Annotated in this window: 55 protein-coding genes, 3 tRNA genes and 1 pseudogene (1 of these 59 cut by a window edge); 35 read left to right on the top strand and 24 right to left on the bottom strand. The window is 60.8% G+C overall.

Annotation, left to right across the window (positions count from 1 at the left end; genetic code table 11):
* From DQ397_RS15685 to DQ397_RS15665, 5 genes and pseudogenes are all read left to right on the top strand, one after another.
* Window positions 1–651, top strand: a pseudogene (locus DQ397_RS15685) (urocanate hydratase); the annotation flags it as partial.
* Window positions 652–662: 11 nt separating this feature from the next.
* Entirely contained in the window at window positions 663–1,820 is a 1,158-nt protein-coding gene (locus tag DQ397_RS15680) for a CaiB/BaiF CoA-transferase family protein (RefSeq protein ID WP_256664383.1), read from the top strand.
* 2 nt (window positions 1,821–1,822) lie between these two features.
* Window positions 1,823–2,968, top strand: coding sequence for an acyl-CoA dehydrogenase family protein (locus DQ397_RS15675; protein WP_043211791.1), 1,146 nt, complete (start codon window positions 1,823–1,825; stop codon window positions 2,966–2,968).
* A gap of 101 nt (window positions 2,969–3,069) precedes the next feature.
* Complete coding sequence (locus DQ397_RS15670) at window positions 3,070–4,476, top strand: cytosine permease (RefSeq protein WP_043211799.1); 1,407 nt, start codon at window positions 3,070–3,072, stop codon at window positions 4,474–4,476.
* A gap of 74 nt (window positions 4,477–4,550) precedes the next feature.
* On the top strand, window positions 4,551–5,195 hold the full coding sequence (locus tag DQ397_RS15665) for a TetR/AcrR family transcriptional regulator (RefSeq protein ID WP_052352469.1): 645 nt from the start codon (window positions 4,551–4,553) through the stop codon (window positions 5,193–5,195).
* A gap of 155 nt (window positions 5,196–5,350) precedes the next feature.
* On the opposite strand, the gene DQ397_RS15660 is transcribed toward DQ397_RS15665, so the two are convergent.
* Window positions 5,351–5,427 (bottom strand) — tRNA-Val (locus tag DQ397_RS15660).
* 201 nt (window positions 5,428–5,628) lie between these two features.
* On the opposite strand from DQ397_RS15660, the gene DQ397_RS15655 reads away from it, so the two are divergent.
* The gene (locus tag DQ397_RS15655) at window positions 5,629–6,912 is read left to right on the top strand and encodes an FAD-binding oxidoreductase (RefSeq protein ID WP_043211788.1); all 1,284 of its coding nucleotides are present in this window, start codon (window positions 5,629–5,631) and stop codon (window positions 6,910–6,912) included.
* A 101-nt stretch (window positions 6,913–7,013) separates the two neighbouring features.
* Here the strand turns inward: DQ397_RS15655 and DQ397_RS15650 are convergent, their stop codons facing one another.
* On the bottom strand, window positions 7,014–7,745 hold the full coding sequence (locus DQ397_RS15650) for a peptidase C39 family protein (RefSeq protein WP_043211785.1): 732 nt from the start codon (window positions 7,743–7,745) through the stop codon (window positions 7,014–7,016).
* A 157-nt stretch (window positions 7,746–7,902) separates the two neighbouring features.
* Between DQ397_RS15650 and DQ397_RS24555 the strand changes: the two genes are divergently transcribed.
* The gene (locus DQ397_RS24555) at window positions 7,903–8,079 is read left to right on the top strand and encodes a hypothetical protein (protein WP_167358087.1); all 177 of its coding nucleotides are present in this window, start codon (window positions 7,903–7,905) and stop codon (window positions 8,077–8,079) included.
* 120 nt (window positions 8,080–8,199) lie between these two features.
* Here the strand turns inward: DQ397_RS24555 and DQ397_RS15645 are convergent, their stop codons facing one another.
* Together DQ397_RS15645 and DQ397_RS15640 are read right to left on the bottom strand one after the other, a co-directional pair.
* Complete coding sequence (locus DQ397_RS15645) at window positions 8,200–8,952, bottom strand: TerC family protein (RefSeq protein WP_043211783.1); 753 nt, start codon at window positions 8,950–8,952, stop codon at window positions 8,200–8,202.
* 25 nt (window positions 8,953–8,977) lie between these two features.
* Window positions 8,978–9,217: a hypothetical protein gene (locus tag DQ397_RS15640; protein WP_043211781.1), complete on the bottom strand. Its 240-nt coding sequence runs from the start codon at window positions 9,215–9,217 to the stop codon at window positions 8,978–8,980.
* A gap of 136 nt (window positions 9,218–9,353) precedes the next feature.
* On the opposite strand from DQ397_RS15640, the gene nhaR reads away from it, so the two are divergent.
* The 3 genes from nhaR to DQ397_RS15625 all read left to right on the top strand — a co-directional run bounded on the left by nhaR (window position 9,354) and on the right by DQ397_RS15625 (window position 12,365).
* Complete coding sequence (gene nhaR, locus DQ397_RS15635; RefSeq protein WP_043211779.1) at window positions 9,354–10,247, top strand: transcriptional activator NhaR; 894 nt, start codon at window positions 9,354–9,356, stop codon at window positions 10,245–10,247.
* A 145-nt stretch (window positions 10,248–10,392) separates the two neighbouring features.
* A complete protein-coding gene (sstT, locus tag DQ397_RS15630) occupies window positions 10,393–11,604 on the top strand; it encodes a serine/threonine transporter SstT (protein WP_043211776.1) in 1,212 nt (403 codons plus the stop codon).
* 113 nt (window positions 11,605–11,717) lie between these two features.
* The gene (locus DQ397_RS15625) at window positions 11,718–12,365 is read left to right on the top strand and encodes a YceH family protein (protein WP_043211773.1); all 648 of its coding nucleotides are present in this window, start codon (window positions 11,718–11,720) and stop codon (window positions 12,363–12,365) included.
* A 2-nt stretch (window positions 12,366–12,367) separates the two neighbouring features.
* On the opposite strand, the gene DQ397_RS15620 is transcribed toward DQ397_RS15625, so the two are convergent.
* The 12 genes from DQ397_RS15620 to DQ397_RS15565 all read right to left on the bottom strand — a co-directional run bounded on the left by DQ397_RS15620 (window position 12,368) and on the right by DQ397_RS15565 (window position 24,958).
* Window positions 12,368–12,559 (bottom strand): hypothetical protein, encoded by a 192-nt coding sequence (locus DQ397_RS15620; protein ID WP_043211771.1) that lies wholly within the window; start codon window positions 12,557–12,559, stop codon window positions 12,368–12,370.
* Between the two features lie 171 nt (window positions 12,560–12,730).
* Entirely contained in the window at window positions 12,731–14,293 is a 1,563-nt protein-coding gene (ahpF, locus tag DQ397_RS15615) for an alkyl hydroperoxide reductase subunit F (RefSeq protein ID WP_043211770.1), read from the bottom strand.
* Window positions 14,294–14,419: 126 nt separating this feature from the next.
* Window positions 14,420–14,983: an alkyl hydroperoxide reductase subunit C gene (gene ahpC / locus DQ397_RS15610; protein ID WP_043211767.1), complete on the bottom strand. Its 564-nt coding sequence runs from the start codon at window positions 14,981–14,983 to the stop codon at window positions 14,420–14,422.
* A gap of 138 nt (window positions 14,984–15,121) precedes the next feature.
* Window positions 15,122–17,566: a fimbria/pilus outer membrane usher protein gene (locus tag DQ397_RS15605; protein WP_052352468.1), complete on the bottom strand. Its 2,445-nt coding sequence runs from the start codon at window positions 17,564–17,566 to the stop codon at window positions 15,122–15,124.
* A gap of 8 nt (window positions 17,567–17,574) precedes the next feature.
* Complete coding sequence (locus DQ397_RS15600) at window positions 17,575–18,309, bottom strand: molecular chaperone (protein WP_043211765.1); 735 nt, start codon at window positions 18,307–18,309, stop codon at window positions 17,575–17,577.
* A 56-nt stretch (window positions 18,310–18,365) separates the two neighbouring features.
* The gene (locus DQ397_RS15595; RefSeq protein WP_043211764.1) at window positions 18,366–18,896 is read right to left on the bottom strand and encodes a fimbrial protein; all 531 of its coding nucleotides are present in this window, start codon (window positions 18,894–18,896) and stop codon (window positions 18,366–18,368) included.
* Between the two features lie 198 nt (window positions 18,897–19,094).
* The gene (gorA, locus tag DQ397_RS15590) at window positions 19,095–20,450 is read right to left on the bottom strand and encodes a glutathione-disulfide reductase (RefSeq protein ID WP_043211762.1); all 1,356 of its coding nucleotides are present in this window, start codon (window positions 20,448–20,450) and stop codon (window positions 19,095–19,097) included.
* A gap of 97 nt (window positions 20,451–20,547) precedes the next feature.
* Window positions 20,548–21,387: a UTP--glucose-1-phosphate uridylyltransferase GalU gene (gene galU / locus DQ397_RS15585; protein ID WP_043211760.1), complete on the bottom strand. Its 840-nt coding sequence runs from the start codon at window positions 21,385–21,387 to the stop codon at window positions 20,548–20,550.
* 48 nt (window positions 21,388–21,435) lie between these two features.
* On the bottom strand, window positions 21,436–22,797 hold the full coding sequence (locus DQ397_RS15580) for a UDP-glucose/GDP-mannose dehydrogenase family protein (RefSeq protein WP_043211758.1): 1,362 nt from the start codon (window positions 22,795–22,797) through the stop codon (window positions 21,436–21,438).
* Between the two features lie 95 nt (window positions 22,798–22,892).
* Entirely contained in the window at window positions 22,893–23,807 is a 915-nt protein-coding gene (locus tag DQ397_RS15575; RefSeq protein ID WP_043211756.1) for a c-type cytochrome, read from the bottom strand.
* Window positions 23,804–24,469: a cytochrome c gene (locus DQ397_RS15570; RefSeq protein ID WP_043211754.1), complete on the bottom strand. Its 666-nt coding sequence runs from the start codon at window positions 24,467–24,469 to the stop codon at window positions 23,804–23,806. Before DQ397_RS15570 ends, DQ397_RS15575 begins: the two co-directional genes overlap by 4 nt.
* A 129-nt stretch (window positions 24,470–24,598) precedes the next feature.
* Window positions 24,599–24,958, bottom strand: coding sequence for a hypothetical protein (locus tag DQ397_RS15565; protein WP_043211753.1), 360 nt, complete (start codon window positions 24,956–24,958; stop codon window positions 24,599–24,601).
* 163 nt (window positions 24,959–25,121) lie between these two features.
* Between DQ397_RS15565 and DQ397_RS15560 the strand changes: the two genes are divergently transcribed.
* The 8 genes from DQ397_RS15560 to csrA all read left to right on the top strand — a co-directional run bounded on the left by DQ397_RS15560 (window position 25,122) and on the right by csrA (window position 30,888).
* Window positions 25,122–25,424, top strand: a complete 303-nt coding sequence (locus tag DQ397_RS15560; protein WP_043211751.1) for a DUF1883 domain-containing protein — start codon at window positions 25,122–25,124, stop codon at window positions 25,422–25,424.
* An 8-nt stretch (window positions 25,425–25,432) separates the two neighbouring features.
* Window positions 25,433–25,603 carry a hypothetical protein gene (locus DQ397_RS24550; RefSeq protein ID WP_090344575.1) on the top strand — a complete coding sequence of 57 codons (171 nt, stop codon included), beginning with the start codon at window positions 25,433–25,435 and terminating at the stop codon, window positions 25,601–25,603.
* 30 nt (window positions 25,604–25,633) lie between these two features.
* The gene (locus tag DQ397_RS15555) at window positions 25,634–26,707 is read left to right on the top strand and encodes a nitronate monooxygenase family protein (protein ID WP_043211749.1); all 1,074 of its coding nucleotides are present in this window, start codon (window positions 25,634–25,636) and stop codon (window positions 26,705–26,707) included.
* A 121-nt stretch (window positions 26,708–26,828) separates the two neighbouring features.
* Window positions 26,829–27,587, top strand: a complete 759-nt coding sequence (gene modA / locus DQ397_RS15550) for a molybdate ABC transporter substrate-binding protein (RefSeq protein WP_043211745.1) — start codon at window positions 26,829–26,831, stop codon at window positions 27,585–27,587.
* Window positions 27,587–28,267, top strand: a complete 681-nt coding sequence (modB, locus tag DQ397_RS15545; RefSeq protein WP_043211743.1) for a molybdate ABC transporter permease subunit — start codon at window positions 27,587–27,589, stop codon at window positions 28,265–28,267. Before modA ends, modB begins: the two co-directional genes overlap by 1 nt.
* Window position 28,268: 1 nt before the next feature.
* Window positions 28,269–29,360 (top strand): molybdenum ABC transporter ATP-binding protein, encoded by a 1,092-nt coding sequence (gene modC, locus DQ397_RS15540; protein ID WP_043211739.1) that lies wholly within the window; start codon window positions 28,269–28,271, stop codon window positions 29,358–29,360.
* 57 nt (window positions 29,361–29,417) lie between these two features.
* Window positions 29,418–30,428, top strand: coding sequence for a DNA topoisomerase IB (locus DQ397_RS15535; RefSeq protein ID WP_043211737.1), 1,011 nt, complete (start codon window positions 29,418–29,420; stop codon window positions 30,426–30,428).
* Window positions 30,429–30,690: 262 nt separating this feature from the next.
* Complete coding sequence (csrA, locus tag DQ397_RS15530; protein ID WP_043211735.1) at window positions 30,691–30,888, top strand: carbon storage regulator CsrA; 198 nt, start codon at window positions 30,691–30,693, stop codon at window positions 30,886–30,888.
* Window positions 30,889–30,954: 66 nt separating this feature from the next.
* On the opposite strand, the gene DQ397_RS15525 is transcribed toward csrA, so the two are convergent.
* From DQ397_RS15525 to DQ397_RS15515, 3 genes are read right to left on the bottom strand one after another with little or no spacing between them, the layout of a single operon-like run.
* The gene (locus DQ397_RS15525; protein WP_043211733.1) at window positions 30,955–31,314 is read right to left on the bottom strand and encodes a response regulator; all 360 of its coding nucleotides are present in this window, start codon (window positions 31,312–31,314) and stop codon (window positions 30,955–30,957) included.
* A 12-nt stretch (window positions 31,315–31,326) separates the two neighbouring features.
* Window positions 31,327–32,772, bottom strand: coding sequence for an ATPase domain-containing protein (locus DQ397_RS15520; protein ID WP_043211731.1), 1,446 nt, complete (start codon window positions 32,770–32,772; stop codon window positions 31,327–31,329).
* 9 nt (window positions 32,773–32,781) lie between these two features.
* On the bottom strand, window positions 32,782–33,939 hold the full coding sequence (locus DQ397_RS15515) for a nitrogen regulation protein NR(II) (RefSeq protein ID WP_043211728.1): 1,158 nt from the start codon (window positions 33,937–33,939) through the stop codon (window positions 32,782–32,784).
* A gap of 215 nt (window positions 33,940–34,154) precedes the next feature.
* Between DQ397_RS15515 and DQ397_RS15510 the strand changes: the two genes are divergently transcribed.
* The 3 genes from DQ397_RS15510 (at window position 34,155) to DQ397_RS15500 (ending at window position 35,074) form a co-directional block, all read left to right on the top strand.
* The gene (locus tag DQ397_RS15510) at window positions 34,155–34,367 is read left to right on the top strand and encodes a hypothetical protein (RefSeq protein ID WP_052352467.1); all 213 of its coding nucleotides are present in this window, start codon (window positions 34,155–34,157) and stop codon (window positions 34,365–34,367) included.
* A gap of 107 nt (window positions 34,368–34,474) precedes the next feature.
* Window positions 34,475–34,559 (top strand) — tRNA-Leu (locus DQ397_RS15505).
* Window positions 34,560–34,660: 101 nt separating this feature from the next.
* Window positions 34,661–35,074 (top strand): DoxX family protein, encoded by a 414-nt coding sequence (locus DQ397_RS15500; RefSeq protein ID WP_043211726.1) that lies wholly within the window; start codon window positions 34,661–34,663, stop codon window positions 35,072–35,074.
* A gap of 24 nt (window positions 35,075–35,098) precedes the next feature.
* Here DQ397_RS15500 and DQ397_RS15495 read toward each other — a convergent pair whose 3' ends face one another.
* Window positions 35,099–35,287 carry a hypothetical protein gene (locus tag DQ397_RS15495; RefSeq protein ID WP_043211724.1) on the bottom strand — a complete coding sequence of 63 codons (189 nt, stop codon included), beginning with the start codon at window positions 35,285–35,287 and terminating at the stop codon, window positions 35,099–35,101.
* 250 nt (window positions 35,288–35,537) lie between these two features.
* Here DQ397_RS15495 and DQ397_RS15490 point away from each other — a divergent pair, with 250 nt between their 5' ends.
* Together DQ397_RS15490 and DQ397_RS15485 are read left to right on the top strand one after the other, a co-directional pair.
* The gene (locus tag DQ397_RS15490) at window positions 35,538–36,212 is read left to right on the top strand and encodes a polysaccharide lyase family 7 protein (protein WP_043211721.1); all 675 of its coding nucleotides are present in this window, start codon (window positions 35,538–35,540) and stop codon (window positions 36,210–36,212) included.
* 304 nt (window positions 36,213–36,516) lie between these two features.
* On the top strand, window positions 36,517–37,107 hold the full coding sequence (locus DQ397_RS15485) for a hypothetical protein (protein WP_139205749.1): 591 nt from the start codon (window positions 36,517–36,519) through the stop codon (window positions 37,105–37,107).
* Window positions 37,108–37,315: 208 nt separating this feature from the next.
* Here DQ397_RS15485 and DQ397_RS15480 read toward each other — a convergent pair whose 3' ends face one another.
* Window positions 37,316–37,645 carry a hypothetical protein gene (locus tag DQ397_RS15480; RefSeq protein WP_070575557.1) on the bottom strand — a complete coding sequence of 110 codons (330 nt, stop codon included), beginning with the start codon at window positions 37,643–37,645 and terminating at the stop codon, window positions 37,316–37,318.
* 860 nt (window positions 37,646–38,505) lie between these two features.
* Here DQ397_RS15480 and DQ397_RS24760 point away from each other — a divergent pair.
* Entirely contained in the window at window positions 38,506–39,483 is a 978-nt protein-coding gene (locus DQ397_RS24760; protein ID WP_080642106.1) for a fimbrial protein, read from the top strand.
* A gap of 416 nt (window positions 39,484–39,899) precedes the next feature.
* Here the strand turns inward: DQ397_RS24760 and DQ397_RS15465 are convergent.
* Both DQ397_RS15465 and sohB read right to left on the bottom strand, forming a co-directional pair.
* Window positions 39,900–39,973 (bottom strand) — tRNA-Cys (locus DQ397_RS15465).
* 153 nt (window positions 39,974–40,126) lie between these two features.
* Window positions 40,127–41,146: a protease SohB gene (gene sohB / locus DQ397_RS15460; RefSeq protein ID WP_043211716.1), complete on the bottom strand. Its 1,020-nt coding sequence runs from the start codon at window positions 41,144–41,146 to the stop codon at window positions 40,127–40,129.
* A 195-nt stretch (window positions 41,147–41,341) separates the two neighbouring features.
* Between sohB and DQ397_RS15455 the strand changes: the two genes are divergently transcribed.
* The 6 genes from DQ397_RS15455 (at window position 41,342) to DQ397_RS15430 (ending at window position 46,396) form a co-directional block, all read left to right on the top strand.
* Window positions 41,342–42,052, top strand: a complete 711-nt coding sequence (locus DQ397_RS15455) for a histidine phosphatase family protein (RefSeq protein WP_043211714.1) — start codon at window positions 41,342–41,344, stop codon at window positions 42,050–42,052.
* A gap of 55 nt (window positions 42,053–42,107) precedes the next feature.
* Entirely contained in the window at window positions 42,108–42,425 is a 318-nt protein-coding gene (locus DQ397_RS15450; protein ID WP_043211712.1) for an SCP2 sterol-binding domain-containing protein, read from the top strand.
* 197 nt (window positions 42,426–42,622) lie between these two features.
* Complete coding sequence (locus tag DQ397_RS15445) at window positions 42,623–43,690, top strand: phosphotransferase family protein (protein WP_043211709.1); 1,068 nt, start codon at window positions 42,623–42,625, stop codon at window positions 43,688–43,690.
* 18 nt (window positions 43,691–43,708) lie between these two features.
* Complete coding sequence (locus DQ397_RS15440) at window positions 43,709–44,476, top strand: SDR family oxidoreductase (protein WP_043211707.1); 768 nt, start codon at window positions 43,709–43,711, stop codon at window positions 44,474–44,476.
* 132 nt (window positions 44,477–44,608) lie between these two features.
* A complete protein-coding gene (locus tag DQ397_RS15435) occupies window positions 44,609–45,682 on the top strand; it encodes a helix-turn-helix transcriptional regulator (protein ID WP_043211706.1) in 1,074 nt (357 codons plus the stop codon).
* 15 nt (window positions 45,683–45,697) lie between these two features.
* Window positions 45,698–46,396, top strand: coding sequence for a YoaK family protein (locus DQ397_RS15430; protein ID WP_043211703.1), 699 nt, complete (start codon window positions 45,698–45,700; stop codon window positions 46,394–46,396).
* A 1-nt stretch (window position 46,397) separates the two neighbouring features.
* Here DQ397_RS15430 and DQ397_RS15425 read toward each other — a convergent pair whose 3' ends face one another.
* Window positions 46,398–46,748 carry a hypothetical protein gene (locus DQ397_RS15425; RefSeq protein ID WP_043211700.1) on the bottom strand — a complete coding sequence of 117 codons (351 nt, stop codon included), beginning with the start codon at window positions 46,746–46,748 and terminating at the stop codon, window positions 46,398–46,400.
* A gap of 116 nt (window positions 46,749–46,864) precedes the next feature.
* Here DQ397_RS15425 and DQ397_RS15420 point away from each other — a divergent pair, with 116 nt between their 5' ends.
* The 5 genes from DQ397_RS15420 to DQ397_RS15400 all read left to right on the top strand — a co-directional run.
* The gene (locus DQ397_RS15420; protein ID WP_043211697.1) at window positions 46,865–47,155 is read left to right on the top strand and encodes an RcnB family protein; all 291 of its coding nucleotides are present in this window, start codon (window positions 46,865–46,867) and stop codon (window positions 47,153–47,155) included.
* 163 nt (window positions 47,156–47,318) lie between these two features.
* On the top strand, window positions 47,319–47,537 hold the full coding sequence (locus tag DQ397_RS15415; RefSeq protein WP_232092072.1) for a hypothetical protein: 219 nt from the start codon (window positions 47,319–47,321) through the stop codon (window positions 47,535–47,537).
* Window positions 47,538–47,616: 79 nt separating this feature from the next.
* Complete coding sequence (locus DQ397_RS15410) at window positions 47,617–48,009, top strand: glycine zipper domain-containing protein (RefSeq protein WP_043211693.1); 393 nt, start codon at window positions 47,617–47,619, stop codon at window positions 48,007–48,009.
* A 141-nt stretch (window positions 48,010–48,150) separates the two neighbouring features.
* Complete coding sequence (locus tag DQ397_RS15405; protein WP_043211691.1) at window positions 48,151–49,980, top strand: SLC13 family permease; 1,830 nt, start codon at window positions 48,151–48,153, stop codon at window positions 49,978–49,980.
* A 161-nt stretch (window positions 49,981–50,141) separates the two neighbouring features.
* Window positions 50,142–51,195: the 5' portion of a GGDEF domain-containing protein gene (locus DQ397_RS15400; RefSeq protein ID WP_043211689.1), read on the top strand. 356 nt of this gene lie beyond the right edge of the window; only the first 1,054 of its 1,410 coding nucleotides appear in the window; the start codon lies at window positions 50,142–50,144; the stop codon falls past the right edge of the window.

Raw genomic sequence — 51,195 nt, 5'->3', positions numbered from 1 at the left:
TTCGTGCCGGCTTACATCCGTCCGCTGTTCTGCCGCGGTGTCGGCCCGTTCCGCTGGGCGGCGCTGTCCGGCGACGCCGAGGACATCTACAAGACCGACGCCAAGGTCAAGGAACTGATCCCGGACGACGCCCACCTGCACCGCTGGCTGGACATGGCCCGCGAGCGCATCAGCTTCCAGGGTCTGCCGGCACGTATCTGCTGGGTTGGCCTGGGCCTGCGCGCCAAGCTGGGCCTGGCGTTCAACGAAATGGTCCGCAGCGGCGAGCTGTCGGCACCGATCGTCATCGGCCGCGACCACCTGGACTCCGGCTCGGTCTCCAGCCCGAACCGCGAAACCGAAGCCATGCGTGACGGCTCCGACGCCGTCTCCGACTGGCCACTGCTCAACGCCTTGCTCAACACCGCAGGCGGCGCCACCTGGGTTTCGCTGCACCACGGCGGTGGCGTGGGCATGGGCTTCTCCCAGCACTCGGGCATGGTCATCGTCTGTGACGGTACCGACGAAGCGGCCGCGCGTATCGCTCGCGTGCTGACCAACGACCCAGGGACTGGTGTGATGCGTCACGCCGATGCCGGCTACCAGATCGCCATCGACTGCGCCAAGGAGCAGGGCCTGGACCTGCCGATGATCACGGGCGTCAAGCGCTGAGGAAACACGCCATGACTATGCAAAACCCTGCATCAAAGCCGCTCAAAGGCATTCGTGTGCTGGACCTGAGCCGTGTACTGGCCGGCCCTCATTGCACAGCAATGCTGGCTGACCTCGGCGCTGAAGTGATCAAATTCGAAGTCCCAGGGCATGGCGATGACAGCCGTCACCTGGGCCCTTTCGACAAAAATGGCGAGAGCGTCTATTTCGGTCTGATCAACCGCGGCAAGCGTAGCGTCGAGCTTGATTTCAAGGCACCAGCCGATCTTCAGCGCTTCCATGCATTGGTCGCCGACGCCGATGTCGTGGTGGAAAATTTTCGCCCTGGCGTGACCCAGCGCCTGGGCATCGACTTCGACAGCCTCAAGGCACTCAACCCTCGACTGATATACGCCAGTATTTCCGGATTCGGTCAAAGCGGGCCATTGTCCTCCCGCCCGGCCTACGACATCGTCGCCCAGGCCATGTCTGGCCTGATGAGTGTGACCGGCTTTCCCCAGACCGGCCCAACCCGGAGCGGTGAGGCCCTTGGAGACCTCTGTGCAGGCGTCTACGCCGCCTGGGCAATCAGCTCCGCACTGTTCGCCCGTGAGTTCCAGGGTGCCGCTGCACAGTACCTGGATGTGGCGATGTTCGACGTGTTGGTCAGTCTTCAAATGACCGGCCTGTCCAATCTTTTTGCCCAGGGCCGCGCGCCCGGACTGGTGGGCAACCGGCATCCGGTCTCGACCCCTTTCGACACCTACCGCGCCGCCGATGGATTGGTCGTGATCGCAGTCGCCAGCGACAAGCTGTTCCGCCGCTTGTGCCAGAGCATGGAATGCCAGGCCTTGGCGGATGACCCACGTTTCGTCGACGACAGCTCACGCACCGCGAACGAGGCGTCATTGAAGGCACAGATCGAGGCCTGGACCTGTACCCGAGGCGTTGAACAGATCTGCTCCTTGCTGCTGGACGCAGGCGTACCCGCCTCCCCCGTATGGAATCTCGCCCAGGCCACAGGCAGCGAACAAGCCCACGTGCGCCAATTGCTGGTAGAGGGCTGCGCGCAGTCACCTTTGGTACCGCAGCCAGTGTTTTTCAATGGAAGCAAGCCCCACACCGCCTCACCCGCCCCCCGCCTGGGCGAAGCCAATGCCTTGTACGGTCTGTCCCACACAGGAGAATAAAAATGAATTTCGAACTGGACGCCGCAGAACTTGCGATCATCGAATCGGCCGAACGCGTCGCTCACGACGTGCTCAAACCGAATGCCCAAGGCTTTGACGAGGCCGAAGCGTTCTGTGCCGGCAGCCTCAAAGCCTTGGGCGAGCTGGGGTTCATGGGGATCAATCTGCCAGAGGCCTATGGCGGGTTTGGCATCACAAGCCTGGCAATGAGCCGCGTGGTTGAGGCCGTCGCAGCCGCCTGCGCCTCCACCGCATCGGCGATGACTGCGCACTTCCTGGCCACCGATTCCATCCTCATTGGCGGGACAGAGGCGCAGCGCCAGCAATGGCTGCCTCGTGCCGCCACGGGCGAACTGCTCGGCGCCTTCGGCCTGACCGAACCGGCCGCCGGCTCCAATCCGGCTGACATGCGCACACGGGCAAGCCAGGAGAACGATGGATGGCGAATCCGTGGCAGTAAGCACTACATCACCAATGCGCGCGAAGCCGATTTCATCGTGCTGTACGCCAAGACCGACGCAGACGCAGGTCATCATGGCATCAGCGCATTCCTCATTCCCAAAGGTACAGAGGGCATCACCTTTTCCAGCCCGGAGAAGACCATGGGCCTGCGCGGCAGCACGATCTATGAGCTGTCCCTGGACTGCTGGCTTCCCGCGAGCGCCCTGCTGGGCCAGCCTGGTCAGGGCTTCAAGACCGCCATGGAAGTACTGGATCGCGGTCGGGTGGAGGTGGCGGCGATGGCCTTGGGCATCGCCCGCACGGCTATGGAATACAGCCTCAGCTGGGCCCAGCAGCGCCAGATCGGGCCCAAGCCCTTGGCGGCCTATCAGGGCACACAGTGGCGTATTGCAGACATGCACACCCAATTGCAGGCAGCACGGCTGCTGACCCTGCAGGCTGCGGCCGCGCGCGACGCGGGCGGGCGCTTCAGCCTGGAGTCGGCCACCGCCAAGCTGTTCGCCGCCGAAGCGGCGGGCTTCATTACCGATGCCGCACTCCAGCTGCACGGCGGCTATGGCTACATCCGCGACCTGCCGCTGGAGCGCCTGGTGCGCGATGCACGCATCCTGCGCATTTTTGAAGGCACTTCGGAGGTGCAGAAAATCATCATCTCGCGCGCCGTACTAGACGCCGCCCGCACTTGAGGTGTCAGCCTGGAAGGCACCAGCCGACCAGGCTCACAGGGCATCCGCTACATAACAACAATAGAGGCGCCATGGGCAATGGCGCCACGGGAGAAACCCTCATGTCTGGCAAGCCCCTCATCGAAACGCGCTCCATCGACTTCATTCCTGAAAGCGAACGACACGGTCGGCTCTTCAGCCAGTTCACCTTGTGGTTCGGTGCCAACTTGCAGATCACGGCCATTGTCACCGGCGCCTTGGCAGTGGTGCTGGGTGGCGATGTGTTCTGGTCATTGATCGGCCTGTTGATCGGCCAGGTGTTCGGCGGCATCGTGATGGCATTGCACGGCGCCCAAGGTCCGCGTCTTGGCCTGCCGCAGATGATTTCAAGCCGCGTGCAGTTCGGCGTATTCGGCGCGGTGATACCGCTGGTACTCGTCTGCATCATGTACATCGGCTTCAATGCCACCGGCACGGTACTGGCCGGCCAGGCGATTGGCCGAATGGCGAACATCAGCGATACGAGCGGCATCCTGGTTTTCGCCACCGTGATCGTGGTGTTGACAGTGTGCGGCTACCGGGTGATCCATCTGCTCGGGCGGGTCGCCAGCGTGCTTGGCGTGGTGGCGTTCGCTTACCTGTTCGTACGCCTGCTGTCGATCAATGACATCGCCACCCTGCTCGAAAATCGACACTTCAGCTGGAACACCTTTCTTCTGGCCGTTTCGCTGTCGGCGTCGTGGCAGATTGCGTTCGGCCCTTATGTAGCCGACTACTCGCGCTACCTCCCCAGCGCAACTTCCCCGCTGCGCACCTTCCTCGCCGTGGGCCTGGGCTCGGTACTGGGCTCGCAAACCTCCATGGTGCTCGGCGTGTTCGCAGCGGCGCTGGCAGGCGGCGCCTTCTCCGGAAACGAGGTGAACTACATTGTTAGCCTGGGCGCCAGCGGGATGATTGCCGGCCTGCTGTTCTTTAGCATCGGCTTTGGCAAGGTGACCATCGCTACCTTGAACGCCTATGGCAGCTTCATGTGCATCGCCACCATTGTCAGTGCGTTCCAAAAACGCTTCACCGTCTCTTCCGGCCAGCGCCTGGTGTTCGTGCTCTGCATAGTCGGTATCTCCACTACCCTGGCGCTGATCGGCCAGCATTCCTTCCTCAGCGCATTCAAATCCTTCCTTCTGTTCCTGTTGGCGTTCTTCACACCCTGGAGCGCCATCAACCTGGTGGATTACTACTTCATCACTCAGGAGCGTTACGACATCGCCGCCCTGGATGACCCGGATGGCCGGTACGGCCGCTGGAACTGGGTAGGCATCGGCACCTATGGGTTCGGGGTCTTGGTGCAGATGCCCTTCATCGCCACCGGCTTCTACACAGGCCCCTTGGTGCAACACCTGGGCGATACGGACATTTCCTGGTTGGTTGGGCTGATCGTGCCAGCGCTCGTCTACTACCCGCTTGCCAAGCACGGGGCGCGACGTCAGCAGCCTCTGCCTGCGCAGGACTATGCCCAGAAACAGTGCTAGCCCCTGAGCCGCTTGCCGCCCGATAAGGGCGGCAGGCCACCTGCCCCACCCGCCCTTACAACCCCCGAGCCCCCATGAACACCAACACACAACCTGCCCAGCCGACCAGGACACAGGAACGCCTGTACCTCACGGCGGTGGACTTGTTCGCTGAACAGGGCTACCAGAATACGAGCTTGCGCGACCTGGCCGCCCGCTTGGGTATCGGCGCAGGGTCCCTTTACAACCACATTGAAAGTAAACAGGCGCTGCTCTTCGACCTCATCGAGGAATGCATGAGCGACCTGCTAAGCCTCACTCGGGTAAAGCTCAAAGCCGCCCAAGGCACGCGCGCCCGTCTGCATGCATTCGTCAGTGCCTTCATCGAACTTCAGCAGAGCGAGCAAAAAAAAGTGCAGCTCATGTTGCGGGAGGCTCGCAACCTGACGGCGGAACACGCTCGGCTGCATGCCGCGATGCGTGATGAATACACTCAGCAGCTAATGGCTATCATTGCCTCCACCTTCCCTCGAGGCATTGATCGCTCAAAGACAAAGTTCTTCACTGACAGGGTCATCGGCATGCTTGAAAGCCTTTGCCAATCATCGGATATCGATTCGGCCCTGTCACAACGGCAAATCATCGAACAACTGACCGAGATGATTCTGGGCGCGGCGTCCCGCCTGGAACTGGAACCCTCCACGGCGCAGACAGCCCGTGCTCCGTCGAGTGCCGTGTGAGCAAGGCTCGTGCTCTGCCACTCGATGGGTAACATGCCGGCCGAATCTGCAAGTGGTCGGCACGCTCAACAAAGCCGCACGGAGTAGTGCAAACGCAAAAAGGGCGATCCTTTCGGATCGCCCTTTTCGGTGCCCGGAAACCCGGGGCTTTTGTTTGGTAGGCACAATTGGACTCGAACCAACGACCCCCACCATGTCAAGGTGGTGCTCTAACCAACTGAGCTATGTGCCTGTCGATGAGGGCGCATTCTACGCGCTCCAAAATCGCTGTCAACTGTTTTTTTCACGCTAACTCACTGAATCTTAAAAATATTTACCTGACCCGAAGCGACGGGGGGAGTAAAGGATTTTCAACGGACGACTAGCGGGTGTTTATTATTATTGATAGCATCGGTACATTCGTTAAAAATATAAAACACGAGGTTCCCCGAGCATGGCCAATACCCCCTACCCCCAGTCCTACTACGCCGCCTCGGCCAACCCGGTGCCGCCACGTCCGGCGCTGCAGGGTGAGGTGGAGACTGACATCTGCATCATCGGCGCCGGTTACACCGGCCTGTCCAGCGCCCTGTTCCTGCTGGAAAACGGCTTCAAAGTGAGCATCGTCGAGGCGGCCAAAGTAGGCTTCGGCGCATCGGGCCGCAACGGCGGCCAGATCGTCAACAGCTACAGCCGTGACATCGATGTGATCGAGCGCACCGTCGGCCCCAAGCAGGCGCAACTGCTGGGTCAGATGGCCTTCGAAGGCGGACGCATCATCCGTGAGCGCGTGGCCAAGTACAACATCCAGTGCGACCTGAAGGACGGCGGCGTGTTCGCTGCACTGAGCGCCAAGCAGATGGGCCACCTGGAGTCGCAAAAGCGTCTGTGGGAACGTTTCGGCCACACCCAGCTGGAGCTGATGGACCAGAAGCGCATCCGCGAAGTGGTCGCCTGCGACAACTATGTCGGCGGCATGCTGGACATGAGCGGTGGCCACATTCACCCGCTTAACCTGGCCTTGGGCGAAGCTGCCGCGGTCGAGTCGCTGGGTGGCGTGATTTATGAACAGACCCCGGCCGTGCGCATCGAGCGCGGTGCCAACCCGGTCGTGCACACCCCGCAAGGCAAGGTGCGCGCCAAGTTCATCATCGTTGCCGGTAACGCCTACCTGGGTAACCTGGTACCGGAGCTGGCGGCCAAGTCCATGCCATGCGGCACCCAGGTGATCACCACCGAGCCGCTGGGCGAGGAACTGGCCCGCACCCTGCTGCCGCAGGACTACTGCGTCGAGGACTGCAACTACCTGCTCGACTACTACCGCCTGACCAGCGACAAGCGTCTGATCTTCGGTGGTGGCGTGGTCTACGGTGCTCGCGACCCGGCCAACATCGAGGCAATCATCCGTCCGAAGATGCTCAAGGCCTTCCCGCAGCTCAAGGACGTGAAGATCGACTTCGCCTGGACCGGCAACTTCCTGCTGACCCTGTCGCGCCTGCCACAGGTGGGTCGTATCGGCGACAACATCTACTACTCCCAGGGCTGCTCCGGTCACGGCGTGACCTACACCCACCTGGCGGGCAAGGTACTGGCCGAAGCCCTGCGTGGCCAGGCCGAGCGCTTCGACGCCTTTGCCGGTCTGCCGCACTACCCGTTCCCGGGTGGTCAGCTGCTGCGCGTACCGTTCAGCGCCCTGGGCGCCTGGTACTACAGCCTGCGCGACCGTCTGGGCATCTAAGACGAGCCGGGGGCGACGAAAGCGTCGCCCCAGGTATGGTCGACCCAATCGCGGGCCAAGTCCGCTCCTGGCTGCAGGAGCGGGTTTGGCCCGCGATTGCATTACTGGCCCAGGCTGCGGACCGCCTGCTTCGCCGCGATTTCCTGGCCTGCCCGGGCCAGCTCGTCGGCGGCCTGCAGCCAACGCTGACGGTCCACCTGAGCCGGCAGCTGTTTCGGTGGCTGCACCAGCACAGCCCAACTTCCAGTCTTCGTCCACGCAGCCTCGAAATCATCGAACGCCATCAACAGGCGACGCTGCATCCCCGAACGCAACAGCACCCGCCCTTTGTAGCTGTCATAGCCAATCAGCACCGCATAGCGTGGCTCACTCCAAAAGGCCGAGCCTTCTTCGTAACGCACTAGCACCGGGTTGCCTGCCGCCACTTGGGTCAGCAAGGCCTCAAGGCGGTTATCCAGTGGGTAGACGACCATGCCGTATTCACGCGCTACCTTGGGAATGCCGGCGCCCAGCGCGTCGGCGCCCTGTGGCAGGTTAAGGGGTTTTTCAAGCAAACCCGGCGTGATGACCACGCCCTGTTGCGACAGCAGTGCCGCCAGTGCCATGGCCCCGCTGTGATTGGCCTTGCCGCGATAGAACGGCACGCTGCTGATCTCGACCCGCTGCGCCTGGCCCTTCGCCACAGGCGATGGACCACTGGCGCAACCGGCCAGGCTGGCCGCGACCAGGCACGCGGCCAGCAGCCGGCGCGATGAAGTGAAGGTTTCTTGCAACATGGGCACTCGCTTGTTCCGTCGCCAGGCAGGCAGCGCCCGGCCCTGGGTTCCGATCATAGGCTGGGTGCGTGTTTGGGTATAGCCCGTCACCGGCTTGGAACGAAACGGCCCAAGGGAATAGACCTTCGGTCAATGGAACGCACCGCCCGGCGGGCTAGACTAAAGCAGTGTCTGGAAGGCGAGCCGCGTGCGCGCCTGAGAGAAGGAGGCACACATGAGCCTGACAATGGCGATACTGATGCTGGTGGGGATGTGGGTGAGCGTCGCCGCCGCCATGCTGTGGGGGGTGTTGCGCATCGTGCGCAGGCATTCCCACCATCACCTGCCACCGCAAACGTTGCCCAAACCACAGCCGGCGCGTCGTGCGCGGCGGCACGCAGGGGCGCACTGACATTCAACCCAGCCTGCCGACGCGGCCCACACACGATAGACCGCTCCCCTACCCGTCAGCCCCCGAATCCAGAAAAAGCGAAGGGGGCGCACTGCGCCCCCTCCTTTGTGCTTCGAGCGATCAGCCCTCGGCAGCTTCGCGCTTGAGCCGAGCTCGGCGCGCCATGATGTTGAGCACTTCGATCGCAGTCGAGAACGCCATTGCGGCGTACACGTAGCCTTTTGGCACATGAGCACCGAAGCCCTCGGCGATCAGGGTCATGCCGATCATGATCAGGAAGCCCAGTGCCAGCATCACCACCGTCGGGTTGTCGTTGATGAACTTGGCCAGCGGGTCGGCAGCTACCAGCATCACGACCACGGCGCTGATCACGGCGATGATCATGATCGGCAAGTGCTCGGTCATGCCTACAGCGGTAATGATGCTATCGATCGAGAAGACGATGTCGAGCATCAGGATCTGGCCGATCGCAGCGGCAAAGCCCAGAGTTACGGTGGATCCAGCCTTGGCTTCTTCCTTGGCGCCATGCGGATCGACGTTCTCGTGGATCTCTTTGGTGGCTTTCCATAGCAGGAACAGGCCACCGGCGATGAGGATCATGTCCTTCCAAGAGAAGCTGTGGCCGAACACATCGATCACAGGTTCGGTCAACTGGACGATCCAGGCCACGGTCGAGAGCAACGCCAAGCGCATGATCAGCGCCATGCTGATACCGATACGCCGCGCCTTGGAGCGGTAGGCCTCAGGCAGCTTGTTGGTCAGGATGGAAATGAAGATCAGGTTGTCGATGCCCAGCACGATTTCCATGGCCACCAGCGTGGCCAGGGCGACCCAGGCAGCGGGGCTTGCAGCGAGTTCCAGCAAATATTCCATGATTTAGTCCTGCATCGGGTCCGGGTCAGATGTCTTGGGTGTCGCTTTTTTCTTCAGCGGCCTTGGGCTTGGCGCCCTCCGAGCCGATGGCCTCGCTCAGGGCCTGTTGGGCAGCTTCGTTGGTCTTGTCGATCGCCTGCTTGGCCGACTCGGCGGCCTGATCGAGCATCTGCTGGGCGGACTTCTCGGCCTGGTCGCAGCCAGCCAGGCTGAACAGGGCCAAGGCCAGCACCAAGGGCGTACCGATGGATTTGAGTTGCAACATGGGAATCCTCGCTTTTCCAATTTCCGGCGCTGCATGCAGCGCCTTATGGGTGGGCATTCTAGAGAACGCCATACATCAGGAAAATTCGTATTTTTAGCGGTTATACTTCGATTTTTACGAATCGGGAAAGTGTCGGATGCTCAATTATCGCCAGCTGCACTACTTCTGGGTGGTGGCCAAGACCGGCAGCATCGCCCGCGCAAGCGAGCAACTGAACCTGACGCCCCAGACCATCAGCGGGCAGATCAGCCTGTTCGAACAAGCCTACGGCCTGGAGCTATTCCAGCGTGTCGGCAGGCAGTTGGAGCTGACCGAGACTGGCCGCCAGGCACTGGGCTATGCCGAACAGATGTTCCAGATCGGCGGTGAACTGGAAGCCCTGCTGCGCGCAGGGCCTCAGGAACAGATCCTGTTTCGCGTCGGTGTCGCCGACGTCGTTCCCAAATCCATCGTCTATCGACTGCTGGCCCCGACCATGGAGTTGGACAACGTCCTGCGCATCAACTGCCGCGAAGACAAACTCGAACGCCTGCTGGCCGACCTTGCCATCCAGCGCCTTGATGTAGTGATCTCCGACAGCCCGATGCCCAGCCACCTGGACATCAAGGGCTACAGCCAGAAACTGGGCGAGTGCGGCCTGAGTTTCTTCGCCACCCCGGCGCTGGCGCGCCAGCATGCCCTGCCCTTCCCGACCTGCCTGGACGACGCACCGCTGTTGATCCCGGGCCAGGAAACCGTGGTCCGCAGCCGGTTGCTGCGCTGGTTGGCCGAACAGCAGCTGCATCCACGGATCATCGGCGAATTCGATGACAGCGCCTTGATGCAGGCCTTCGGGCAGTCCGGTAGCGGGATTTTCGTGGCGCCCAGCGTGATCGCCGAAGAAGTGTGCCGTCAGTATGGCGTCGAGCTGATCGGGCAGACCGAGGCGGTGAACGAGTCGTTCTATGCCATTTCGGTGGAACGCAAGGTCACCCATCCAGGGATCGTGGCGATTACCGAGGGGGCGCGACGGGATCTGTTTCATTGGTGATCCACGCCGCGGGAAATACGGATTAGTCAGCAGGAAATGTAGCTCGTGGCTATATGCGAAGCGACCCGAACGTCCGAGCTCAGACCAGGCCGGCAAAGCTCTGTGTTAGAGTTGCCGGTTTTACAAAAACGAGATTCCGCTGCACATGACCCCTGTCCTTCGTCTCATCAACCGCACCGGTCTGGTGACGCAGATCTGCATCGGCCTGGTGGCCGGCATCGCCCTCGCTCTGCTCGCCCCGGCCGTGGCCCGTGACCTGGCCTTTCTAGGCAAAGTGTTCGTCAGCGCGCTGAAAGCCGTGGCACCGGTACTGGTGTTCATCCTGGTCATGGCGTCGATCGCCAATCACCGTCACGGCCAGGAAACCCACATCAGACCGATCCTCTGGCTGTACCTGCTGGGCACCTTCGCCGCCGCGGTCGTGGCCGTGGTCGCCAGCATGGCGTTCCCGTCCAACTTGGTGCTCAGCACCGGCGATGCCTCGCTCACCGCTCCCGGCGGCATCAGCGAAGTGCTGCAAGGCCTGCTGTTGAGCGCCGTCGACAACCCGGTCAATGCGCTGCTCAACGCCAACTTCATCGGCATTCTGACGTGGGCCATCGGCCTGGGCGTCGCCATCCGCCATGCTGGGCAGACCACCCGCACCGTGGTCGAGGACCTGTCCAACGGCGTGACCCTGATCGTACGCGTGGTCATCCGTTTCGCCCCCCTGGGGATCTTCGGCCTGGTCGCCTCGACGCTGGCCCAGTCCGGCCTGGACGCTCTGCTTGGTTACTTGCACCTACTGATGGTACTGATCGGTTGCATGCTGTTCGTGGCATTGGTGGTCAACCCGCTGATCGTGTTCTGGAAGATCCGTCGCAACCCGTACCCACTGGTATTCATGTGCCTACGCGAAAGCGGCATCACGGCGTTCTTCACCCGCAGCTCGGCGGCCAACATTCCGGTCAACTTGGCGCTGTCGGAAAAGCTCGGACTGCATGAGGACACCTATTCGGTATCGATCCCGCTGGGCGCGACCATCAACATGGCGGGCGCAGCAATCACCATCACCGTGCTGACCCTGGCCGCCGTACACACCCTGGGCATTACGGTGGACCTGCCGACCGCCGTGCTGCTCAGTGTCGTGGCGGCCGTGTGTGCCTGTGGCGCTTCGGGCGTGGCCGGTGGCTCGCTGCTGCTGATTCCGCTGGCCTGCAGTCTGTTCGGGATCCCCAGCGAGATCGCCATGCAAGTGGTGGCGGTCGGCTTCATCATCGGCGTATTGCAGGACTCGGCCGAGACCGCGCTCAACTCCTCGACCGACGTGCTGTTCACTGCAGCGGCTTGCCTGGGGCAGGAGCGCCGCAACGCCTGAGGTACCAGCCCGCTCCGGCAACCGGAGCGGGTTTTCCTCGCAGTATTGTCTGATTGATTAAGCCTGCCGCATTACCTAGGCTAGTGGCCTTTTCCTCGCAATGAGACAGGGCCATGTCAGAACACGAAACCGCAGGCGAAGGCCGTTTCAACAGCATCGAGATCCGTGTGCTCGGTTCTCTGATCGAAAAACAAGCCACCAGCCCGGAAACCTACCCGCTGACTCTTAACGCCCTGGTGCTGGCCTGTAACCAGAAGACCAGCCGTGAACCGGTGATGAACCTCTCCGCCGGCCAGGTCGGCCAGGCCCTGCGTGCCCTCGAAGGGCAAGAAATGACCCGTCTGCAGATGGGCAGCCGCGCCGATCGTTGGGAGCACCGGGTGGACAAGGCACTGGAGTTGGTGCCGGCTCAATTGGTGCTGATGGGGCTGATGTTCCTGCGCGGACCGCAGACCCTCAACGAACTGCTGACCCGCAGTAATCGCCTCCATGACTTTGAAGACGTCGAGCAGATCCAGCACCAGCTCGAGCGTCTGGTCTCACGCGGCCTGGCGCTGCACCTGCCACGCCAGCCCGGCCAACGCGAAGACCGCTACACCCACGCCCTTGGGGACCCGGCGCAGATCGAGGAGATCCTCGCCGCACGCCAGCAAGGCGCCGAGCGCAGCAACAGCGGCACCAGTGTGTCGGATGAGCGGATCGAGGCTCTGGAAGCCCGGGTCGCAGCGCTGGAGGCGCGCCTTGCCGCACTGGAGGGCTGACCTTAGGGCTGATCGGCGTCAGGAAAGTTGCGGCAACTCTTACGCTCGGCCAGCTCTTGGTCGGTGGGACGCTGGTCGACAAAGACCGTGCGCCCGTCGGCATAGATCTCCAGATAGCCCCAGTGCAGGTCCTGCTCCTTCTGTCCGGGCTTGGGTGGCTCTAGCCACCAGGGTTCGCGGCTGATCAGGGTCATGAGTGTGATTCCCGAGGGTGTCTGCAATAAATCATAGACACCTTCAGGTTTGGCTTTGACAACGCGCAAAAGCATTCACGGGTAAACCCGTCCCCAGAAGTACGGCGCAGAACCAGAGACCAGCGCTATACCTGTGGGGGCGGGTTTACCCGCGAAGAGGGTGGTGCAGGCTTATGCCGGCGCCGAGGTGCGGATCAGGTGGTCGAAGGCTGCCAACGAAGCCTTGGCCCCTTCACCCACGGCGATGACGATCTGCTTGTACGGCACCGTGGTCACATCACCTGCAGCGAACACGCCGGGGATATTGGTCTGCCCCTTGGCGTCGACGATGATCTCGCCACGTGGCGACAGCTCGACCGTGCCCTTGAGCCAGTCGGTGTTCGGCAGCAGGCCAATTTGCACGAAGATACCTTCGAGCGCCAGGTCGTGCAGCTCATCGCTGTTGCGATCCTTGTAGCGCAAGCCCGTGACCTTCTCGCCATTGCCCAGCACTTCGGTGGTCAGGGCGCTGGTGATGACCTTAACGTTCGGCAGGCTGTGCAGCTTGCGTTGCAACACGGCATCGGCACGCAGTTGGCTGTCGAACTCGATCAACGTCACTTGTGCGACGATACCGGCCAGGTCAATGGCCGCTTCCACGCCGGAATTGCCTCCGCCGATCACAGCCACACGCTTGCCCTTGAACAGCGGGCCATCACAGTGCGGGCAGTAGGCCACGCCACGGGCGCGGTATTCCTGCTCGCCAGGGACGTTCATTTCGCGCCAGCGGGCGCCGGTGGCGAGAATCACGGTCTTGGCCTTGAGCGAAGCGCCGCCGGCCAGGCGAACTTCGTGCAGCGCGCCATTGACGCCTGGGATCAACGCTTCGCCGCGTTGCAGGTTCATGATGTCCACATCGTACTGCTTGACGTGTTCTTCCAGCGCCCTGGCCAGTTTCGGTCCTTCGGTTTCCTGGACCGAAATGAAGTTCTCTATCGCCAGGGTGTCGAGTACCTGGCCACCGAAACGCTCGGCAGCAACGCCTGTACGAATGCCTTTGCGCGCGGCGTAGATGGCTGCCGAAGCGCCAGCGGGACCACCGCCGACCACCAGCACATCGAAGGCATCCTTGGCGTTGATCTTCTCGGCCTCACGGGCTCCGGCATTGGTGTCGATCTTGCCGAGGATTTCCTCCAGGCCCATGCGGCCCTGGCCGAAGACCTCGCCGTTGAGGTAGATGCTCGGCACCGCCATGATCTTGCGCGACTCGACCTCTTCCTGGAACAGCGCACCGTCGATAGCCACATGGCGCACATTGGGGTTGAGCACAGCCATCAAGTTCAGGGCCTGGACCACATCCGGGCAGTTCTGGCACGACAGCGAGAAATAGGTTTCAAAGGTGAACTCACCTTCCAGGGCCTGGATCTGCTCGATCACTTCGGCGCTGGCCTTGGACGGGTGACCGCCTACCTGCAACAGCGCGAGTACCAGGGAAGTGAATTCGTGGCCCATGGGGATGCCGGCGAAACGCAGGCTGATGTCAGCCCCCGGACGATTGAGCGAGAACGAGGGACGCCGGGCGTCGGAGCCGTCCTCGCGCAGGGTAATGAGGTTCGACAGGCTGGCGATTTCCACCAACAGGTCATGCAATTCGCGGGATTTCGCGCCGTCGTCGAGGGAAGCAACGATCTCGATCGGCTGGGTGACCCGCTCCAGGTAGGTTTTCAGTTGCGATTTAAGCGTGGCGTCCAACATACGGGCGATTCCTTTTTTCAAAACTTGGATACAAAAACGCCCAGGCGAGGTCGCCCGGGCGTTTTTACGGGGCGGTGGCTACTTCAGCTTTGGCGACTGGCTACCGCTCGCGACTTACACATCGGCTTAGATCTTGCCGACCAGGTCCAGCGATGGCGCCAGGGTGGCTTCGCCTTCTTTCCACTTGGCCGGGCAAACTTCACCTGGGTGGGCGGCGACGTACTGGGCAGCCTTGACCTTGCGCAGCAGCTCGCTGGCATCGCGGCCTACACCGCCGTCGTTGATTTCGACGATCTTGATCTGACCTTCCGGGTTGATCACGAAAGTACCGCGATCCGCCAGACCGGCTTCTTCGATCAGCACGTCGAAGTTACGGGCGATGACGTGGGTCGGGTCACCGATCAGCGGGTACTGGATCTTGCCGATGGTTTCCGACGTGTCGTGCCAGGCTTTGTGAGTGAAGTGGGTGTCGGTGGACACGCCGTAGATTTCCACGCCCAGCTTCTGGAACTCGGCGTAGTTGTCAGCAAGGTCACCCAGCTCGGTCGGGCAAACGAAGGTGAAGTCAGCTGGGTAGAAGAACACGACGGACCACTTGCCTTTGAGGTCGGCTTCGCTGACCTGGACGAATTCGCCCTTGTGGTAGGCAGTCGCGTTGAACGGTTTGACCTGGCTGTTGATGATAGGCATGGAGACGCTCCTTCATGGGTTGAAATCAGTTGACGGAGAGAATCCTAACCGCAGGCTCCGATAAAGGCTCATTGGCAAACCTCATGCTTGTGATTGGTTTTGGCTATAAGTCGCCAATCCCAATAGATGCTTTGATTCCTAAGACGCGTCGGCCTGTACACACGCCGATGCCTCGAGCCTCCCGCTGGGACCGGCGCTATAGTCCAGCCAGCACTGTTGATCACCCGCCTCCCCCCAAATGACCTTGAACCGGCCTCGCTGCGCATCGCCACGCACATGCAGGCGGCTGCCCTGGCCGACCATCCCTCGCTCACTACCCGCTTCATCCAGTACCAATGCACCGAAGGGCAATGCCTGTCCGCTCACCTTGAGCACGTGCAGCATCAGTGGATGACCACTACGGGTTGGATAGTGCAACCAACTTGCCGCGCCTGACCGCGGCACTACCGACTGGCCAGTGAGTTGCAGCTCGACATCCTTGGACATGCCTTTGGGGTCGAGCTCCACCGTGTTCAGGCCATACGGCAGCAATGCTGGTACCACCGCGAACCCACGCTCATCCAGGCGTATCTGAGGATGCTGGCGAAGCCGCGCCGCGCTCGCACCCGGTGCATGGACAATCGCAAAGCTTTCCCCAAGCGGCGGGGCCATGGACAAGCCCCCCGGATGGGCAACCAGAGCCCCTTGGGCGCCCATTGAGGCTTGGTGATGAGTGTGCCGATTGGCGAACGAGGCGTTCAGCTCGCCAAACGAACCACGGTGCAGCAGATGGGCATCCAGCCCTGCCCCGCCCCGCGTCCCTTCCTGACGCACTGCAGCCAGCCCATACCCCCATTGCCCACGCTCCCCAGCCGTTGCACGCAAGCGCACATTCGAACGGCCCTGCCCCTGAGCCCCCCATGTCATCCCACTGCTCAACGAAGCACGACGCCGCTCCCCAAGCGGCAGGCTGGCCGTGAGCGTGAATGTGTCGAGCGCCTGGCCAGAAGGTCGCCGCTCACGGTCGAACCGCATCCCATAGTTGAGTTTCCCCAGATGGTTGTTGTAGCCCAGGCTGTAACTGCTTTGGCGTTCTGCGCCCTGCCCCCAACCCGCCATCAGCGTCAGACGACCACCTTGCGAGCCCAACGGCCGGTTGACGGTAAGTCCGACCCGCCGCCGCGCAGGGGCCAACACATGGCCTTGGCTCGCCTGGGCAAAATCGTCGAAACGGTAATAGCCTGCGTATTGCGTCAATGTCGCGCCAAGGTCGGTCTCCCATGCAGTGAGCCTGTGTCGCCAGCTCATCCGCCAGGCGTGCCCTTGTCGTTCCCGATCCAGCGAAACGCGGCTGTGGTAGCGCGTCAGGCCGACAGCACCGACGCCACTGTTTATCGCCACCCCCATGGCACTGGCCAGATAATCGCTGGCCAACCACGCACCTCCATGCACACTCAGATGGTTGTTCAACCCTTGTTGCCAACTCCCGTGCAAATGGCCAGGCCCCATCTTCCCCAGCTCATCGCGCCAGACACCCGCTGCGAATTCGAACCGTTTGCTTCCTGGGCGCAAGGCAAGCGGTGCGGCCTGGCTCGGCACGAAGAAGGTTCGCACCTCGCCATCGGCCTCGCGCAGAGTGACCTCAAGGTCATCGTGCAAGCCGCTGGCATAGAGGTCGTCGATTTCGAAGGGGCCGGGGGCTACTGTCGATTCGTGCACCAGCACACCGCGCTGGCGGATGCTCAGTAACGCCGTGCTGTTTGCCACACCGCTGATCACGGGGGAAAAACCGCGCTGGGTCTGCGGGAGCATGCGCTCGTCATTGTTCAACAACACGCCACGCAACGCGCCGGTATCGAAAACGTCGCCACGGCTGTAGCTATCACCGAGTGTCATTTGCGATGACCACGTAGGAATGTCCCGCCTGACCGACAATCCACCCGCCTGATAGTGCGAGGCCCCGGCATCACGCCCTTGCCAGCGCCCCTCGTGACGCCAGTACCAGTCCCCTGTGTTCAACCCCATGCGCAGGCCCAGGTACCCTTGACGAGTACCACTGCCCTGCTGTCTGGATCGCTGCTGATGGAGGTTGAGCCGGTAGTCGATAAAGCCCACATTTACCCCGCTGTCCCACTGGTCTGCGGGAAAGTGACCATTGGATTGGCGGTCCAGGGCTTGTTGCGCTATCACCAGATCCAACCGCAATGCGCCAAAATCCAGCGTCTCACTAGAAGGCACTTGTAGCTGGGACAAGGGCAGACACGCGTCATCTTCCTTGAGGACGCTCTGGGTCTCGCTGGCCAAGGATTGCAGATCCAAGCCCAGACGCTGCAACAAGCCCTTGCTGTAGCAAGGCGCTGCCTGGTTAGTCAGCGTTTGCTTCTTTAGCAAGACAGGCAACCGACCTTTCCACTGCTGGTTGAGCACAATGTCCAGGGTGAAACGCCCCTCCGGGACGACCGCTTCCCTCTCGAAACGGCGCACGTCCAATGACGAGCCTTGCTTGAGCAGCCCTGCGTCAAACTCGATCGCCAGGACCGGCTCCCCCCCAAGACAGGCGAGCAGACACCCTGGCACACAGTCGACGAATGTCCTGCGGCTCATGACAAGCCTCAGCCCGCCCCGCTCGCATGTACGGCTTCTGGCCGTTCATGCACCGCGCCGTAGTCGTCGATGAATGCGTAGCGCACCTGGACGATACCGCCAGTCTTCAAGCCTGGCGCGGCGAATCGAGTGTTCGAAAAAGGCGCTATATGGCCGGGCTCGATGTCGAGCACCTGGTTACCTTGATGCACCTCCAATTTGGCGAGATTGACGAAGTACGGACTGGGGTTGTCGACCTGCAGCACCCCGCCAGCCCCATCGCGCAAAACACGCCAGCGCAGCATCTGATGCGCCTCTGCGACATTGCCTGACAACCTCATGGGGCGATAGAACAGCTTGATACGGGTCCGCAGGGAAACCTGAAGCGTGTTGCCTGTGCCTTTGGGGGGGACGTCGAGCACATTGAGCCAGTACAGGCTTTCACGGTCCTGGGGCATCGTTTCGCCCGTATGGAACAGTCTAAGGCTCTGCCCCTTGCCTGGATCCAGGCGAAACAATGAGGGCACGAGGCTGAACGGCGCGTGTAGCGCCTGCGCATCCACCTGGGCAGAGCCGTCATCGACCCAGGCCTGGACCAACGATGGATTGAGCCCTTCGTTGCTGAGCTTGAGGGTAATCTCGGCCTGGTCGGCCGGATAAACGACACGCGTACTGGAGATGACCACGCTGGCACCTGCTTCGGCGCAAGACAGCCATACAGCCAGCAGCGCCCAGCGCCTGAGGGCGTTGAGTTGAAAGAACATCGAATGCCTTGTTCTGTAAATGGCGAGGACAGGCGCTCAGGCCTGTCCGAGGAAGCTCAGAGGTAATCGAGCGAATACTGGACGCGGGTGGAGACCAGTCCTGGCGTAGCGGCCCCGGTCGCGTAGTAACGCGCGTGATAGTCGAGCGTGGCGTTACCACCGACGATCAGCACGGTCTGGGAGCGCTGGCTGCGTTTGGCGGCCGACAAGTCCATTGGTGCGAAGCTGCTATTGAGCAGTTCAATCTGGACATTGCGGCTACCGCCGGCATCCACGATGAGCCGTCCCTCGGGGCTAATGGTTGGGCCAGGCTCGAAGTAGGTCGAGACCCGGCTTACGGTTGGGGCGCAGTTGGTCAAGCGCAGCTGGAAGGACGTTTGCCCGGCCATCTGTCCAGGCCGAGACAGCAAGGTCGCATTGACGTCAGGCAGACTGACCGGCAAGTTGCCATTACCGCCATTGACGATGCAGGTCGGCGCAAGCACTTGACCACTGATGCTGATTTCGCCGTGATCCGCCTGCGCGATACCAGCATAGAGAAGCGCGCTGCCGCAGGCTGCGCACAAGGCTTTATAGAGTGTTTTCATGATCACCTTCTGATTGCTGATTGACAGCCATGCAAGTGTCAGGCTGCTGTCCGGTTGCCGGACGTGGGTGCAGTATCAGGAAGGTCTCAAGAACAATATGTCGGATGACTTACCAGCCAGGCAGGTGAAATTCACGGCAGGCAAGTAAGAATCATGGCCCCGTTGCAGCGAGGCCATGAAGGAGCTGACAAGGCGGGATCAACGTGTCGCGGTGCGCATGGTCACGAACTCTTCGGCAGCGGTCGGGTGCACGCCAATGGTTTCGTCGAACTGCTGCTTGGTCGCGCCAGCCTTCAGGGCCACACCCAGGCCCTGGATGATTTCCCCGGCATCCGGCCCGACCATGTGGCAGCCCAAGACCTTGTCGGTCTCAGCGTCGACGACCAGCTTCATCAAGGTCTTTTCCTGGATGTCCGTCAGGGTCAGTTTCATGGCGCGGAAGCGGCTTTCGAAGATCTGAACCTTGTGCCCGGCTTCCAGCGCCTGCTCCTCGGTCAGGCCCACGGTGCCGATCGGCGGCTGGCTGAACACGGCAGTGGGGATGTTCTGATAGTCCACCGGGCGGTACTGCTCGGGCTTGAACAGACGACGAGCCACTGCCATGCCTTCGGCCAAGGCCACCGGTGTGAGCTGGACGCGACCGATCACATCACCGATGGCGATGATCGAGGGTTCGGTGGTCTGGTACTGATCGTCCACCCGGATAAAGCCGCGGTCATCGAGCTCGACACCAGTGTTTTCCAGCCCCAGATTGTCCAGCATCGGACGCCGCCCGGTTGCATAGAACACACAATCGGCGAACAGCTCGCGGCCATCTTTGAGGGTTGCCTTGAGGCTGCCATCGGCCTGCTGGTCGATACGCTGGATATCGGCGTTGAATTGAAGATCCAGACCGCGCTTTTGCAGTTCTTCCTTGAGGTGGGTACGCACCGAGCCATCGAAGCCGCGCAGGAACAGGTCACCGCGGTACAACAGCGTGGTATCGGCGCCCAGGCCCTGGAAGATGCCAGCGAACTCGACGGCGATGTAGCCGCCACCGACCACCAGTACACGACGCGGCAGTTCTTTGAGGTAGAACGCCTCGTTGGAGGTGATCGCCAGCTCCTTGCCCGGAATATCCGGCACCTGTGGCCAGCCGCCAGTGGCGATGAGAATGTGTTCGGCGCTGTAGCGCTGGCCTTCGACTTCGACTTCGTGGGCACCGGTGATACGGGCATGCCCTTGCAGCAAGGTCACGCCGCTGTTGACCAGCAGGTTGCGGTAGATGCCGTTGAGGCGCTCGATCTCACGGTTCTTGTTGGCGATCAAGGTGCCCCAGTCGAAATGCCCTTCCTCCAGCGTCCAGCCAAAACCGGCGGCCTGCTCCAGCTCGTCGGCCACATGGGCGCCGTACACCAGCAGTTTTTTTGGCACGCAACCGACGTTGACACAGGTGCCGCCCAGGTAACGGCTTTCGGCCACCGCCACCTTGGCACCGAAGCCTGCGGCGAAACGCGCCGCGCGTACACCGCCGGAACCGGCGCCAATCACGAACAGATCAAAATCGTAGGCCATGTATTCAGTCTCCTTGGCTGGCGACCAGCATAACGCCGTTACCCGCCGGGAACAAAAAAGCCACCCCGAGGGTGGCTTTCGTACCAACAGTGGCGAATCAGTACGCCTTGCCGGTCTTGTAGTAATTCTCGAAGCAGAAATTGGTCGCCTCGATGTAGCCTTCGGCGCCACCGCAGTCGAAACGCTTGCCCTTGAACTTGTAGGCCAGTACGCAGCCATCCTGGGCCTGCTTCATCAGCGCGTCGGTGATCTGGATCTCGCCGCCTTTGCCGGGTTCGGTGTTCTGGATGATGTCGAAGATATCCGGAGTCAGGATATAGCGGCCGATGATCGCCAGGTTCGACGGGGCGTCTTCCGGCTTGGGCTTCTCGACCATGTTGGTCACCCGATAGATGTCATCGCGGATCATGTCGCCAGCGATCACGCCGTACTTGTTGGTTTCCTGCGGATCGACTTCCTGGATGGCGACGATCGAGCAACGGAACTGGTTGTACAGCTTGACCATCTGGGTAAGGATGCCGTCGCCTTCCGGGTTGACGCACAGGTCGTCTGCCAGCACCACGGCGAACGGCTCGTCGCCGATCAGTGGACGACCCGTGAGAATGGCGTGACCCAGGCCTTTCATCTCGGTCTGACGGGTGTAGGAGAAGGAGCACTCATCCAGCAAACGACGGATGCCAACCAGGTATTTTTCCTTGTCGGTGCCTTTGATCTGGTTTTCCAGCTCGTAGCTGATGTCGAAGTGGTCTTCCAGGGCGCGCTTGCCGCGACCGGTGACGATGGAGATCTCGCTCAGACCTGCATCCAGCGCCTCTTCGACGCCATACTGGATCAGTGGCTTGTTGACCACCGGCAGCATTTCCTTGGGCATGGCTTTGGTAGCAGGCAGGAAGCGGGTGCCGTAGCCGGCTGCCGGGAACAAGCATTTTTTGATCATATACATCCTTAAACAAAGGCTGGGCCTGTGGAATTCGGCGCAGTCTAATCAGGCGGCGGTCACCTTACAATGCCCCGCCCCTGGCCGACCGATGCCATGATAGAGATAACCCAGTGTAGATAGTTCCGATGGATCGTAAATATTGCGGCCATCGAACAGCACCGGCATGCGCATCAACCCCCGCACACGGCGGAAATCCGGCTGGCGGAACAGTTTCCATTCAGTCACCAGCACCAACGCGTCCGCGCCTTCGACACAGACGTAGGGATCCTGCGTAAGGCGCAGCTGGCCGCTGGCCGTCGCGTGCCGGTAGCGCTCGGCGACCCCCGCCGTCGCTGCCGGGTCGCAGGCCTGGACATGCGCGCCTGCCGCCAACAGCGCCTCGAGCAGCACCAGGCTGGGCGCCTCGCGCACATCATCGGTACCGGGCTTGAAGGCCAACCCCCAGATCGCTACGGTGCGCCCCCGTACAAAGCCACCGAAGTGCTGATGCAGCGCCTCGAACAACACGGTCTTCTGCACCTCGTTGCGCGCCTGCACTGCCTGCAGGATGGCAGGCTGGTATCCGGCCTGCTCGGCGCTATGGATCAGTGCACGCACGTCCTTGGGGAAGCACGAGCCGCCATAGCCGCAGCCGGCATAGATGAAGTGACTGCCGATACGCGTATCGCTGCCGATGCCGCGACGTACCTGCTCGATGTCCACGCCCAGGTGCGTGCAAAGCCCGGCCAGTTCGTTGATGAAAGAGATACGCGTGGCAAGGAAGGCATTGGCCGCATATTTGCTGAACTCGGCCGCACGCGGCGACATCAGCAACACGCGCTCGCGGTTGCGCACGAACGGCCTGTAGAGGCGCTGCAGGCACTGGCTGGCCTGTTCGCTGTCGCTGCCGATGATGACACGGTCCGGTCGCATGAAGTCCTCGACGGCGCTGCCTTCCTTGAGAAATTCAGGATTGCTCGCCACCTGCACGGCGAACCGCGCACCGCGCTCGCGCAAGCCATTGGCGATGTGTCGAGCGACCCGCTCGGCCGTGCCCACCGGGACGGTCGACTTGTTCACCACCAGACACGCGCGAGAAAGATGGCGTGCGAGGCTGTCGGCAACTGCCAACACGTGTCCAAGGTCAGCAGAGCCGTCCTCCAGACTGGGCGTACCGACCGCGATGAACACTACCTCGGCGCACGCCAGAGCGTGGCTCCAATGGTCGCTGAAACTCAACGACCCATTCTCCAGCCCGGCCTGTAGCAGCGCTTGCAGGCCGGGTTCGTAGATCGGGCAATGGCCCTGACGCAGTTGCGCCAGGCGCACCTGGTCACGCTCCAGACACACCACGTGGTTGCCCATTTCGGCGAAACAGGCTGCCGTGACCAGCCCCACATACCCCGCCCCGATCACACAGAGTTCCATGGCCGCACCCCTTGTCGAAGAGTGCGGCCATTGCACACCAGGCACCGTTGCAGGGCAGTGACAGCACAGGGTCACGCGTGTGACAAGAGCCGCCGTCAGCCTCCGCTGCCCTGCCCGATCAACACGCCATCGACTTTTTGCCCATAAAGGTTCACGCCATCGTTGGCATGGAACTTCAGCCGGGTCTTCTCGATGGAGCCTTCCACCAGCCGCGGATCCTGTGGCCGCTCATGGCGGTTGATCCAGGCTGCCACGTCCCAGGCCTGCTGATCGCTCAGGCTGCCGGGGCGGCCTAGGGGCATGTTGTGCTTGATGAACGAAGCGGCCGTATTGATCCGGTGCATGCCGGCCCCCCAGTTGTAGGAATCGCGCCCCCACAACGGTGGCATCACATACTCGCCTGCCACTTTCTGCCCTTGGCCCTGGTCACCGTGGCAGATTGCACATTGCTCGCCGTAGACCTGCTCGCCACGCTTGAAGTCATAGCCGCCAGCCGGTGGCGCTACTTCGGGATAACCGCGCCCCGGTGTTTCCACACCCGTAGGCGCCTGGGTCGACAGCCAGTAGGCATAGACGCTGAGGGCTGTCATCTGTGGGCTGTCGGCCGCCGGCGGCGTGCCGTTCATGCTGAACTGGAAACAGCCTTGGATACGCTCGGCAAAAGTGTTGACCTTGTCGTTCTTCTTGCGATACGCCGGATACATCGGATACGCCCCCCACAGCGGCGCGGAATACGCCAGGCGCCCTTGGTCCAGGTGGCAGTTGCTGCAGTTCATGCCGTTGCCGACCGCTTCAGGCATCAGCCGGCGCGTGTCGACGAATAGCGCATGGCCTTCACGGACCATCTTGCCAAAGGCGTTGTCCGGCAGATCAGTTTCGGACGGCGGGGTGAACATCGCAGGCGCGTGGCTGCCTGGAACCTTGAGCTGGGACTGATCTTCCATCGCGATAGGTGCAGCCTGGGCGCTGCCCAAGGCCAACAGCAACAGGCTCGGGATCATCGGCTTCATGGCTTGGCCTCCTGACGGACGGGCTGGGCGAAGAACGCGGCGATGGCCTTGACCTCCTCCTCGGTCATGGCCTTGGCCACGCCGACCATCAGTTGGTTGGGGTCGTTGCTGCGACTACCGTCGCGCCAGGCGTTGAGCTGTGCGGTCAAGTAGCCTGCCGGTTGTCCGGCCAGCGGCGGGAAGTGCTCGCCGACACCAACGCCACCAGGCCCATGGCATTGCACGCAACCGGGTATCTGCCGGCTCCAATCGCCATAGTGGGCCAGGCGGGACACTGGATCATTGGCGATCTGCTGGCGGCGAAAGTCGGGGGCCGGGTCAGCCGGCAAGCTGGCCAGGTAGGTGCTGACGGCGGTGATTTCGTCTTCGTCCAACGCCTTGGCGAGCGGCTCCATGACCGCTTGCTTGCGACTACCACTGCGAAAATCGGCCAGTTGTTTGCTCAGATAACTCGCTGGCAGGCCGGCCAGGCGCGGAAAGCCTGCGGCGGCGATGCCTTTGCCATCCGGTCCGTGGCAGCCCAGGCAAGCCATGGCGGCGGGGTTGTGCCCACCTTGGGTGAAGATCTTCTGGCCATCGACGGCATGCGCCGAAGGCCAGGCCAGGATCAGCAAACTGCCGATCACGACGCGACTCAACGGTGTGTTCACGGGACGCTCCATTTCCTTGTTATAAGCTTAGGCTTAAACGATATAAGCCCATGAAGAGTAGGCCTATCCCCGGATACCGACAACGATCACCGGGCAAGAAAATGGCATTGCGCCTGCTAACTGCTCATTTGCTGAGCTGGATCAAGTTCCGGAGATGCACTGGGTCGCAGCGGTGCGCACATCGCCCAGGCGCAGCGGGAAATTGTTCAGCCGCTCGTGAAGTTTGATGCTGCTGCCACTGCCACGTTTGTCGATGTCCACCAGGGCAGCAGGACCGACGCTTGTCGGCACTTTTTGTGGAACGATCAAGCGCAGGCCATCGCCACGCGCCTCTTCGACCAGTGGGTCACGGCTATCTGCCAGCTTGCTCTTGACGCAATCGGCGTATTGGCGCGGCGTCTTGCCGGAGATGACATCCAAGGTTTCGCGCGATTGCTCCAGCTCCGAAACACTGACACAGCCGCCCAATGCCAACAGCATCGCGGGCACCAACCACTTCATTCGCATTACCCCTTCCTTCATCGAGAAACGCTTCGACCACTGTCGGGCTGATTTGCTCCCTGCTTTGGCAGATTTATCTTGGGCCCGACCATCTCGCGCGCAAGTCTACCCTGACATCGTGGTATCGTTCATGTTTGCAGAACCAATCCTTGCGGAGCACCTCATGAAATTCGTACACCAGCGCGAGCACTTGAACGAGGACGACGTGGTCGTCATCGAGTGCTCCCAGCGCTGCAACATCCGCCTGATGAATGACGCCAACTTCCGCAGCTTCAAGAACGGCGGCCGGCACACCTACCACGGTGGCCACTTCATCAAGTTCCCAGCCAAGATCACCGTACCCAGCACCGGCTTCTGGAATATCACCATCGACACCGTGAGCCCGCGCCCGATCTCGGTGACACGCAAGCCGACCTTCACCCACAAGATCAAGATCATCCGCCGCTCGTCGTCCAAACTCGTCTAAGGCCCGTCATGACTCAAACCATCAAATACGTGATCAAGTACAAGCTCGACGGCGAGCGCCGTTGGGACTTTGCCCTGATGCCTGACGCCTCCCATGAGCAGGCGCTCGAAGCGCTGCGCAAGATCCACGGCGACGATGCCGAGAAGATCAGCGACATTCAAGTCAGCAAGGCCCTGTAAACCCGCCACACCGTCATCAAGGAGCAGCGCATGAGCACCTGGCCCGACCGTCGTATCCTCGACCTACTGGGCATCCAGTTGCCCATACTCCAAGCGCCCATGGCCGGTGCCAGCGGCTCGGCCATGGCCATTGCCGTCGGCAATGCCGGCGGGCTGGGCGCCCTGCCCTGTGCCATGCTCACCGCCGAGCAGCTCCACGGCGAAGTACAAGCCTTTCGTGCCAGTTGCCAGGGGCCACTGAATCTCAATTTCTTCTGCCATCAGCCGCCAATGCCTGACCCGGTGCGCGACGCGCGCTGGAAACAAGCGCTCAAGCCCTATTACGACGAGGTCGGGGCGGATTTCGAGGCGCCGACGCCGGTATCCAACCGGGCGCCATTCGACGAGCAGAGTTGCCAGTGGGTGGAGCAATTGCGTCCTGAGGTGGTGAGCTTTCATTTCGGCCTGCCCCAGGTCGAACTGCTGCAACGAGTGAAGGCCAGCGGTGCCAAGGTGTTGTCTAGCGCCACTACGGTGGAAGAAGCCCTCTGGCTGGAGGCCAATGGCTGCGATGCGATCATCGCCATGGGCTACGAGGCCGGCGGGCATCGAGGCATGTTCCTGAGCGACGACATCACCAGCCAGATCGGTACCTTCGCGTTGGTGCCCCAAGTGGTGGATGCCGTGCGCATCCCGGTGATCGCGGCAGGCGGCATCGGTGATCATCGCGGACTAGTCGCCGCCCTGGCACTGGGCGCTTCGGCGGTGCAAATCGGCACCGCTTACCTGTTCTGCCCCGAAGCCAAGGTATCAGCAGCCCATCGCCATGCGCTGGACAACGCGCCGGCCAGCGATACGGCCCTGACCAACCTGTTCACCGGACGTCCAGCGCGAGGCATCAACAACCGTATCATGCGCGAGCTGGGGCCGATGAGCCCGCTGGCGCCGCGCTTCCCACTCGCCGGCGGCGCCTTGATGCCGCTCAGGGCGATCCGTGACCCACAGGGCAACAGCGATTTCAGCAACCTGTGGGCCGGCCAGGCACTGCGCCTGGGTCGGCACCGCTCGGCCAGCGAGCTGACGTTAGAGATCGCCAACAAAGCGCTGGAGCAGCTCGGGCGCTGAACTGCCCCCTGATTGACGCCATCGCGAGGCAAAGCCCGCTCCTGCATCGTGCCTCTTCCTGTCCGGCGGCCTATCGCTATATAGTCAGCACCATAACGATACCCCCAAGGAGCCCCTCTGCATGCTCATCCGCCTGTCCACCTTGGCCGCTGGCGTCCTGGCCGGCCTGATTACGCTCAATAGCGCCTGGGCTGATGAAGTCCAAGTGGCCGTCGCAGCCAACTTCACCGCGCCCCTCCAGGCCATCGCCAAGGATTTCGAGAAAGACACCGGCCACAAGCTGGTGGTCGCCTCCGGCGCCACCGGCCAGTTCTATGCACAGATCAAGAATGGCGCCCCCTTTGACGTCTTCCTCGCCGCCGACGACAGCACGCCGGCCAAGCTCGAGCAGGAAAAGGCCATTGTCCCCGGCTCGCGCTTCACCTATGCCATCGGCACCCTGGCTCTGTGGTCGGCCAAACCTGGATATGTGGATGACAAAGGCGAGATCCTCAAGCAGAACACCTTTCAGCACCTGGCCATCGCTAACCCCAAGACCGCCCCCTATGGCCTGGCCGCCACCCAAGTGCTGGACAAGCTCAATTTGACCGAAACCACCCAGGCCAAGCTGGTCGAGGGCCAGAACATCACCCAGGCCTTCCAGTTCGTCTCCACAGGCAATGCCGAGCTCGGCTTCGTCGCCCTGTCGCAGATCTACAAGGATGGCAAGTTGCAGAGCGGCTCGGCCTGGATCGTGCCGGCGCCGTTGCACGAGCCGATCCGCCAGGACGCGGTGATCCTCGAAAAGGGCAAGGACAACCCGGCCGCCAAGGCCCTGTTCGATTACCTCAAGGGCCCGAAAGCGGCTGCGGTGATCAAGTCCTACGGGTATGACCTCTGATGCCACTGGACGCCAGCGACCTGGGTGCGATCTGGCTGACCATCAAACTGGCCAGCCTGACCACCTTGATCCTGTTGGTGCTGGGCACGCCCATCGCCTGGTGGCTGGCGCGGACACGCTCATGGCTGCGTGGTCCTATCGGTGCGGTGGTGGCCCTGCCGCTGGTACTGCCGCCCACGGTGATCGGCTTCTATCTACTGATCGCCCTCGGCCCGCACGGCTGGCTAGGCCAGGCTACCCAGGCATTGGGGTTGGGCAGCGTGGTATTCAGCTTCAGCGGGTTGGTGATCGGCTCAGTGGTGTATTCCATGCCCTTCGTGGTCCAGCCGCTGCAAAATGCCTTCGCCGCCATCGGCCAGCGTCCGCTGGAAGTTGCCGCGACCTTGCGCGCCAGCCCCTGGGACACCTTCGTCCATGTGGTATTGCCGCTCGCCCGGCCCGGTTTTGTCACCGCCAGTGTCCTTGGTTTCGCCCACACTGTCGGTGAGTTCGGCGTGGTCTTGATGATCGGCGGCAACATCCCCGACAAGACCCGCGTGGTCTCGGTGCAGATCTTCGATCATGTCGAGGCCATGGCCTATCCGCAGGCGCATTGGCTGGCAGGCGTCATGCTGGTGTTTTCCTTCCTGGTGCTACTGATGCTCTATGCAGGTCGCCGTGCAAGAGCAGGCTGGAGCTGAGATGCCTTCGTCGATCCTGGCGCGCCTGGACCTGGCGCGCGGCGAGTTCAACCTGAACGTCGACCTGAATCTGCCTGGACGCGGCGTCAGTGCCCTGTTCGGCCATTCAGGCTCGGGCAAGACATCCTGCCTGCGCTGTCTGGCGGGCCTCGAGCGCGCCCAGCACGCCTACATCGAAGTCAACGGCGAAGTCTGGGAAGACAGCGCCAAAGGCTATTTCCTGGCACCGCACAAACGAGCGGTGGGTTACGTGTTCCAGGAGGCCAGCTTATTCCCTCATCTATCGGTGCGCGGCAATCTGGAGTTCGGCTGGCGACGCGTCCCCAGCGCCGACCGCAAGGTCAGCCTGGCTCATGCCTGCGAGCTGCTGGGCATCGCTGCTCTGCTCGAGCGCCGTCCCGCGACCCTCTCAGGAGGCGAGGCTCAACGGGTCGGCATCGCCCGCGCCCTACTCAGCAGCCCACGCCTGCTGCTGATGGACGAGCCGCTGGCCGCCCTGGACGCTGCGCGCAAACGCGAGATCCTGCCGTACCTGGAGCGTTTGCACGATGAACTGGAGATCCCCGTGGTGTACGTCAGTCATGCCCAGGATGAAGTGGCGCGCCTGGCCGACCATCTTGTGCTACTGGAACAGGGCCAGGCACTGGCCAGCGGCTCGATCAGCGAAACCCTGGCAAGGCTCGGCCTGCCCTTGGCTCAAGGCGAGGATGCCGGTGTAGTGCTCGACGGAATGGTCGCCGGTCATGACCCGCACTATGGGCTGTTCGATCTGCGCCTGATGGGCGACTGCGCGCCCACACTGCGCATCGCCCATCCCGCCTTGGTGATCGGCAGCACCTTGAGGCTCAAGGTGCAGGCACGCGATGTCAGCCTGGCGCTGGCCGCCGACAGCACCTCAAGCATTCTCAACCGCCTGCCTGTCCAGGTCGTTCAATGCCGCGCTGCCGACAATCCGGCCCATGTACTGGTGAGCCTGGACGCGGCGGGCAATGCCCTGCTGGCGCGTATCACCCGCTATTCGGCGGACCAGCTTGAGTTGCACCCCGGGCAGACACTGTGGGCTCAGATCAAGTCGGTGGCGCTGCTGGGCTGAGCATTGACCGGACAGCCGTTGTCCATTGTCCTGTGACTGGTCGATGGACATTGCCCCATGCTCGATTGCCCACTGCCCCAAGCCCTGCACTATGTCGATGACAGCCAACCGGGGCTGACTCGGCGTCGCTGGCGCGACCGCTTTCACTACTTCGACACCGATGGCAAACGCATACGCGACGCCCAGACGCTGGCCCGCATCGCCGCCCTGGCGATCCCGCCAGCCTATACCGCCGTCTGGATCTGCCCCGATCCCCAGGGCCATTTGCAAGCCACCGGGCGCGACGCCCGAGGACGCAAGCAGTATCGCTACCACGCCCAATGGCGTGAACTGCGCGACCAGCACAAGTACGATCGCATGCTGGCCTTTGCCCAAGCGTTGCCCAGGCTGCGCCGGCAACTGGATAGCCATCTGGCGCGACCCGGCCTGGACCGAGAAAAAGTCATGGCCCTGGTGGTCAGCCTGCTCGACACCACGCTGATCCGAATCGGCAACCGCCAGTACCTGCGGGAAAACAATTCCTACGGCCTGACCACCTTGCGCAACCGGCATGTACAGGTCCAAGGCAGTACCGTGCGCTTTCAGTTTCGCGGCAAACGGGGCGTCGAACACGATGTCAGCCTGCGCGACCGACGCCTGGCGCGGCTGATCAAGCGCTGCCTGGAGCTTCCGGGACAGACCTTGTTCCAGTACTTGGACGAACAGGGCCAGCGACATGCCGTGGGTTCGAGCGAGGTCAATCAGTTCCTGCAGCAGCTAACGGGTGCTGACTTCACCGCCAAGGACTACCGCACTTGGGCTGGCAGCGCACTTGCCCTGGACCTGTTGCGCCCCCTGGCCTGGCAACCGGAAAGCGAGGCCCGCCGCCAGGTTGCCGCTATCGTCCGGCAGGTGGCCACGCGCCTGGGCAATACGCCTGCGGTGTGTCGACGCTGCTATATCCACCCGGCGGTGCTGGAGCATTATCAGCTCGGCCGACTGGCCACCTTGCCCAAAGCCAGGGCGCGCCAAGGCCTGGAGGCGGAGGAAGCCGCCTTACTTCGCTTCCTGCAATTACTAGGGGATTAATCGGTGATTACTCGCTTCTATTTGCGCTATCAAACAGAGAAATTTCCCATCTGGGCGTAAGCCCCCTATCCTTGCCAGCGAGCACCTTCGCTGATCGGCCGCCTTGGTCGTTTCGGCACCTGCGACTAAAGACAGATAACAGAATTTATCTGCGCGGGAATTACTCTTCGCGGAAAGCGTCTTTAATGAGAAGGAAGAGGGACATGCTCCCGCCGCCGCGGTAAATGGCCGCGCGGATTTCATCATTACCAAGGAGAACTACATGCTGATACTCACCCGCAAGGTTGGCGAAAGCATCGTCATCGACGATGACATCAAAGTAACCATTCTGGGAGTCAAAGGGATGCAAGTGAGGATCGGCATCGATGCGCCAAAGGATGTACAGGTTCATCGTGAAGAGATCTTCAAGCGTATCCAGGCCGGCAACCCTGCTCCGGAGAAGAACGACGACCAGCACTGAACAACCTTGCTTCAAGTCGCACGGACGCGCTTGACCGTTCAGCCCGCTCACGCGGGCGGCCACGCCTCAGGTGTCTAGCAGTTCCCGCACCTTGGCGATCATCCTGTCCATGTCGAAGGGTTTGTCGAAAACCGCAACGAACAACTCGGGGCAAATGCGTCCCTGGTTGGCCTGTGCGCCGCTCATGAGAATCACTGGCAGGTCAGGTAGCTGCAGTTCATCGCGGATCGCCTTGACCAGTTCCTCGCCGTTGAGCAGCGGCATCATGTAGTCGGTGATCACCAACTCTACCCGCTTTTCCTTGAGCGCCTCCAAAGCCTTGCGGCCATTGCTCGCCTTCTCCACCAGAAAGCCTTCATCCTCCAACGCGAATCCGAGGATATCGGCTATCAGGTATTCATCGTCGACGATCAGGATCGTGTTCATCGTCCTATTCCATCAGTCGCTCCCCTGGGGCACGGGCGTGCCGCTCAACACGCCGCATGCACCTTTGAAGGCCTTGCGCAAAACAATTCCCTGAGGACCGATGCACAGCTCGTGCAGCGCCGGGTCATGATGGCTATCGCGCACCTTGAGCACCGAGACCATGCGCCGCAGCTGCGAATCCAGTTCGACGAAACGCATCAAGAGCAGGTTGTCGACGAGGCTCGAAAGATCTGGCGCTGGTGCAGTGATCTCCGAGCCGAAGATATCGCGCATCTCCCAGGTCAGCAGCACGCTGACGTCACGGGCACGCAACTCGCCGGTCAGGGCACGGAAGAAGGCATTGAGCCGGGCAGGGTCGAACGCCAGGCGACTGAACGCGCCCAGGCTGTCGATCACCACCCGCTGGGCGCCCAGTGTCTCGACACGCTCGAGCAAGTATCCGCCAAGCTGGTCCAATAGCCCTTCGGTGGTGGTTTGCCAACAGAACGCCAGGCTGCCTTCGCGTTCACGCTTGGCGAGGTCATGCCCCAGCGCAGCGGCCTTCAGGCGCAGCCGGGCCGGTGTTTCGTAGAAGCCAAAGTGCAGGCCCGGGGCCTGGGGAGTGCAGGGCCCGAGGAACGCCAGGCCTAACGATGTCTTGCCGATCCCCGAAGGCCCCATGACCAGGCTGACCGAGCCCTTGGCCACACCACCGCCGAGCATTTCGTCCAACGTGGCGATACCGGTACCGACCCGCGTCAGCGTATCGCTTCCCGTCTGGCTGGGGTGGCTGTATAGCGCTTCCAGGCGAGGAAACACCTGCAGACCGGCCTGGTCGATCAGGCACTCATGCAGCCCGGAAAGTGCGCCACTGCCACGCGTCTTGCGCAACTGGACCTGGCGCACCGCCCGGCTGCCTAGCAGTTGTTCGCCCAACTCGATCACCCCATCGACCATGGTGTGCTCTGGACTGCCCTCTTGCAGTCGGGCGCTGGTCAACAACAGCACGGTACATCCGGCAAAGGCGGCGTGCCCCTGCAGTTCGGAGACGAACTTCTTGGTATCGAGGCTGGTTTCCGCACGGACCCGAGCGTTGAGCAGCCCATCGACGATGAGCAGGCTGGCCTGCTGACGAGCGATCTCCTGGCGTAACAACCTGACCACCGCATCGAGCCCTTCCTGCTCCAAGGTATCGAAGGCACTGACGAACTGGATTGGGTCGCCGACCAGCGCAGGATCGAAGAAGTCCAGCGTCGACAAGTATTGAAACAACCTCTCGTGGGACTCGCTGAGCAAGGTCGCCACCAACACGCGACCGCCGCTGCGCACATGATTGCATGCCAGCTGGTTGGCCAGAATGGTCTTGCCCGCACCCGGCGGTCCCTGGACGATATAGGAGGCCCCGGCGATCAGGCCGCCTTTGAGGAGCACGTCCAGTCCATCGATGCCTGTCGCCAATCGCTTGAGTGATTCTGCCATGGTGGTTACTCATTGAGACCCAGGGTCGGTGACGTCCGGGCATGCGGGCAGGTACAGACTCATGCAGGTACCCTCGCCTAACCGGCTGTCCACGCAGATAGCACCGTTGCACTGCCTGGCAAAGCCATAGACCTGGCTCAGTCCCAGACCAGTGCCCCGGCCGAAGGGCTTGGTGGTGAAAAAAGGCTCGAAGATTCGCGGCAGCACCTTCGGATCGATGCCTTGGCCTGTGTCCTGCACATCGAACCGCACAAAACGTCCTCGCAGCCCCTCCACCTCGCCGGACAGCTCGACACAGGTGACGGCAAGACGAATGCGTCCCTCGCCGTCAATGGCATCACGGGCATTGAGCAACAGGTTGAGCAAGACCATCTGCAGTTGCCCCGCGTCCGCTTCAATCGATGGCAGGTCCGGCTGCAGGTATTCCTCAAGCACGATGCCTTGGGTCAGTCCATGCTGCAGAAGACCACGCGTGGCCTCGATCAGTTCAGCGGGGGCGATACGCGCCGCGGTCAATTGGCGATGACGGGCGAACGTCAGCAGTTGCCGGGTCAATTGCGTGCCCCGTTCCCCGGCATCGACAACGTGTTCAAGCAGCCGGCGGATACGCTGCAAATCATCGCTACTCATGGCGAGCCGGGCGGCCCCGAGAATGATGGTCAACAGGTTGTTGAAGTCATGGGCCAGGCCACCGGTGAGTTGCCCCAGGGCCTCGAGTTTCTGGGCTTGGAATAGCTGGGCGCGGATGGCATCCAATTGCAGGGCCGACTCACGTCGGTCGGTGATGTCCCGGGTAACTTTGGCCAGTCCGATGACCTGCCCCGTTTCGTCCCTTACCACATCCAGTGCTGCCAGGGCCCAGAATTGCGTGCCGTCCTTGCGCACGCGCCAGCCTTCATCCTGCGCCACACCCTGTTCCAAAGCCTGGTGCAACAAATGCTCCGGACGGCCTTCGGCCCGGTCCTGGTCGGTGAAGAACAGCGAAAAATGCTGGCCGATCACTTCCTCGGCACGGTAGCCCTTGATACGTTCGGCGCCTGGGTTCCAGGACACCACCGTGCCCGACAGGTCGAGCATATAGATGGCATAGTCCACCACCGATTGAACCAGCTGCTCATAACGGTTGGGCGGCATTTGCGGCTGATCGGAACGCTCATTGGAAACCATGCAGACTCCGCAGGCACTACCAGGGCCATCCACTGAGCGTAGTCAAAAGACCGGCACCCATGTAAGCCACAGACAAGCCTGGACGCGTCATGGTTCCCGTTCGGCCAGCAAAGAGTTGCAACGCGTTGGGCCTGAGCACGGACTTGCAAGGCTCAATGACAGCAAGATAGCCCTTGGCCTATAGTGCTCCGGCCTTTGCAAAGCCAGGAACGAAGATGCTCGTCAATTTGCGCATGCAGCGCCTGCAAGATGATCTCCAACGCACCGCCAACGAATTGGAAGTTGTCTGCCGCGGGCTTTCCGGACACGCCCGATACCTTCGCCATCGTGTGCACGGTCACGATGCCCAGGCAATGGATAGCCATACCCAGGGCCTGAAATCCTCTGCCTGCACGCTGCGTCAGATCGCCCACGCATTAACCCCCTGAAACGGCAGGTGCGGTTGACTTGTCTATAACGGTGGGTTATAAAGCGCGCTTGATTGTCAGGCCCTTCTGCCTTGAAGCGCGCCGGTCGTGACGACCCTTTCAAGCGTGCGAGTGTGGTGGAATTGGTATACACAGCAGACTTAAAATCTGTCGGCGTGAGCCTTGCGGGTTCGAGTCCCGCCACTCGCACCATCTCCTTCTGAAAAGGCGCCCTTGCGGCGCCTTTTTCATGCCCAGCAGAACGTGTACCGACTGCTACAGTGGAACATGTCCCCGCTCACTGGAATGCCACCATGCGCTACTCCCTCTTCGATGGTCAACGCGACATCATCATCCTGCTCGCCCGTGTATTGCTGATGATCCTTTTCATCCTGTCCGGTTGGAGCAAACTGACCGGCTTTGAAGGCACGGTCAATTACATGAGCTCCCTCGGAGCCCCTGCGCCCATGCTCGCGGCGGCCATTGCAGTGATCATGGAGTTCGCCGTTGGCATCCTGCTGATCCTGGGCTTCTATACGCGCCCGCTGGCCTTCCTGTTCGCGTTGTTCGTTCTGGGCACTGCATTGATCGGGCATCCATACTGGAACATGGTCGACCCGGAGCGCAGCGCCAACATGACCCAGTTCCTTAAAAACATGAGCATCGTCGGCGGGCTGTTGCTACTGGCGGTGAGCGGCGCAGGACGCTTCTCCCTGGACCGTCGCTGACGGCCACAACACTGGCACGACGACTCAATCGTCGATGTCGTCGTGCCAGGCGGGATGCTCCTCGTCATCGAAGTCATCCCGAAGCTCTTCATCTTCCTCGGCTTCGTCCAGCACTCCATGAGCGTCGGCTTCCGGATCGACATCCTCCTCCAGAAACTCGTGGTCGAGCAGATGATCGTGCTCGGGTTCGTGCAGGTCGTCTTCGTCGTGCATGGCTGGGCTCCCAAGGTCAAAACAGGCCTGTATAGGCCGATCAACAGTCGCGGTCAATTGTTGACAGCTTAACGCTGGCTTAACCGCTCAACCGCTAGTCTCCAATCTCTCCCTTCAAACGTTCTTGCCCGCCACCTTGGCGGGCTTTTTTTGCCCATTCGGTCTCCCGGCGCAATCTTTGTGGGAACCATATGCCCTGCTTCGATGCTCGCAACTATGTGGACCTGTGTTTTCATCAAGGAGAACCCGCATGACTGTGAACATCGACAACCTGATCATCACCACGCCTGCCCCTAAATCAGAAACCAACCCCGTGGCCCTGGAAGTCACCGGTGCCGTTGCCCTGGCTACGTTGAGTGAGTTTGTCGCGCGATTGCCCGATGGTTCCATTCGCCTGAACGCCCCTACCAAGGGCGCGGCCAGCAAAAGCACACACCGTACCCGTTGCGAATGGAAGGAACCTGTCTATTGGGGCTTGGGCAGCGCCGCTACCCACCGTAACCACCAAACGTTCACGCTGCAGAAGGTCAACTCGTTACAAAAAGTGGTGATTTCACAACTGCACGTAAAGGACGATGACAGCCCACCCATCAAAGTGTTCTGGAACAAAGGCAAGCTCACTTACGGCTTTCGCTCCGAATTCAACCAGGCAACCGCACCCACGACCACCCTTCTGACCGAGGTGCCGCTGGGAACACCGTTCGAGATCATCATCGAAGTTTCATCCAGCGGCGTAGTCATCCTCAGCGCAACCTGCAATGGCCGTACAGGCCGCTCTCCAGCACTTCAGTTGGCGAGCACATGGAACGCAAGGAACTTTAACTTCCACGGCGGCGTGTACAACCAGATTGACTTTACCGACTCAACGCCCGTTGAAGACGGCTCGGTTTGCGTGATCAGTCGCCTTGAACTGACCCATTTTTGAGAGTCATCGACAGTCTGTGAACAGGCGCTTCACGAATTTCTGACAATCGACTGGGCACACTGAGACTGCTTCGTACGTTCTTTCAACCCGCCTTCCTGGCGGGTTTTCTTTTTCTGATCCATCGCGCGACCACGCCTAAAACGTGACCTACGTCACACCCTTTCGCTTCGTATGGAACTTTTCAGAAACGTTTTGCTCCTTTTCCGCAGGGCACCTGCGAAGCAGGCCTATTGACAGCATTGAATGTGCTGTGCATGTGGGTAATCTACACCCCTTGTTGAATCTTCTTCGAAGAATGGACTCCATGAAGCCTCTACCTCTTTTAACTGTTTCGGCGGGCCTGCTCGCCATGCTTCCTCTGTGGACGAACGCACAGCAGAACAGCCCTGCATGGGAACTGGAGCCGACCTCGTTTCTGGGTATCGATCTTCAGGGCGACTTCCTCAATCAAGTTGCTCCCTGCCCCGCCGATGTTGCCAGGCCAGACAAACCCTGCCGGGTCGCTACCGCCGACCCGAACCGCTTCGAGGTCCGAGGCTTGCCATACCTGCCCATTTCCCCAGGCTACGAGCTGGTCGCCACGTTGGCAGGTGGCCGGGTGCAGGAACTGGTCTTCAGTGGCAATGCCAATAGCTTGAATCTGGTAACGGACCTGCTGACCGAGCAATTCGGCCAACCCACAAAGCAGGATAGCCATTGGATCAAGATGACTTCCGGGGCCTCCTATTTGGCCGAAGTGCTTTCGTGGCAAGGCGAAAAAGTGTCGATCAATTTCCAGCGTCAGGAAAAAGACCTCGGCAAATATGCGGTGACCTTCTCCACCCTGCCCACAAAGGTGGTCAGCACCGACGAGACACCAGCCGACGCGCCCACAACTGACGTATCCAAACTATGAACCCGATGCCGTGACATCGCCATATGGGTGGCGAGGGTGGTGCGCGTTAGTAGCCATCAATGCATTGGTAACCACTGGGGAGTCTGTCACACCCTTGTCACGCAACGTGATCATTATCGATCGAGCCAAAGGGACTTGGCCCCGTCTACAGAAACCCCGGCGCAGTGCCGGGGTTTTGCATTGGTGCACAATGCTGTGACTTGGGGCATCAATCCAGACACTCTCGTGCCGCTGTGCGCAGCTTATCGGTCGACAGGAAACTGCCTTTGTAGAACGTTGCGCGGCTTCCCTCATGGTACTTGACGATCTCAAGCACATCATCGGAAGTCACTGCGCTGGGCGCTGTGATGCGGTAACCATTGGAGATGGATTTTTGAGTGGTGAGCGGCGCCATGGCCTGCCATTTTGGCAGAACGCATGCTGCGTATGCCTCGGGGGTTTTGCTGGTTAGCTTGGTGCCAGTTGGCTGACCTGGCGATGCGCACCCAGCCAGCGTAACGAGCACGGCAGAACAAACGAGGACAGGAAGTCGATACATTTACGATAGATCCCTAGTGACTAAGGGATTCTAGCAATCAACATCGAAAGGACACCAATCCACGAAGGTAGCACAGCACGACTAGCGGATTTCCAAGGGGATGGTTTGAACGCGCACTTTCACGATTTCTTCACAAAGCTGACTGTAAAGTCAACTTTGTTCATGTTGGGACATTCAGCCCGCTCCGGCGGGCCTTTTTTCTAGCATTCCGTCACCCACTGGCCCTACAATCCTACGCAGTTGAAGGATCAGCACCCGTCACAGAGAGCCCGCCATGGAGCGGGCTTTTTGTTGCCTTACGATCAGCTGACAGGTCTAGATCATCTGAAGGCGATACCGACCAGCCTCAGTGGCCACATCCTCCCCTTCATCACTAATCAAATAACCTCCACACATCATCTCCGTAGTGGAGAATCAGACTAACCCGCACCTGGTAGAGCTTCGCCTGCTCCGGATCCAACATCTCAATCTCTCCGATTCGGTAGCGCCGAACGCGGCCAGGGCCGCATCCAACTCTCGGGAGCGCCTTCCATTCGACGCCCCGAGCACATTACAACGCGGCATGCAGCACGCAGGTAACGGCACCGTAGATAGATGAGCAAGCCACGGGCGACACACAGTAGCGGCTTTATCAGAATTGTCTGATTAAGCTGAGGGCGGACACAGCATAACTTAGACGATTCATTCATCGAGCCAATATACAACGCTTAATAACCAAGCAAACTTTGTAACCTGCTACGCCGCCTAGAGTACGCCATACAACCTAGCTCATCAGCCCAGCGCTGGAGAACGCTTTACCTTCGCTTAAAAACCGAGCACCTAGCATTTAATTGAAAACACCCTGAGAGGTTTGGCAAATAATGAAGTCCCTCAGACTCTTGGCCACTTGGGCCTTACTAATAATTTCACCACCGTCTTCATTTGCAGCCTGCAACTTTTTTGAAGGGCACTCGCAAAAACAAATATCGATAAGTATTCCTTCAAGCCTATCCATCCCCAGGGACGCAGCAAACAACACCATTATCTATGAGTCCCCACCGCAAACCTTCTATGGAAACGCCTCATACACATGCTCCACTACATTCACAACAGGAATAAAAAACAATGTAGGAAGCGATTCCGCAACGACATCCTATTTCCCGATTGGTAATACAGGACTGTCCTGGCAATGGATATACCAAGGCTCACCCTATATAGGATTCGGCGGCGGAAGCACTAGGAATCCGGGCGGATATGGATTCAACACCACAACAAATGCCCTACGCATAATTAAAACAGGCAGTATATCACCAGGCGCAACCATACCGGCCGGAACCCTGGGTTTTATTCAGGTCGAGTCAGCAACTGTAAGGCCCCTGGCAATGATTACTGATAAAAGCTCATCCATCATACTCCAATCATGCGAGACACCGAACATTGCTGTAGATATGGGCGAACACAATCTAAGCACTTTCTCGAGCAACGGAAACTCCACCCCGCCCAAAAAATTTTATATAAAACTCAATAATTGCCCAAGCGGGATCCAGAAAGTCAACTACAGCTTATCCGCCACTGCAGATTCCCCGGCGGTGAATAGCGCACTCGGCATTATAAAGCTAAATAACAGCTCTACCGCCAAAGGCATTGCCCTTCAATTACTAGACGATCACTACACCCCCATACAACTAGACACAACCTATGTGTTTAACGAATATTCAAGCGACGGCGGAAGCTTTTCCTTACCTTTGAATGCAAAATATATCCGTACACTACCGAATGCTGATGCTGGTCAATATGATAAAGGGATGAGCGCCGGCTCCGCCAACAGCGAGGTCACATTCATTATGAACTACTTGTGATCACTGCCTGGGACGAAACACCAACAGCAAACATCACGCCAAGGGCTGAGCAGTTGCTCGGGGTTCTACGGCTTAAGCGTCAGACTTCGGGCACATAAAGACATCCTAGTTCCCGCCCTCGTGCATCAACCAAGGGGAGCGCCATGGACTTTTGCGACCTACAAGCCGCGCTGTTAGTGCGTCGCAATCAGAAAAAGGCTCGCGACTTCTATGCGGCAGACGAAATCTGGAACAAGGCTTCCATGCGCCCGGAGTACCTGGCTGGCCAGCACACCCGTCGATACGTTGAAGCGTCGGGCCATTGCCAAACCTTCAAATGAGGAGGTTTGGGACTGGTGTGATTTTTCTAGGGCTTCGATATTTTTTGCGCGCAAATAAAAACCCCGCAGACGTTAATCTGCGGGGCTTTTGAATGGTGGAGGCCGAGGTCGGAATCGAACCGGCGTAGACGGATTTGCAATCCGGAGCATAACCACTTTGCTACTCGGCCTCAAAGTTCGGATTTAGCTGCTTTCGCGTCGCTATCTCCTTGAAACTTCAGCGCTTTTTAAAGCTTGCTGCGTTTCGATGGACGCCATTATGTCTACATTCGTTGATCCTTGCAACCCCCTGATTAGAAAAAATATTCAAGGGGCTCAAGGTGTTAGCGCAGGCGGCTCAGTTTACTCCAGAGACCGACCAATGTGTTCTCTACGGTACCGCTGGCCGCCACGCCGATTCGCTCCTGCAAGCTCTTGCGCTCGGCAAAGCGCAAGTGGAACAGATTCGCTTCACGGGCGCGCTCGCTCAGGTATTCATCACTGGTGCGCAGCTCATCGACCAGTTTTCGGTTCAGCGCGGCGACACCCAGCCAGACTTCGCCTGTGGCGACCTCATCGATGTGCAACTGAGGGCGGTAGCGGGAGACGAAATCCTTGAACAGCTGATGCGTTATATCCAAGTCTTCCTGGAACTTCTCCCTGCCCTTTTCAGTGTTCTCGCCGAACACCGTCAACGTGCGCTTGTACTCGCCGGCGGTGAGCACCTCAAAATCGATATCGTGCTTCTTCAACAGGCGATTGACGTTGGGCAGCTGAGCCACCACGCCGATCGAACCGAGCACGGCAAAGGGGGCGCTGACGATCTTTTCGCCGATGCAGGCCATCATGTAGCCGCCGCTGGCGGCAACCTTGTCGATGCACACGGTGAGCGGAATGCCGGCCTGACGGATGCGCGCCAGCTGCGACGCAGCCAGACCATAGCTGTGCACCAGACCACCACCACTCTCAAGACGCAACACGACCTCGTCACGGGGGGTGGCAAGGCTCAGCAGCGCGGTGATTTCGTTGCGCAGGCTTTCGGTGGCGGATGCTTTGATGTCCCCATCGAAATCGAGGACATACACACGGCTTTTCTCTTCGGCCTTACTCTTCTTTTGCTGTTTTTCCGTCTTGGCTTGTTGCTTGCGTAGCGCCTTGAGCTGGGCCTTGTCGAACACGCCTGCTTCGAGGCGTTCGCGCAACTCCTTGTAGAACTCATTGAGACGGGTGACCTGCAAATGCCCGCCCGATTTACGCCGCCCCTTGCCCCGCAAGCCGGCAATGGCCGACAAGACCACCAGGATGGCGATCACCAGGGTGGCGGTTTTGGCGAGAAAGCTTGCGTATTCGGCAAGAAACTCCACATTGACTCCTTGATAGACCAGCGCCTGAAGGCGCGAACTGCATCAAGCATACCGTTGCGTCACAGGCGCTGCCAGCTGGGGAAAACGCTGGCAACATAGTTCAAACAACCTTTTCAAACGCTTGTATGTTTTTTCGTTGACAGCCTGTCTGTCGCATCCTAACCTCGCAGCAACTCCCTTGGACCGGACCTCTCCGTGGGCAATATCTACCTGATCCGACATGGCCAAGCCTCCTTCGGTGCCGATGACTACGACGTCCTCTCACCCGTCGGCGCACGCCAGAGCCACGCGTTGGGAGAGCATCTTGCCCAGCTCGGTCTGCGTCTGGATCGGTGCCTGGCCGGCGACCTGCGCCGCCAGCAAGACACTGCGCGCCTTACGCTTGAGGCCATGCAGGCCGAAGGCTGCTCGACGCCGGCCATTGAGACCGACGCGGCGTTCAACGAGTTCGATGCCGATGGCGTTATCCGTGCATTGCTTCCCGACCTGCTGCCGCAAGAGCCCGACGCGCTGCATATCCTGCGCAACGGCACGACCCATCGCAGCGAGTTCCAGCGCCTGTTCGCGCTGATGGTGCAACGCTGGCACGATGGCGAACACCAAAGCGATGGCCTGGAGACGTGGCAGGCGTTCACTGCCCGAGTCCAGGGCGGCCTTGCTCGAGTGCTCCAAAGCGCAAGCCGAGGCGACAACATTGCCATCTTTACGTCCGGCGGAACCATCGCCGCTTTGCTCCACCTGGTTACTCGGATCACGCCCGGCCAAGCCTTCGCGCTGAACTGGCAGATCATCAACACGTCGCTCAGCCACCTGAAATTTCGGGGCAACGACGTGACACTGGCTTCCTTCAACAGCCAAGCCCACGTGCAGCTGTTGAGGACGCCGGAGCTTGTCACCTATCGATGAGCCCGGCCTGTTGTCCCCGCCGGGGACGTGAATATCACTCTATAAGGAATGCGCCATGACCTCCGTAGCTGATGCCGTCAAGAAGATGCAAGAGAAGTTCAACCCATCCGCTGCCGCCGGCCTGGACCTGGTGTTCGGTTTCAACATCACCGACGAAGACAAGCACTATGCACTCATCGTCAAGGACGGTACCTGCAACCTGCAGGAAGGCGAAAACCCGGACGCCAACTGCACCCTGGTCATGGACAGTGAAACCCTCAAAGGCATCGTCAGCGGTGACACCGATGGCATGCAGGCCTTCATGAGCGGCAAGCTGCGCGTCGAAGGCGACATGATGCTGTCGATGAAACTCAGCGAGCTGTTCCCCGCCTGAGTGGCTCGAGCGATTGCCGATGAAAAACCGAGGCCAACTGGCTTCGGTTTTTTTTTGCCGGCGGCCATGCAAGGCCCATCAAGATGAGTGATTGAGCGGCAACACCCTTGCCTATAAGCCCCTTGGTACGCTTGTGCCAGTGACGTAGCGAAATTAGATTAGCCAATAGTTATTGCGCTGGAAAATAAGGAAAACGCATGACGCTCACCGATCAATCCACCCAGGTACGCCCCGGCGAAGAGCTCGACGCGGCCGTCATCGATCCCTATCTGAAAGCTCATATCGCAGGCTTGCAGGGTAAGCCCTCGATCAGCCAGTTCCCTGGCGGCGCGTCGAATCTCACCTATTTGCTCGCCTACCCGGATCGAGAGTTTGTCCTGCGTCGTCCGCCGTTCGGCCACAAGGCCAAGTCCGCCCATGACATGGGGCGGGAGTTCCGCATCCTCAACCAGCTCAACGATGGCTTCCCGTACTGCCCCAAAGCTTATGTGCACTGCACAGACGAGTCGCTGATAGGCGCTGAGTTCTACGTCATGGAGCGGGTCAAGGGCGTCATCCTGCGTTCGGACATTCCGCCTTCGCTGGGCCTGGATGCCAGCCGCACAGAGGCGCTGTGCAAAAGTTTCATCGATCGCCTGGTGGAATTGCACCAGGTCGACTACACCGCATGCGGCCTGGCCGACCTGGGCAAGCCAGAAGGGTATGTGCAGCGTCAGATCGAAGGCTGGACCAGCCGCTACGAAAAAGCCCTGACCCCGGATGCCCCGCTATGGAAACAGGTGATCGCCTGGCTGCACGACAAGATGCCCGCCGATCATCCACGTCCAGGCATCGTGCATAACGACTACCGCTTCGACAACGTCATCCTCGATGCCGAGAACCCCATGCGCATCATTGGTGTACTGGACTGGGAGATGACCACCCTGGGCGATCCGTTGATGGACTTGGGCAACAGCCTGGCCTACTGGATCGAGGCCAACGACCCACCACCGGTGCAACTGATGCGGCGTCAGCCGAGCAATGCCCCTGGGATGCTGACCCGTCGCCAGTTCGTCGATTACTACGCAGAACGCGCCGGTATCCACCTGGACAATTTCGATTACTACTATTGCTACGGCCTGTTCCGTCTGGCCGGAATCGTCCAGCAGATCTACTACCGCTTCCACCATGGCCAGACCCAGGACAAACGCTTTGCCCAGTTCATCCACATGAACCGGCTGCTGGAACACATGGCCCTGCAAGTGATCGATAAGTCCTCACTCTGATAACAAGGAAAATCCGGCATGTCCAAGACCACGCTGTTCGACCTCGACGGCAAAATCGCCTTCGTCTCCGGCGCCAGCCGCGGCATCGGTGAGGCCATCGCCCATCTGCTAGCCCAGCAAGGCGCCCATGTGATCGTCTCGAGCCGCAGGCTCGAGGGCTGCCAAGCGGTCGCCGACGCCATCACCGCCGCTGGCGGCAAGGCCACTGCCATGGCTTGCCACATCGGTGAAATGGAGCAGATCCAGCAGGTGTTCGCCAGTATCCGTGAACAGTTCGGACGCCTGGACATCCTGGTCAACAATGCGGCCACCAATCCGCAGTTTTGCAATGTGCTGGACACCGACCTCGGCGCCTTCCAGAAAACCGTGGATGTGAATATTCGCGGATATTTCTTCATGTCGGTGGAGGCCGGCAAGCTGATGCGTGAACACGGCGGTGGCAGCATCATCAACGTCGCCTCGATCAATGGCGTATCGCCCGGATTGTTCCAAGGCATCTATTCGGTGACCAAGGCCGCAGTCATCAACATGACCAAGGTGTTCGCCAAGGAGTGTGCGCAGTTCGGCATTCGTTGCAACGCATTGCTGCCAGGCTTGACCGATACCAAGTTCGCCTCGGCATTGGTCAAGAACGACGCCATCCGCAATGCCGCCTTGCAGCAAATCCCCCTCAAGCGCGTGGCCGATCCCGGCGAAATGGCCGGCGCGGTGCTGTACCTGGCCAGCGACGCCTCCAGTTACACCACCGGCACTGCACTCAACGTGGACGGCGGTTTTCTTTCCTGACCAGAGCTTGAGCGCCTGCCCTGTACCTCAGCGGCAGGCGCCCTTCAGCTCGAACGCACGCTTGCACCTCGTCAACTTCAAGTTGACAGCTCAGGTATACTCGCAGCTCGCGCTTCTGCCAGGACCCTGAACATGACGGAAAACAGCTTCGCCTTTCGCCTCAAGGAACTGCTCGAACACCACAAACTGACGCTACAGGCTGTAGGCACTGCGTTGGGCATCTCTCGCACAGCCGTGCACAAGTGGACCCGGGGCGGCGAGATCGACTACGACAACCTGCGTAAGCTGGCGGACTTCCTCAACGTCAATTGGATCTGGCTGCGCTATGGCGAAGAAGCGCTGCAAAGCGTGCAGCACGCCGAGGTGGTGGAGCTGCCGATGACCGATCTACGCCGACGCTACACCGCCGAAATCATGGAAAGCGAGACGCGTATGAAGCTGGCCCAGGAGGGCGCGCGAATTGTCACCTGGGAGTGGAACCTGGTCAGCGATGAGGTGACCTATTCACCCAACGTCGAGGCCGTGTATGGCTGGCCCGTGCGGCGCAACGAGGACTTCTGGGCCCATGTGGCGCCCGAAGACGCCCAGCAGATGCATGCCATGTACACCCGCGCGGTGGCTACCGGCACTCCATGCGAGTGCGATTTTCGCATTACCCGCCCGGATGGCAGCCAACGCTGGATCGCGTCGCGCGCCACCGTGCTGCAGGACAGCGCCGGGCGCTCGGTGAAGATGGTCGGCATCAGCATGGACGACACCGAGCGCAAAGTCGCCGAGGCGGAACTGCGCCAGAGCGAGGAGCGCTTTCGCACCATTTTCGAGCTGGCCTGGGGCGCCTTGGCCTACATCGGCCCTGATGGCAGCTGGCAGCGGGTCAACAGCTCCTTCTGCGAAATGCTCGGCTACAGCGAGCAGGAGCTATATGGCATGACCTTCCAGCAGCTCACGCACCCCGACGATCTGCCAGACAACCTGGTGCTCCTCGAACGTATGCTGGCAGGCGAAATCAACCGCTACGAAGTGGAAAAGCGCGTGCGCCACAAGGAAGGCCACTACCTCTGGGTGCGCGCACGCACTTCGCTGCAGCGACACGCCGACGGCCGACCAGAGCATCTGATCAGTGTGTTCGAAGACATCACAGCCGAACGCGACGAGCACGAACGCCTGCAAGCCCATATCGCCGGGTTGCAAGCCCGCCTGAACTGAACCGGAGAAACGACGATGCTACCAGGAAGCCAATCGGCTAATGGTCACTGCCATCGACACGTGCAGCGCCGCGGCGCGGTGGGCCTTTATTTCGTCGCCGGCTTGTCCGTGCTGGCCGGCATGACCGATGCGATCGGATTCATGGCCACAGGCGATTTCGTTTCGTTCATGAGTGGCAACACCACACGCCTGGCGGTGTCGCTGGGCAGCGCCGAGCTGGGCCCGGTGCTGCGCCTGGTGCTGGTGATCGGTGCGTTCGTTCTGGGCAACGCCTTGGGCGTGGTCGTTGCAGCAATGACAGGCCGTCGTCCCTGGCCTTTGCTGAGCCTGATCGCCACTTTGCTGGCCCTGGCCGGCCTGATGCCCGAGCTACTTCAACTGCCCGCCTTGCTGGCGGCAGTCATGGCCATGGGCATGATCAATGCGGTGGTGGAGGAAGTGAACGGCCTGCCCATCGGCCTGACCTATGTCACCGGTGCCCTGTCGCGCTTCGGGCGTGGGCTGGGCCGCACCCTGCTCGGCCAGCGCAAGCTGGGTTGGCGGGTGCAGTTGATCCCCTGGTGTGGCATGCTCCTGGGCGCCATCGCGGGCGTCCTGCTCGAACAGCAATTCGACCGCTTAGCCCTGCTCGCCAGCGCCCTGCTGGCAGCCTTGCTGGGCCTGGCTTCGCTGAAAATCCCTAGGCGCTGGCAGCTTCGCTACATGCCCCGTTGAATCATAGGCAGGTCGCTGCCGCGGCGCGGCGGCGCAGGGCCATGGTGTCGTTGTTCTGCGCGTAGTAATCCACACGAGTGCCGCCAGATTGCGGATAGATATCGGCGAACGACTCGGCTTCGCGGGTATAGACCGTGAAACCACCTTGCTTGCGTGACTCCAGATAACCGCTGGCATCGACCCCGAACGCCGCTTCTTCCTGCCAGCTGAACTGAATGCATTGGGCGACGATCTCCGGCGCCTTGTGCGAGTCGAGTTGCGCGGTCGGCGCGTTGCCACGTGCAGCTTCCATGGTGGCTGAGGCGCAACCGACCAACACCAGAGCGGCGACCATCGGCACGAGTGCTCGCATTTTTCCATCCTCGAGACAAAAAAGAACGCGACTCTAGCATTGCAGTGACGGCAAATGAATTATCCCGCGCAGGCGAGGGTCGCAGATAGGGCATGTCCTGTTTTCAAGGAGCCCCCATGAAGCCATTGCTCTATGTTCTAGCTTTCACTGTCGCCCTCCCCCTGGCCGCCTCAGCAGCGGATACGAACGAACAGAGCGTCACCGCCCCGCACAGCCAACGCGAACTTAAAGTGGGCGATAAAGCCCCGGATCAGTACAAGCGCGACGACTTGGTTATCCACGATTGGCAGGCCAAGGGCCTGCAGCCTCCGGAAAAGGAAAGTCACTGGGTACGCCTGGCTGACCACTACGTACTGGTGCAGACCACCAATGGGGTGATTCTCGCCATCGAGCCCGCCTCGAACTAGCAAGGCGCGGACAGGCCGGCCGCCAAGCGCGGCCGGATCAAAATACGTCCGACATGCCACTCATCGCTGGAGCGGCAGATTTTTGCGCGCCCAAGAAACCAAATCGAGCGCTTCCGGTCTCAGGAGGTACCCCGTAAATCTTTGCGGATCAAGGACCTATATCGTGATGAAGCGCATTGCGAGTTTTGCGTTGATTGCCACCGTGCTCACCCTCAGTGGCTGCTACCACCACTACCACGACGATGATGATGGCTGGCGGGATCGTGACCGGGACCATCGCTACTACCGTGACCGTGATGATGACGGCTATCGCTATCGAGACCGCGACCGCCGTGATCGCTACCACCGTTATCGCGACCGCGACGACGATGACGACGACTGATACTGCAACGCCTTTTTTCCCCTGACCCGCCGCCCGTGCCGCGGCACCTTACCCTGATGATTCGTTTGAGGTTCACATCATGCGTCTGACTCTGCCTTCCCTTGCCCTCGGCCTGCTGCTCTGCCAGGGCGCATTTGCCGGCGACGGCACCGCTGCCATCGGCGGCGGCCTGGGTGGCGCCCTTGGTAACATTGTTGGCCAACAGATCGGCGGCGGTACCGGTGCCGCCATCGGCGCAGGCCTGGGCGGCGCTGCCGGCAGTGCGGTTGGCGCACGCAAGGGCAATCGTACCGAAGCCGCTATTGGCGGTGGCCTGGGTTCGGCGGGCGGCTCGATCCTGGGCCGCGCGGTCGGCGGTTCCACCGGTTCGACCATTGGCGCGGGCCTGGGTGGCGCAGCAGGTGGCGCGTTGGGCAATCACATGGGTGACAACGACGGCGGCCACAGGCATCACCGTCGTCACCGCCACTGATTGCCGCTACACCTGAGGGGCTGCTTGCAGCCCCTTCTTGTCGCCAAACATTGCAACATATCAACACCACCTTCACTGCACGGTGCCACACTCGGCGCTACTCTCTACCGTGCCCCTTGAGTGAAGGAACACCCCCTCCCCATGAACCATGAGCTGCTCTGGGTCCTCTGCCTGCTGGCCATCGTCGTCACACTTTTCGTCATCAACCGCCCGCGCATGGATGTGGTCGCCCTGCTAGTGATCCTGGCCCTGCCGCTTTCGGGAATCCTCACCATCGAACAGGCGCTGGCAGGCTTCAGCGACCCCAACGTGGTGCTGATCGCAGCGCTGTTCGTGATCGGCGAAGGCCTGGTACGCACAGGCATTGCCTACCGCATCGGTGAATGGATGAGCGAACGGGCCGGCAACAGCGAGGCACGCCTGCTGGTATTGCTGATGATTGCAGTGGCCGGCCTGGGCTCGGTCATGAGTTCGACGGGAGTGGTGGCGATCTTCATCCCCGTGGTGCTGAGCATCGCTGCGCGCCTTAGCCTGTCGCCCAGTCGGCTGATGATGCCGCTGAGCTTCGCCGGCCTGATCAGTGGCATGCTCAGCCTGGTGGCCACACCGCCCAACGTGGTCGTGCACAGCGAACTGGTGCGTCATGGCAGCGCGGGTTTCAGTTTCTTCAGTTTCACCCCGTTCGGCTTGGTGGTGCTGGTGCTCGGCATCGGCTACATGCTGTTCGCCCGCCGCTGGCTCAATGGCGAGGTGCGCAAGGATGGCCGGGTGGAAACCCGCCGCACCCTCCTTGACCTGGTGCTCGACTACAAACTCAACGGCCGCGAGCGCCGTCTGCGCATCCGCGCTCACTCTCCGCTGATCGGGCACACCTTGGGCGAGCTGGAGCTGCGCACCCGCCACGGCGCCAACGTGATCGGCATCGAGCGCCAGCACAAGTTCACCACCCGGGTGATGGTCGCCGATTCGAGCACGGTGCTGCACCAAGGTGACGTGCTGCTACTCGACCTGTTCGCCAATCGCGATGACTTGCGCAGCCTGTGCCAGACCATGCAACTTGAGCCCTTGCACTTCAAGGCTGCCTATTTCATCGACCAGTCCCAGGACCTGGGCATGGCCGAAGTTTCCCTGCCGCCCGGGTCGCAATTGCTCGGCAAGAGCATCCTGGAGCTGGCCTTCCGTAGCCGCTTTGGGCTGAATGTCGTAGGCCTGCGCCGTGAGCAGACCGCCATTGATGAGCAACTGGTGGAAGAGAAACTGCGCCTGGGCGACACCCTGCTGGTGGTCGGTCCTTGGAAGGCCATACGCCAGCTGCAAAGCCAGCCCAAGGACTTTCTGGTCTTGAGCCTGCCTGCGGAAATCGATCAAGTGGCTCCGGCCCGGACCCGAGCCCCCTTTGCACTGATCAGCCTGATGGTGATGGTCGGCTTGATGGTCAGCGGCATGGTGCCCAACGTCGTTGCCGCGCTGATCGGTTGCGTGCTGATGGGTGCCGGACGCTGCATCGACATGGACAGCGCTTATCGCGCCATCCACTGGCAAAGCCTGGTGCTGATCGTGGGCATGCTGCCCTTCGCCCTGGCCCTGCAGAAAACGGGTGGCATCGACCTGGCGGTGAGCGGCCTGGTCAGCCTGCTCGGTGATGCGGGGCCTTACGCTATCCTCGGCTGCCTGTTCGCCGTCACCGCGCTGATCGGTTTGTTCATTTCCAATACCGCCACGGCGGTGCTGATGGCACCGGTTGCTATCAGCACTGCACAGCAGCTAGGCATGTCGCCCTACCCGTTCGCCATGACCGTCGCCCTGGCGGCCTCGGCGGCGTTCATGACGCCAGTGTCCTCGCCGGTCAACACACTGGTCTTGGGGCCAGGCCAATACCGCTTCGGCGACTTCGTCAAGGTTGGGGTGCCGTTCACGATGGTGGTGATGCTGGTGACTGTTTTCATGGTGCCGTGGTTTTTTGGTCTGTAGCCGGCGTCAATAAGTCGACGAAAATGGCCGCTGCCACATAGAAAGCCGTCCAGACACCAGCTAATTGACATCCCTCCATTCAGGAAACACACTGACGCCTCATTACCCCAGGTGCTTACAGGCGTTTTCCTGGATTCCGTCTCCGCTAGCCGGTCGAGCCCATGGTGTTCCCAGCCCCGTCGCGCCTGCTTCCTCTTCTTGCCTTGTTCGGCTTGTCCCTCGCCCTGACGCTGGGCGGTATCCTGGCCCGACCGATCGAATCCCTGTCGCTGTTCTGGCCCGTCAATGCGGTGCTTGCCGGCGTGCTGCTGCGCTATCCACGGCAGGCCACCTTCGCAGGGTTCGGCCTGGTCTGGCTGGCCATGGTCACCGCCGACCTCGCCACCGGCAGCGCCTGGAAGCCTGCGTTGTGGTTCAACCTATGCAATCTGGGGGTGATCATCACCCTCTGGCGGGTGTTGTCGCATTTGCCGCGGGTGCATCGCCGCATGCGCACGCCGGAAGGCGTGCTGCGTGTATTCGGCGCCAGCGCCGCCGGAGCCGTCGTCGCGGCGAGCATGGCGTGTGTAGTGGCCGCTCCTTGGTTCCAGGAATCGCTCAAGGCCACTTGGCTGGCCTGGTTCAGCGAACAGTTCTCGACCAATGTGCTGGTGTTGCCGATGCTACTCACCGCACCGAACCTACGCTCCTTGACTCGAGGCGGTGGCCAGGCGATTCGTCTGATGCCGCTGCTGATCCTGCTAGGCTCCCTGGCACTGAGCATCGCTTTCGGCGGGCCAGGCGCCATCGCCTTCCCCATCGCCGCCTTGTTGTGGTGCGCCTGGACATACTCGTCATTCATGGTGTCGCTGCTGACCTTCACCACCGGCACTACGCTGATCGTCGCCGTGGCGCTGAGCCTCATGCATTTCAGTCTCCCGCAGAGCATGCCTGGGGTGAACACACTGATGTCGGCGCGCCTGGGCATCGCCATGCTCGTGCTCGGTCCGCTGGTGGTGGCCTGCGTCAGCAATGCCAACCGCAGTCTGCTGGCACGCCTGGCGCACCAAGCCACCATCGACCATCTCACCGGCGCCCTGACCCGCAGCGCCTTCACCCGTCGTGCCAACGCCCTGCTCGAGAGCCGTCAGCAGCATGCCCAAGCGATGCCCCTGACCTTGATGATGCTGGATATCGATCACTTCAAGAACATCAACGACCAATACGGCCATGCCG

The organism is Pseudomonas sp. CK-NBRI-02 (genome assembly GCF_008124495.1).
In the GTDB taxonomy this organism is placed as follows: Bacteria; Pseudomonadota; Gammaproteobacteria; order Pseudomonadales; family Pseudomonadaceae; genus Aquipseudomonas; species Aquipseudomonas guariconensis.
The sequence above is the reverse complement of the archived record's forward strand: the minus strand, read 5'-3'. Positions and strand labels throughout refer to the sequence as shown.

Excerpts from the sequence above, each read along its gene's own strand:
- DQ397_RS15680 (WP_256664383.1), top strand. The coding sequence starts at position 663 with ATGACTATGCAAAACCCTGCATCAAAGCCGCTCAAAGGCATTCGTGTG.
- DQ397_RS15675 (WP_043211791.1), top strand. The coding sequence starts at position 1,823 with ATGAATTTCGAACTGGACGCCGCAGAACTTGCGATCATCGAATCGGCC.
- DQ397_RS15670 (WP_043211799.1), top strand. The coding sequence starts at position 3,070 with ATGTCTGGCAAGCCCCTCATCGAAACGCGCTCCATCGACTTCATTCCT.
- DQ397_RS15665 (WP_052352469.1), top strand. The coding sequence starts at position 4,551 with ATGAACACCAACACACAACCTGCCCAGCCGACCAGGACACAGGAACGC.
- DQ397_RS15655 (WP_043211788.1), top strand. The coding sequence starts at position 5,629 with ATGGCCAATACCCCCTACCCCCAGTCCTACTACGCCGCCTCGGCCAAC.
- DQ397_RS15650 (WP_043211785.1), bottom strand. The coding sequence starts at position 7,745 with ATGATCGGAACCCAGGGCCGGGCGCTGCCTGCCTGGCGACGGAACAAG.
- DQ397_RS24555 (WP_167358087.1), top strand. The coding sequence starts at position 7,903 with ATGAGCCTGACAATGGCGATACTGATGCTGGTGGGGATGTGGGTGAGC.
- DQ397_RS15645 (WP_043211783.1), bottom strand. The coding sequence starts at position 8,952 with ATGGAATATTTGCTGGAACTCGCTGCAAGCCCCGCTGCCTGGGTCGCC.
- DQ397_RS15640 (WP_043211781.1), bottom strand. The coding sequence starts at position 9,217 with ATGTTGCAACTCAAATCCATCGGTACGCCCTTGGTGCTGGCCTTGGCC.
- nhaR (WP_043211779.1), top strand. The coding sequence starts at position 9,354 with ATGCTCAATTATCGCCAGCTGCACTACTTCTGGGTGGTGGCCAAGACC.
- sstT (WP_043211776.1), top strand. The coding sequence starts at position 10,393 with ATGACCCCTGTCCTTCGTCTCATCAACCGCACCGGTCTGGTGACGCAG.
- DQ397_RS15625 (WP_043211773.1), top strand. The coding sequence starts at position 11,718 with ATGTCAGAACACGAAACCGCAGGCGAAGGCCGTTTCAACAGCATCGAG.
- DQ397_RS15620 (WP_043211771.1), bottom strand. The coding sequence starts at position 12,559 with ATGACCCTGATCAGCCGCGAACCCTGGTGGCTAGAGCCACCCAAGCCC.
- ahpF (WP_043211770.1), bottom strand. The coding sequence starts at position 14,293 with ATGTTGGACGCCACGCTTAAATCGCAACTGAAAACCTACCTGGAGCGG.
- ahpC (WP_043211767.1), bottom strand. The coding sequence starts at position 14,983 with ATGCCTATCATCAACAGCCAGGTCAAACCGTTCAACGCGACTGCCTAC.
- DQ397_RS15605 (WP_052352468.1), bottom strand. The coding sequence starts at position 17,566 with ATGAGCCGCAGGACATTCGTCGACTGTGTGCCAGGGTGTCTGCTCGCC.
- DQ397_RS15600 (WP_043211765.1), bottom strand. The coding sequence starts at position 18,309 with ATGTTCTTTCAACTCAACGCCCTCAGGCGCTGGGCGCTGCTGGCTGTA.
- DQ397_RS15595 (WP_043211764.1), bottom strand. The coding sequence starts at position 18,896 with ATGAAAACACTCTATAAAGCCTTGTGCGCAGCCTGCGGCAGCGCGCTT.
- gorA (WP_043211762.1), bottom strand. The coding sequence starts at position 20,450 with ATGGCCTACGATTTTGATCTGTTCGTGATTGGCGCCGGTTCCGGCGGT.
- galU (WP_043211760.1), bottom strand. The coding sequence starts at position 21,387 with ATGATCAAAAAATGCTTGTTCCCGGCAGCCGGCTACGGCACCCGCTTC.
- DQ397_RS15580 (WP_043211758.1), bottom strand. The coding sequence starts at position 22,797 with ATGGAACTCTGTGTGATCGGGGCGGGGTATGTGGGGCTGGTCACGGCA.
- DQ397_RS15575 (WP_043211756.1), bottom strand. The coding sequence starts at position 23,807 with ATGAAGCCGATGATCCCGAGCCTGTTGCTGTTGGCCTTGGGCAGCGCC.
- DQ397_RS15570 (WP_043211754.1), bottom strand. The coding sequence starts at position 24,469 with ATGGAGCGTCCCGTGAACACACCGTTGAGTCGCGTCGTGATCGGCAGT.
- DQ397_RS15565 (WP_043211753.1), bottom strand. The coding sequence starts at position 24,958 with ATGAAGTGGTTGGTGCCCGCGATGCTGTTGGCATTGGGCGGCTGTGTC.
- DQ397_RS15560 (WP_043211751.1), top strand. The coding sequence starts at position 25,122 with ATGAAATTCGTACACCAGCGCGAGCACTTGAACGAGGACGACGTGGTC.
- DQ397_RS24550 (WP_090344575.1), top strand. The coding sequence starts at position 25,433 with ATGACTCAAACCATCAAATACGTGATCAAGTACAAGCTCGACGGCGAG.
- DQ397_RS15555 (WP_043211749.1), top strand. The coding sequence starts at position 25,634 with ATGAGCACCTGGCCCGACCGTCGTATCCTCGACCTACTGGGCATCCAG.
- modA (WP_043211745.1), top strand. The coding sequence starts at position 26,829 with ATGCTCATCCGCCTGTCCACCTTGGCCGCTGGCGTCCTGGCCGGCCTG.
- modB (WP_043211743.1), top strand. The coding sequence starts at position 27,587 with ATGCCACTGGACGCCAGCGACCTGGGTGCGATCTGGCTGACCATCAAA.
- modC (WP_043211739.1), top strand. The coding sequence starts at position 28,269 with ATGCCTTCGTCGATCCTGGCGCGCCTGGACCTGGCGCGCGGCGAGTTC.
- DQ397_RS15535 (WP_043211737.1), top strand. The coding sequence starts at position 29,418 with ATGCTCGATTGCCCACTGCCCCAAGCCCTGCACTATGTCGATGACAGC.
- csrA (WP_043211735.1), top strand. The coding sequence starts at position 30,691 with ATGCTGATACTCACCCGCAAGGTTGGCGAAAGCATCGTCATCGACGAT.
- DQ397_RS15525 (WP_043211733.1), bottom strand. The coding sequence starts at position 31,314 with ATGAACACGATCCTGATCGTCGACGATGAATACCTGATAGCCGATATC.
- DQ397_RS15520 (WP_043211731.1), bottom strand. The coding sequence starts at position 32,772 with ATGGCAGAATCACTCAAGCGATTGGCGACAGGCATCGATGGACTGGAC.
- DQ397_RS15515 (WP_043211728.1), bottom strand. The coding sequence starts at position 33,939 with ATGGTTTCCAATGAGCGTTCCGATCAGCCGCAAATGCCGCCCAACCGT.
- DQ397_RS15510 (WP_052352467.1), top strand. The coding sequence starts at position 34,155 with ATGCTCGTCAATTTGCGCATGCAGCGCCTGCAAGATGATCTCCAACGC.
- DQ397_RS15500 (WP_043211726.1), top strand. The coding sequence starts at position 34,661 with ATGCGCTACTCCCTCTTCGATGGTCAACGCGACATCATCATCCTGCTC.
- DQ397_RS15495 (WP_043211724.1), bottom strand. The coding sequence starts at position 35,287 with ATGCACGACGAAGACGACCTGCACGAACCCGAGCACGATCATCTGCTC.
- DQ397_RS15490 (WP_043211721.1), top strand. The coding sequence starts at position 35,538 with ATGACTGTGAACATCGACAACCTGATCATCACCACGCCTGCCCCTAAA.
- DQ397_RS15485 (WP_139205749.1), top strand. The coding sequence starts at position 36,517 with ATGAAGCCTCTACCTCTTTTAACTGTTTCGGCGGGCCTGCTCGCCATG.
- DQ397_RS15480 (WP_070575557.1), bottom strand. The coding sequence starts at position 37,645 with ATGTATCGACTTCCTGTCCTCGTTTGTTCTGCCGTGCTCGTTACGCTG.
- DQ397_RS24760 (WP_080642106.1), top strand. The coding sequence starts at position 38,506 with ATGAAGTCCCTCAGACTCTTGGCCACTTGGGCCTTACTAATAATTTCA.
- DQ397_RS15450 (WP_043211712.1), top strand. The coding sequence starts at position 42,108 with ATGACCTCCGTAGCTGATGCCGTCAAGAAGATGCAAGAGAAGTTCAAC.
- DQ397_RS15445 (WP_043211709.1), top strand. The coding sequence starts at position 42,623 with ATGACGCTCACCGATCAATCCACCCAGGTACGCCCCGGCGAAGAGCTC.
- DQ397_RS15440 (WP_043211707.1), top strand. The coding sequence starts at position 43,709 with ATGTCCAAGACCACGCTGTTCGACCTCGACGGCAAAATCGCCTTCGTC.
- DQ397_RS15435 (WP_043211706.1), top strand. The coding sequence starts at position 44,609 with ATGACGGAAAACAGCTTCGCCTTTCGCCTCAAGGAACTGCTCGAACAC.
- DQ397_RS15430 (WP_043211703.1), top strand. The coding sequence starts at position 45,698 with ATGCTACCAGGAAGCCAATCGGCTAATGGTCACTGCCATCGACACGTG.
- DQ397_RS15425 (WP_043211700.1), bottom strand. The coding sequence starts at position 46,748 with ATGCGAGCACTCGTGCCGATGGTCGCCGCTCTGGTGTTGGTCGGTTGC.
- DQ397_RS15420 (WP_043211697.1), top strand. The coding sequence starts at position 46,865 with ATGAAGCCATTGCTCTATGTTCTAGCTTTCACTGTCGCCCTCCCCCTG.
- DQ397_RS15410 (WP_043211693.1), top strand. The coding sequence starts at position 47,617 with ATGCGTCTGACTCTGCCTTCCCTTGCCCTCGGCCTGCTGCTCTGCCAG.
- DQ397_RS15405 (WP_043211691.1), top strand. The coding sequence starts at position 48,151 with ATGAACCATGAGCTGCTCTGGGTCCTCTGCCTGCTGGCCATCGTCGTC.